This is a genomic window from Bacillus sp. FSL K6-2841, assembly GCF_037976435.1.
GTDB lineage: Bacteria > Bacillota > Bacilli > Bacillales > Bacillaceae > Bacillus > Bacillus pumilus.
Window position 1 is genome coordinate 516,869 of the sequence record NZ_CP150266.1, and the last position, 57,318, is coordinate 574,186.

Consider the following 57,318-nt stretch of genomic DNA (forward strand, 5'->3'; position numbering starts at 1 on the left):
TGAAAAATAGACTTTAGTCCTGGCAGGTGTGTAACGTAATGGCAGCATTTTTAAAATTGTTCGAAAAACCCGGTGTTAAGCGGTTTTCTGTATTTGTAGTATTAGCCACAGCCTTATATCTATTAAGAGGAATGATGAATTTAATTCTCTTGACCTTCATATTCACCTTTTTGATGAATCGGTTAGAAGAGGTCATTAGAGGCTTTTTAAGTCACTTCCTGAAAATAGGGCAGAAATCGGTTATTACCATTTTGTATATTCTTTTGGCTGGTGGATTGACGTTTGGCGGATTTGTGTTTGTGCCAATCATCGCCAAACAGGTGGAGCAACTATTTCATTTAGGAAAGAAAATTGCAGATCATCCACAAAATTTACCCTTCTTTGATGTCATCACCAACGTATTCGGAGATTTTAAAATATCAGCTTACTTTGAGAAAGGGTTTAATTTCCTCTATACATACTTAACAGATTTCAGTACGTTCAGTATCCAGGTCATTATGTCCTTAATATTAAGCATGTTCTTCCTGTTCGAAAAAGAACGCCTCATTCAATTCATGAACAAGTTCAAAACGAGTAAAATCTCTGTGTTCTACCATGAAATCGCCTTCTTTGGACGTAAATTCTCCAGAACGTTTGGAAAGGTTCTCGAAGCACAGTTTATTATTGCAACTGTTAATTGTGTCTTAACAACCATTGCCCTAGGCATTATGGGATTCCCGCAATTATTTGGATTAGCAGTCATGGTCTTTTTGCTAGGCTTAATCCCAGTGGCAGGTGTGGTCATCTCACTTATTCCACTCAGCATCATTGCGTATACGCTTGGGGGCGGCATGTATGTCCTGTATATCGTGCTTGTGATCGTCATCATCCATGCGATTGAAGCCTATTTCTTAAACCCAAAGCTCATGTCAGCAAAAACAGAACTCCCTATTTTCTTCACATTTGTTGTGCTGATCTTCTCTGAACACTACATCGGGATATGGGGTCTCATTATTGGTATACCAATCTTTGTGTTTATCCTAGATATTTTGGAGGTCACCAACAAGGAGGAAAGTAGTTAAAAAGTTCATTTGAACCTGTTTACAATTTTCTAAAAATAAGGTATAAATAGTATGAAAATATCATAATAACCACACGCTTAATCCTTCTAAAGGAATGGGGGACCCATGTTTTTGGGGTGAATTTTTCTCTGTTGAGAAAAAAGGACATCTCTTCGTCCTAACCCGTCAGCTAACCTCATCGGCGTGAAGAGAGTAAACGGTGGTATATGTAAGGACACGCAGACCCACGAGAAAACTCTCTCGTGGGTCTTTTTGACGAGGAAGGGGAGATTTTATTGAAGCTGGCGACAAAAATTATTATTGCCCTTATTGTAGGTGCAATCACGGGACTTTTGCTTAACATTTTCGCTCCAAATGTATTCAAAGTGTTAGATCCTTATCTATTCACACCTCTAGGTCAAATCTTCTTAAATCTAATCAAAATGCTGGTTGTGCCAATCGTCTTCTTTTCCATTACACTTGGTGTGGCAGGCCTCGGAGATCCAAAAAAACTGGGGCGTATTGGAGCAAAAAGCATCTTATATTTTCTACTGACCACAACCTTCGCTATTATCATTGCGATGTCATTAGCATTATTAATCAAACCGGGTTCCTTTGGTTCATTCGATACTAAAGGGGCAGAATACGAACCTCAAGAAGCACCATCTACGACAGACACTTTATTAAACATCATTCCATCAAATCCAGTTCAATCTTTAGTTGAAGGAAATATGCTGCAAATCATTGTTTTCTGTGTATTCTTAGGACTAGGAATTGCAGTGCTAGGCAAAAAAACAGAAGGAATACTCAAAATATTAGAACAAGGCAATGAACTCATGATGTACCTTGTAGGAGTGGTCATGAAATTTGCTCCATACGGGACATTTGGATTAATTGTGACGGCTATCGGGAGCCAAGGTCTTGAGGCTATTAAAGCCATGGGGCTGTATTTTACAGTCGTATTAGTAGCACTATTGGTGCATTTCTTTCTCACATATGGCTCAACTTTGGCTTTATTTGCAAAACGAAATCCATTTACATTCTTTAAAGACTTTTCGCCTGCGATGGTCGTAGCCTTTAGTACGTCTAGCAGTAGTGCGGTTCTCCCCGTTTCTATGGAAACCGCTCAAAAGAAATTGAAAGTACCTGAGCCGATTTCTAGTTTCGTGCAGCCTTTAGGCGCTACGATCAATATGGATGGGACAGCCATTATGCAAGGGGTTGCAACCATCTTTATTGCACAAGTGTTTGGTGTGGAGTTAACGCTCATGCAAATGCTCACAGTTGTATTAACCGCCGTATTAGCCAGTATTGGGACAGCCGGTGTACCAGGAGTAGGATTGATTATGCTCGCAATGGTATTAAATTCGGTTGGGCTTCCGGTTGAAGGCATTGCGCTTATCCTTGGTATTGACCGCTTATTAGATATGGCAAGAACCGTTGTCAATATTACAGGTGACGCCGCATGCGCGGTGATTGTGACAGAAACGGAGAAAAAACACGAGAAAGACGAAGCATCACCGAATCTATCCATGTAATGTAAAAGAAGGGCTGACTCGATCAGCCCTTTTTTTCATGGAGTTCCTAGTCTTGCATGATATACTTTTAACAGAATGAGTGGCCTTATTTGCCGCCAAAGGTTTTACATCAGAAGGAGGAACCACGTTGGAGTCTGCTGTTCTAAAAGTAGAGAAAGTCGATAAACGAATTGGCCGGAAAATGATTTTACAAGATATATCGATCGAAATAGGGAAGGGGGAAATCGTCGGCTTATTAGGGCCAAATGGCTCTGGAAAAACAACTTTGATTCGTTTGATCGTTGGCTTGATGAAAAAAAACAACGGGCGCATCATGATCAATGGATATTCACAGGATGAGGATTTCTTACGCGCAATGTCATCTGTTGGTGCAATCATAGAAAATCCCGAATTTTATTCTTATTTAACAGGCTTTGAAAACCTTGAACTATATGCTGCGATGCACGATGGAGTGACGGAGGAACGATTGCAGGAAGTGGTCAAAAGAGTTCGTCTGGAGCACGCCATTCATCAGAAGGTGAAGACCTATTCACTGGGGATGAAACAAAGGCTTGGGATTGCACAAGCCATATTACATCAGCCGAACCTGCTCATTTTAGACGAACCGACAAATGGACTTGATCCTGCCGGTATGAAGGAATTCAGGGAGCACTTGCAATCGTTAGTACGAGAAGAAGGAACGTCCGTCTTATTTGCTACACATTTATTGCATGAGGTAGAAGAGCTATGTGACCGCATGATCATCATTCAAAAAGGACAGATCAAAGCTAGTGCCATGCTTCGGGACATAGAGGGAAAAGAACAGATGCTCATGAATATTCAGCCAGTGGAAAAGGCAGTGACGTGGCTCGAGACACATGACTATACATATGAAAGAAATGGATCGCATGTTTTACTTCAATTGAACAAAGAGCAAGTGCCTGAGCTGAACAAACAGCTTGTTCTGGCTGGATTTGATGTACTTGAAATGACGCCTCAAAAGCCATCAATTGAAGAGGCATTTATGAAATGGACGGAAGGCGGGACGGCAGATGCTTCAACTCATCAAGAATGAGCATAAGAAAATGATAAGGAAAAAGATCACGTTCATTGCACTTGGATTAATCGTTGTGTTTCAATTGGCGATGGCTCTAGCATTGAAACGAGTCATTTCCAGCTTTGGTGGACAAGACACTGTCGCCAACTATTTTGCTTATTCCACAAACGTCGTATTTATTTTACAGGTGCTTGCAGTTGTCATTGGCGCGACCTTGATCTCAACAGAATTTCAAAAAAGAACGATCAAGTTTTTATTGATACGGCCCAAAACTAGGCTGCAAATTTTCCTGTCAAAATACATCACACTTGTGCTGACGGTCATCTATTTGTTTGTTTTTTATTATGTACTTGCTTTCCTATTTGGCCTTATTTTCTTTGGTACTGCATTTGACGAAAGTACGGGACGATTATTTCAGCATACGTTTGCTGTGATCGGATCTCAGTGGGTGGAAGTGTTGATGATGGCAAGCTTCGCTTTTATGTGTTCCAGCTTGTTTAGGAACAGCCTCGTTGCGCTTGTGACCTCGTTTTTTGTTTTATATGCGGCTAAATCACTTGTGCCTATTATGTCTCTTTTAGAAAATCAGTGGGGGAAAATCCTACTTTTTGCTAATACGGACTTTACTCAGTACAGCTTTCAAGGACCGCCGCCCTTCCATGGCATGAGCCCTTTGTTTTCTCTATTTATGGTAGGGGCGCATTTTGTTTTCTTTTTTGGCACGGCTTGGGTTCTTTTTTGGAAGCGCGATGTAAATGTGTAAAAATTGTGTCAAATAACAAGAAAAATTCGTGACATCTTTGTGAAAACGAGTCTGCATTTCACGATAACCGGCTGATTTTGTCTTATAATAAGAGGGAATCTTGGAGGTGGCACTATCGTGAAAAATTTCATTACGGCTTTACCTATTTTGTTGCTGCTATCGTTTTCGTTCGTGTCTTTTGCCTTCCAGTTTGATCATCTTATTTATTTCAGACTAGCGCTGGGAATCTTTTCGTTAGCGGGTCTTTTCTTTCTGTATACACTGAAAAAAAACATGAAATGGTTCATGGTTTATTTATATGCGAGCTGGATTATTCTTGCTGCTGTCACAACATTTGAGGAGCCTGTCTTTTCTCAGTTCTTCTTCGGTGGTTTAACAATGACAATGGGTTATCTCACATATATGCTCATTTATTTAGGAATGAAGCAGGACCGTGTAGCGAAATCACATTAAAACAAAAGCCGATAAAATCAAAGCATAGATTTTATCGGCTTTTTTTGTTGGAAAAGACAAAAGAGAGGAGCAGCCAGCTTTGACTGCTCCCCTTATGTTTATGATTCGCGTCCAGCAGCTGCAAGCTGCTTCTGATGCTTTTTGTCGATGGTTTCGTATATACTTTCCATCATTTTAGGATCGCGCATGATGGCTTTCTTGTTCTCTTCAATCAATTGCTGATACGTTTTGATTTTCTTCTTAGACATGTGACTCATCGCTCCTTTATAAGAATAGCCGTCTATAGGATTCCACATAGATGAAATTGATAATCATTTTCAATTAGCACCTCTATTATACAAAGCGCAATGTCGGAAGTAAAGATTATATTCAGAAAATTCACGTAATCGACAAATTCGATGCCTAGTCGACGCTCATTCTTTCCCAGGAAATAATTCCTGTCATTTCTTGTCGTAAGAGAAGCATCTATATAAAACATTCTTTCGCTCGTTGAAACGTTTTGATTGATCAAATCGTCTTATGAGGAGATTTGATGTAAGGGATGGAGAAAAAAAGACACCAGCAAGTGTTAGCTGATGTCCTTCGTTTCACGATTTAAGAAACGTGCCCTTGAAGAAACTCTGTCACTTCTTCAGGTGATTTTGCGTTTGCGCTGTGTAAATGACCTGTTTTTTCGCCATTTTTGAAAATTAACAGGCTTGGAATACCCATGACCTGATACGTTTCTGCTAATTCAGGGAAATCATCTTTGTTTATTTCAAACCATTCATGGTGAGCATATGCCTCTAAGATGTCTGGAATGAACATGTCCATTCTTGTACAGTCAGGACACCATGTTGCAAAGAATTTAACGATGACTTCTTTGTCAGATTGAATGATTTCATTGAATTGTTCAGTACTTGTGATTTTTTTCAATTTGTCACAACTCCTTTTCAATGTCATTTTAATATAAAATAAAGGCGAATGACATACAAATGCTCGGGAGGCGCTTACAACTTTACAAATCATTTCAATTCCGTAACAACAAAAAATTAATTAGAGCATTTTTGCTTGAAAGTGATAAGATAGTAAAGATGAATTTTAGTGGGGGGAGTATCCATTGAAAATAAGTTTAGGATTGATTTACGGCGGAAAGTCAGCCGAACATAATGTATCACTGCAAACAGCCCTTGCAGTTACAAAAGCACTTAACACTGAGAAGTTCGATATACATCCAATTTATATTACAGAAGAGGGCGAATGGCTAAGAGGAGAAAAACTCACTGAACCAGTATCAAACGTCAGAATGCTTCAATTTGAACAGAATGCTAAGGCGTTTTTACCAACTTCTTTAAATGAGAGCATGTTTCCACAGCCTGCATCCGCTGATGAGAAGATTGATGTTGTCTTCCCATTATTGCACGGGCCAAATGGTGAAGATGGAACGATGCAAGGATTACTTGAACTGCTAAATATCCCATATGTCGGCAACGGCGTTCTTGCTTCTGCCGCGGGTATGGATAAAGTCATGATGAAAGATGTTTTTGCTCAAGCAGGACTTGCACAAGCGAAGCACCTTTCCTTTAATAAAAAAGACTATGAGAAAGCCACACCAGACAGCTTAGAACAGGTAGAACAAGTACTTGGCTATCCATGCTTTGTGAAACCTGCCAACATGGGATCAAGTGTTGGAATAAGCAAATGCCGCAGCAAAGAAGAGCTGCAAACCGCATTCGACTTAGCTTTCCAATATGATCGTCGTGTGGTCGTAGAAGAAGGCGTCGTAGGAAGAGAAATCGAGATTGGTGTATTAGGAAATGACGAGCCGAAATGCTCTGTCGTTGGTGAAATTGCACCTAAAACAGATTTTTATGACTACAAAGCAAAATATGAAGATGGCGATACAGATTTGATCATTCCTGCAAGTGTGTCAGAGGATGAATACAAGACGATTCATGATATGGCGATTAAGGCATTTAAATCCCTAGATGGTTCGGGTCTTGTACGTGCAGACTTCTTCCTCACAGAAAAAGGTGAAGTGTTGATCAATGAAGTGAATACAATGCCTGGATTCACACCATTCAGTATGTTCCCGCTGCTTTGGAAGCACACTGGTGTAGAGTATCCAGAGCTCATTGAAAAGCTAGTGTCACTTGCAATTGAACGCCATCAAGAAAAACAAACCATTAAAACGACTTTTTAATGTGAGCAACAAGCAGACACTATCCTTAGGTAGTGTCTCTTTTCCTTCAAACTTGAATTGAGAAAGAGAGGCGAAAAATCATGATCAAACGTACAGTGAAACAAATCGCCCAAATGGCTGGTGGGACACTATCTAATCAAGCTTTTGGCGAAGAGCAAATTCACGGAGTGACAACAGATACACGAAAAGTATCAAAAGGTGCATTGTTTATCCCCCTAATTGGAGAACATTTTAACGGTCACACATTTGCTTCTAAAGCAGTGGAGCTTGGAGCCGCAGCTGTTTTTTGGAATCAAAAACAAACCAATCCACCTGAAGGCGTACCTGTCATTCTTGTCGATGATACTCTGGCAGCACTTCAGCAATTGGCAAAATCGTATTTAAAAGAAGAAAACCCTCGTGTTGTCGGTATTACAGGAAGTAACGGGAAAACGACAACGAAAGATATGATTCATTCCGTCTTACAAACAACGTATCAAGTTCATAAAACAGACGGTAACTTTAATAATCATATCGGTCTTCCGCTCACCATTCTTGCGATGCCAGAAGGTACAGAGATAGCTGTATTAGAGATGGGCATGAGCGCAACAGGAGAGATCGAGTTCTTGTCAAACCTAGCTGAGCCTGATGCAGCAGTCATCACCAATATCGGAGAATCTCATATGCAAGATTTAGGATCAAGAGAAGCCATTGCTGATGCAAAATATGAGATCACAAAAGGGCTTAAAAAGGATGGCACCTTTTATTATTTAGGTGATGAACCCTTGATCCGCGAGAGAGCGACTGTACTTTCGCAGCAAGTGAAAACCTTTGGAGAAGCAGAGGACTGTGATATCAAGGTAACGCATATCAACCAGCTTGCAGAAGGAACTGAATTTCAGGTCGAAGGGTATGCCCAGGGGTTTCTCATTCCTGTATTAGGGAAACATAATGTGAAGAATGCCCTTGCTGCCATTGCCATAGGTCAGCATTTCGGACTGAATGAAAGACAAATTGCCCAAGGACTCATGCAAACAAAATTAACAGGAATGCGTCTTGAACTGTTTAAAACAGAAAAAGGAATCACTGTTATCAATGATGCATATAATGCAAGCCCTACTTCCATGAAAGCTGCCATTGATCTTGTAGGAGATATGGACGGCTTCGCAAATCGCATTCTTGTCCTTGGAGACATGCTAGAGATGGGTAGCGAAGAAGAAACGTATCATTATGAACTAGGCCGCTACATCAAGCCTGAATTTATCGATCATGTGATGACGTATGGCCGCCTAGGTGCATTCATCGCTGAAGGAGCAAAGAAATCATTCGGTGATGCGCGTGTGTTCTCATTTATGGACAAAGAGGAACTGAAGAAAAAACTTGCTGACGTAGCAGGTCCTGACGATGTTGTTCTCGTCAAAGCCTCACGCGGCATGAGATTAGAAGAAATCATTACTGCACTATAAAAAGAGAGCGGCAAAGAAGGTGACAGAATGATTGGCTGTCTCTGTATACATGGATTTACTGGCGCCCCCTATGAAGTGGAACCGCTAGCGCAATATTTAAAGCAGAAGACAGATTGGAACGTTCAGTCTGTCACGCTTCCGGGGCATGGAGATGAACTTCAGCTAAAAGGTATTCTCTATCAAGAATGGATTGCGACAGCTGAATTAGAACTTCTTTCTCTTTACCGAACATGTGATACCATTTTTTTGATCGGGTTTTCTATGGGAGGAATGATTGCTGCTTATCTTGCAGCGAAGTATCCAGTTGCTCGTCTCGTCCTTTTAAGTGCTGCGGCGAAATATGTGAATCCAAAACAAATGATTCAAGACACAAGGCAGATGGTGAAAGAATCATTGTCTGGGCTAATTGATACGAACCCTTTGTATGATAGATACCGTCATAAGCTAACGAGCACACCGCTGTCAGCCGCTGTTGAATTTATGAAGCTGGTGAAGCAAACGAAGAGCTCTCTTGAGAAACTTCACCTCCCTGTGTTAATTGTTCAAGGGGAAAGCGATGGGATTGTGCCAGCTTCTAGTGCACAATTTATTGATCATAAAATCCCGTCCCGTCAGAAAGAAATGTTTTATTTACCTGATTGTAAACATCATGTTTGTCACGAGCCATGTGCACAGCAATTGTTTGAAAAAGTAGAGGAATTTCTTAAAAAAACAATTTAATCTATAGAAAAGCGAAAATGTGGCTAAACTAATATAAATTGAATCCCACTTGTTAAAAATTACATCATTTTTGTCGAATGAGTGACAAGCCTATGGTACAATAGGAAAGAAAAGGTGGTTGATTCGGTTGTTTCAATATGACGGAAAAACCTTTGTCCCGCAGTCTAATTCGAGTAACGGAGAAGTATCGGTAGGCACCGTATTTCAATATCGTCAGGACGGGAATATATTAACGGGCACGTATCAAGGCGGCAGTATTGTATCTGGTGTACTTGTAGGAACTGTAAATGAGGATGGAACACTTCATTTTAGGTACCACCATGTCAGCAAAGACGGCAGCATGAGAAGCGGGTCTTGCAATTCTACACCTAATCAGTTGGATAACGGAAAAATTCAACTGTTCGAAAAGTGGAAATGGATGGATGGCGATCAAAGTGATGGTGAATCTGTCATTGTGGAACAGTAGATATATCCATTTCTGTCTTGTTGAAAAACAAATAGTGTAATGGTAAGATATAAGGTAGGGTAATTCGGGCTTTGTATATAATGGACCTGTCCTTTCAGAAAAGGGCAGTTTTTAATGATCATTCACGAGATTACTGAAACAGCAATTAGAAGGAGTTTGAATAATTTGACTATAACGTTTCAAGATTTTCAATTAAGCGAAAGTCTCATGAAAGCTATTAACCGCATGGGATTTGAAGAAGCAACACCGATTCAAGCGGAAACAATTCCTCTCGGTCTTCAGAATAAAGATGTCATTGGACAAGCACAAACAGGAACAGGAAAAACTGCAGCGTTTGGTATTCCTCTTGTAGAAAAAATTGACCCAGCGTCTCCAAATATCCAAGCGATTATCATTGCGCCAACAAGAGAATTAGCGATTCAAGTATCTGAAGAGCTATACAAAATTGGCCAAGACAAGCGTGCGCGCGTACTTCCGATTTACGGTGGACAAGATATCGGTCGTCAAATCCGTTCGCTCAAGAAAAATCCTCATATCATCGTAGGGACTCCAGGACGTTTACTCGATCACATTAACCGTCGTACAATGCGTCTTCAAAATGTTGAAACTGTTGTGCTTGATGAAGCAGACGAAATGCTAAACATGGGTTTCATCGAAGACATTGAATCGATCCTTTCAAATGTACCAAGTGAACACCAAACACTTTTATTCTCTGCGACAATGCCTGCACCAATTAAGCGCATTGCAGAACGTTTCATGACAAACCCAGAACACGTAAAAGTAAAAGCAAAAGAAATGACTGTCTCTAACATCCAACAGTTCTACTTGGATATCCACGAGCGTAAGAAATTTGACACATTGACTCGTCTTCTTGACATTCAATCACCTGAGCTTTCAATTGTCTTCGGCCGTACAAAACGCCGCGTTGACGAATTGACTGAAGCACTTAACCTTAGAGGTTATACAGCTGAAGGAATTCATGGTGACTTGACTCAAGCGAAACGTATGGTTGCGCTTCGTAAATTCAAAGAAGGTTCAATCGATGTGCTTGTAGCAACAGACGTTGCAGCACGTGGACTTGATATCTCAGGCGTAACACACGTGTATAACTTTGACGTACCACAAGATCCAGAAAGCTACGTACACCGTATTGGACGTACTGGACGTGCTGGACGTACAGGTATGGCGGTGACATTCATCACACCGCGTGAAAAAGATATGCTTCGTGCGATTGAGCAAACGACTAAACGTAAAATGGAACGTATGAAAGAACCAACTCTAGATGAAGCAATTGAAGGTCAACAGCAAGTAACTATTGATCGTCTGCGCACCATCATCAGTGAAAACAACTTAAACTTCTACATGACAGCTGCTGCTGAATTGCTAGAAGATCATGATTCTGTCACAGTGGTTGCGGCTGCCATCAAAATGATGACAAAAGAACCGGATGCAACGCCTGTTCGTTTGACAGATGAAGCACCAATGGTTTCAAAACGCAATCGTAACAACCGCAGCTCTTCTAAACGTAGAGAGAGTGGCGGCGGAGGCGGCGGCTATCGCGGGAAAAGCCGTTCATCTTACGGTGATAAAAAGCGTTCTTCAAATGACCGCAATCGTTCTTCTAGCGATCGCCGTCAAAAGAAATCTTATAACAACTAATTCAAAAGCGAATCCTTTGCAGGGTTCGCTTTTTTTAACAGGTTTACTGAAACTTTTTAGGCTTTCTTTCGTAATATATTGATAGAAAAGTAAGAGAATGGGGGAAGAATGTGAGAAAACAGCCGCAACGTCAAATTAGTTTAAATGGTTTAAAGGTATGGCGTCTTCAAAATGGAATTATCTCATTGATTTTCTTACTCATCATCATTGGGGTATTTGTTGCTAGTTATTATCTTCAATGGCCATATTGGATTGGCGCCATCCTCGCCGGTTTATGGGTCTTACAGGTCATTTTTGGCATTTGGCTTATACCGAAAATCCGTCATCGCATCTGGCGCTACGAAGTATTCGAAAATGAAATTGAAATTCAGCATGGGCTCATTCGTGTCACACGTGTGATTGTACCGATGGTGCGTGTCCAGCATGTCGATACATCACAAGGGCCGCTTTTAAGGCGCTACCGTTTGGCATCTGTTCAAATATCGACTGCTGCCACAGTTCATGATATACCGGCGCTAGAATTAGAAGAAGCAGATGAGCTTCGTGATTACATATCTCGTTTAGCAAGGGTGACGGAAGATGATGTCTGAACCAAAACGTGTACATCCAATCTCGATGTTCATTGATTTTATCTCAGATGCCGTATCCATGATCAAAAACTTCATTATCCCTTTTTTCGTGCTTATTTTTGTGAACTCGAATTCGAGCATTCGTTTTTATGCATTTATCATTCTTGGTGTGCTTCTTTTATGGAAAGCTGTTTTAACTGTTTTAGCATGGAGGCGCTTCACCTACCGAATGGAAGATGATGAATTTCGCGTGGAATCGGGCGTCATCACAAAAAAGAAAAAATATATTTCGTTAGAACGAATTCAAACGGTGAATACAAGTGAAGGTATCTTCCAGCGGATTTTTGGTTTGGTGAGGGTTCAAATCGAAACAGCTGGAGGAACAGACGGTCCAGAAGTGAGTCTGACGGCGATTACAAAAGCAGAAGCGGAACAATTAAAGCAATCGATTTTCAATCGGAAGAAAAGCTTGCAGCAAGAAGAAATGGTGGATGAAAATGGAGCTGTCCCGCATGATCCTCTGACAGCGCAGCAACCTGTAGAAAAAGAAATCAATGTTTCCTACCGGATGGGTATACCAGAGCTGCTTTTGGCTGCGACCACTTCAAGCGGGATCGGAGTCATTATTTCTGGGTGTCTCGCCATTTACACACAAATAGATGAAATTCTTCCTTTGGACGGATTCGTCAAGCGGTTTTCTTTTTTAAGTCATGCGAGTATTGAGATTTATGCGATTCTCATATTTATTGCCGTATTGATTGCGTGGATTCTTAGTGTTGGGGTAACAGCCCTTCAATATGCGAATTTTAACGCAAAACGAAAAGGGAAAGACATCATCATCACAAGAGGGCTCATCGAAAGGCATCAAATGACCATTCCGCTTGCGAGAATTCAAGCAGTGAAAATCAAAGAAAATATTCTTCGTGAACCCTTTGGCTTTGCAACGGTGATGCTTGTGAGTGCAGGAGGTTCTATTACAGAAAAAGAAACCTCTTCCGTCTTATTTCCACTGATTCGGAAGAAAAAAATCAACGAACTGCTCTCTCAATTCACAGATGATTATCATTTGGAGCCAGAATCTGAACTGAAAAAGGTGCCAAAGCGTTCACTCAAGCGCTACCTGATCTCTTTCGGCTTTGTGCCATTACTTGTCGGCGTAATCCTATCTGTCCGTTTTCCGCCATGGGGGTATTTGGCCCTCATTCCGCTTCCGATTGCTTTGGTTTTTGGTTATTTAGCTTATAAACAATCAGGCTATACGATCAAAGATCCATTGATTCAACTGACATCAAGAGGCATTGGCAAAACCACTGGCATTGTCTTGAGAAAACGAATGCAAAACTATACGATGACGCAATCTTTCTTCCAAAAGAAAGGCCGGGTGGCGAGTATTCACACCTTTGTGAAATCCTCTGCGCTGCTTGATTCGTTTGGTGTGCATCACCTTGAGGAAGAAGATGCAGCACGTGTAATGGATTGGTATTCGTATGAAAAAAACAAATCAACTTAAACACAAAAATGTCGATCCGCTTCCTGTTCATAGGAGTGATCGACATTTTTTATGAGGTTAATAGTGTCTTTTTTTTGAATGGAAAAATAGCGTAAGAGGTGCTAGGAGCATGCCGCCGATCAATCCAAATAAGTGAGCCATGATATTGATGTTTGAGTTGACGAAAGTCATGATGACAGAGACTGCAAGAATCGTTAAGATTACCTGAGAATTGCCGCGGTCCATCATATGCGGTTTAAATAGAACAAGGTATAAATAAACGCCAAACAAACCGAAGATCGCACCAGAAGCGCCGACATGTACATACTCTAAAGGCTCGACCCAATAGGTTCCGAGATTGCCAATGAACCCTGCACCAAGATAGATGATCAGAAATCGAACCTTCCCAAGCAAATGCTCAAGCGCTGGAGCGAATAAGAACAATGACATAGAATTGAACAAAATATGGGTCAGACTTCCGTGAAGGAAAACAGGTGTGATGAGCCGCCACCATTCTCCAGCAGCTACACCATAATTGAAACCGACGAGATGGTCGTGACCAAGCTGTATAAGAGGGATAGGAAGCGCGAATATAAGCCATAGACCAAATTGCAAAGCAAGGATCGTTGTGACGATTGGATACGATCTAATAAATTGTTGAAAGCTCTCCGTTCGAATAAACATAACAAACCCCTTTTGACTAGATAATGGTAAGTTTATAGTAACACGTTTATGAAGAGAACATCCAAATTAGTACGAGTATCATAGGAGGTACCTCATGATCAAAGGAATAGGCATTGATATAGTAGAGATTAACCGGCTCGCGCGCGTGCTTAGTAGACAGCCCCGTTTGCCAGAACGAATTTTAACGTTAAGTGAACAAGACATCTTTCACGCACTTAGTGAAAAGAGGCAGCTGGAATTTTTGGCGGGACGTTTTGCAGTAAAGGAAGCTTTCGCTAAAGCATACGGAACGGGAATCGGCTCTTATTTAAGCTTTCATGACATGGAAATCCAGAAAGACGAACATGGAAAACCCTTCATCAAAAGCGAAAAGACGAAGGGTGATCAGGTTCATATTTCCATCACTCACACGAAAGAATATGCTGCAGCACAAGTTTTAATTGAAAGGTTGTCAAGCTAGTCTGCATATTGTTTGTCCCCTCTTCATATATTGGGTAGTGCGATAAGGAAGGGCGAGTTGCTAACAGGCTTTGATGGTTCGCGGTACGCAGTTAACTCTTGAGGCGTACTGTTAAAGTCAAACAAGCGGTTTCTTCCTTTTAACACAATTAACGAAGGGGTTGAAAAGGGTGAGAAAAAGCTTTGTTTTGCTTGTAACGGGAATCCTTTTTGTACTGATTCTCTCCGCATGCGGTCAAAAATCTCAGAAGGATATCGTTGGAGATTTAAACAAAAAGGCAGAGGAAATGACATCATACAAAGCCAAAGCAAAAATGACCATTGAGACAGGAAATGACCCGCAGGAGTATCAGGTAGAAATTTGGTACAAGAAGCCGGAACTTTACCGTGTCTATTTAGAAAATCCGAAAAAGGATCAGAGTCAAGTCATTTTAAGAAATGGCAATGGTGTGTTTGTGCTGACACCTTCATTGAACAAGAGCTTCCGTTTCCACAGTGATTGGCCAAATAATAGCAGTCAGGTCTACTTATTTGAGTCACTCGTGAAGGATATTAAGAATGACAGTGCCGCTCAGTTCAAAGCGAAAGATTCAAAGTATGTGTTCGAAACCAAAACCAATTATCAGCACAACCAAATGCTGCCTACCCAAGAGATTATCTTTCATAAAAAAACAATGGCGCCTGCCAGTGTGAAAGTGCTGGATAGCGACAAAAAGCCAATGGTGAAAGTGGAATTCTCTCACTTTGAATTCAATAAATCCTTCGACAAAGATGCATTTGATGAGAAGAAAAACATGACACTCTCTCAAATGGATGTTGCCACAAGTGCAGACCCATCTGACAGCTTTGCGGTGAAAACACCAGTTGACATGCCAGAGGGTGTGAAAAAGATGGAAGAGAAAGAAATGATGACAGATGCCGGGAAGCGTTATGTGATGACGTATGGCGGAAAGAAATCCTTCACACTCATTCAGGAAAAAGCGAGAGTCGCTGAAGCATCTACGCCTGTGACAATGAACGGCGAGCCAGTCGACCTTGGCATGACAGTTGGGGTTCTCACAGATCAATCCCTTTCATGGACATCTGACGGAGTGGACTACTTGATTTCTTCAAGTGATCTATCGAAGGAAGAGCTCTTGATGGTTGCAAAGAGTGTAGAAGGCCAATCAGCTAAATAAATACCTCAGGCGAGAGCCTTAGAAATGAAACATCAGCCCTATACAAGGGCTGATTTTCTTTGATTTGTTTCACTTTATTCCTGATTTTTAGTATCATATGAGGGGATTGAATCATTCAATAGGGAAGTGTGACGGATGGACACAAATGCCTTTTATAGAGCCACATGGGCAGAAATTAATTTATCAGCAATCAAGCATAATGTTTCACATATGAAAGATCATATCGGTCAAAGTGTTCAACTAATGGCTGTGGTGAAAGCCAATGCATATGGACATGGAGATATAGAAGTGGCAAGAGCTGCTCTCAAAGCAGGAGCAGACGTATTAGCCGTCGCCTTTTTAGATGAGGCCGTTTCTTTAAGAAATAAAGGCATCAAAGCACCAATACTGGTACTCGGCGCTGTACCGCCGGAATATGTCAAAGTCGCCGTTCGATACAATGTCATCATGACTGCATACTCCATCGATTGGCTGAGAGACGTCACCAACATGATGAAAGGGCAGATGGGACAGCCTATACGATTTCATTTGAAAATAGACAGCGGAATGAACAGATTAGGTGTGAAAACGATTGAGCAAGTGAACGAAGTGAAAAAGCTTGTCAGCGAGCACTCTTATTTACAGCTGGAAGGCGTATTTACTCACTTTGCGACAGCAGATGAAAAGGATGAGGCCTACTTTGATCGGCAGGTCGACACCTTTCAAACACTGCTTGAGCCGCTTCATACGGACAAGCTGCTCGTTCATTGCGCCAACAGTGCAGCAGGTCTAAGGTTTAAAGACGTCTTGTTTAATATGGTTCGCTTCGGCATCAGTATGTACGGGCTGTCGCCGTCAGAAGAAATCAAGGATGAACTGCCTTTCAAGCTCGAAGAAGCTATGTCTCTTCATACAAAACTTGCCCATGTGAAGCACATTCAAAAGGGTGAGAGTGTCAGCTACGGGGCAACGTATACAGCCAATCAAGATACGTGGATCGGCACGGTTCCAGTTGGCTATGCAGATGGATGGATCCGGAAGCTGGCAGGAACGGAAGTACTTGTTGGCGGAAAGCGCCGGAAGATCGCCGGAAGGGTTTGTATGGATCAATTCATGGTTGAACTGAAAGACAAGCTTCCAGTAGGGGAGCCGGTCGTTTTAATTGGTAAGCAAGGAGAAGACATGATACCAGTCGATGAAATCGCCAAAAGGCTTGAAACCATTAACTATGAAGTCACTTGCTCGATTGGCCACCGTGTTCCAAGAGTATATATAGAAGACGGCAAAAGAGTGCATGTACGGAACCCGCTCCTCCAAGGCGGGCCAAGTTTTTTATAAACACATTCAAAAGAACGATAGTCAAACTGACTTCGTTCTTTTTTATTCGACAAAAGTAGGGTAAACATTCTCCCTTTTTTAGAGATTTTGGAAATACCGTATGATTTTCGGAAAAAGGCGTATAATGGGAAGGAGGAACTCCATTATCATCTTGATTTACGGGTGGCGAGCCGCTTCATGTTCTAATAAGAAATCATGAAAAAACAGCTTTGCTTGTGCATTGAATAATGGTATGATTAGTCTTGGAATGGATCGATACGGTATCCGTAAGTTTTGTGGAGGTGTATGTTTTTTGTCTGAATCCAGCGCAACAAACGAAATGAAGATTCGACTGCCGGAGACTTTAATGTCTGAGATCGAACGAGTAGCAGAGCAGGATAAGGTAACAAGAAATGAATTGATCTACCGAGCGACAAAAACGTATATTCGTGAACGTAATATTCGACAAAATCGTGAATCGATGAGACGCGGCTACATGGAGATGGCGAAAATTAATCTGAATATCTCTTCAGAAGCACAATACGCAGAGTTTGAGGCTGAGAATACAGTTGAGCGATTAGTCAGCGGGGGTTAAACATTTGATTGTTAAACGCGGTGATGTTTACTTTGCTGATTTATCTCCTGTTGTTGGCTCCGAGCAGGGCGGGGTTCGCCCGGTATTGGTGATTCAAAATGACATTGGAAATCGCTTCAGCCCGACTGCTATCGTTGCAGCCATAACAGCCCAAATACAAAAAGCGAAATTACCGACTCACGTCGAAATTAATGCAAAGCGGTACGGCTTTGAACGAGATTCTGTCATTCTTTTGGAACAAATTCGTACAATCGATAAACAAAGATTGACAGATAAAATCACACATCTTGATGATGAGATGATGGAGAAGGTTGATGAAGCCTTACAAGTTAGTTTGGCTCTTATTGATTTTTAATATGGTGAGACTTGGTTGCTCTATTGGGAGCAACTTTTTTTGTGTTCAATTTTTATTAACGTTATAATGAAGAAAGACTAAAGAATTGCTTTAAATGTAAGTAGGGGGTAAAACATGTCGAATCATATCGTGTTAGCTTTTGCAAGAAAGCATCAAAAGGAATTAGAAAAAGAGTGGACGGACATTTTAAAACGACTCGGAGAAAAAGAAACGGACATGATGCTGAACGACAAAATGTATGAAACCATCTGTTCGGAGTATGTTCAACTCATCATTACATCTCTTTCAGAGGGGTATAATGAGGAGTTTGAAGAAAAAGTGCAAACTCTTGCTTTAAAAATTGTTCAAATGGGTATATCACTTAAGTTACTGGCAAACGGCCTAACGGAAATCCGTACACATTTATATGAAAAAATGAACGATGACAAAGATACAAAAGAAGAAAGTCATGACCTCATCTGGCAAATCGATCGATTCATCACACCCATTCATAACGAGATCTTAAACCAGTATTCCATCTCATGGGAAAAAACCGTCAGCCTTCAAAAAATTGCGCTGCAGGAACTTTCTGCCCCGCTGATCCCTGTATTTGAGCACATCACCGTCATGCCGCTTGTTGGAACAATTGACACAGATCGTGCGAAAAAAATTATGGAGAACCTGCTCAATGGTGTCGTCAAACATCGCTCACAGGTCGTCTTAATTGATATCACGGGTGTACCTGTCGTGGACACAATGGTGGCCCACCATATTATTCAAGCGTCAGAGGCTGTGAGATTAGTAGGAGCGAAGTGTTTACTTGTCGGTATTCGCCCAGAAATAGCCCAAACCATTGTGAACCTTGGAATTGATTTATCTCAGGTTACAACAAAGAATACCCTTCAAAAAGGAATTCAAACTGCTTTGGAAATGACAAATCGAAAAATTGTTTCATTGGAGGGATTACCAAGTGAGAAATCACCCGAAGATTCCAATCTTAAAACTATATAACTGTCTTCTGATTTCAATACAGTGGGAGCTTGATGATCAAACAGCTCTTCACTTTCAAGAAGACTTACTGAATAAAATTCATGAAACAGGAGCAAACGGTGTTGTCATTGACTTAACATCCGTCGATATGATTGATTCATTTATCGCAAAGGTATTAGGCGATGTGATCACCATGTCCAAGCTCATGGGGGCAAAAGTTGTATTAACAGGAATACAGCCGGCAGTCGCTGTGACGCTCATTGAACTTGGTATATCGCTGGAAGAAATTCAGACAGCACTAGATCTTGAACAAGGGCTTGAGACACTGAAGCGGGAATTGGGGGAATAGATATGAAAGACCAATCCTGTGTAAAGATATTGACGGAATGGGATATAGTCGCAGCAAGACAATTGGGGCGCAATGTTGCAAAAGAACTTGGTTTTGGAACAGTTGACCAAGCAAGAATTACGACGGCCATTTCAGAATTAGCTCGAAACATCTATTTATACGCTGGTAAAGGTCAGATCTGTATAGAAGAAGTGATGGAGCGCGGAAAGCGTGGACTCAAAGTCATCGCAGCCGATGAGGGGCCTGGCATCATGGATATACGTAAAGTGATGGAAGACGGATTTTCTACATCAGGCGGCCTCGGAGCAGGCTTGCCGGGCGTCAGAAGATTGATGGATGAATTTAAATTAGATTCTGCACCAGAACAAGGAACGGAGATACAAGCTGTTAAGTGGCTTCGCTAGGAGGGAAACCATGGATTTTAAGGAGGTAATGGAGCAGCGGTACCATCAGCTGCTCAGTCGTTATATCAGTGATTTAACTGAAACATCGCTTTATCAAGCTCAAAAATTTAGCCGTAAAACCATTGAGCATCAAATACCTCCTGAAGAAATAGTGAGTGTTCACCGAAAAGTGATTCAGGAGCTTTACCCTGATTTGCCGAAAGATGTTTTTCATTCACTAGACTTCTTAATTGAAGTCATGATTGGGTACGGACTTGCCTATCAGGAACATTTAACACTTAGAGGCATCCAGCAAGAAATTAAATCCGAAATTGAAATTGCTGCCAATGTTCAGCAAACCCTTCTGGAGACGAAAATTCCAGAAGGAGATACGTTCGATATTGGGGCGATCAGTGTACCGGCAAAACAGATGAGTGGAGATTATTACCACTTTGTGACTGATCACGATACGATTAATATCGCGATCGCAGATGTCATTGGAAAGGGAATCCCGGCTGCGCTTTGTATGTCGATGATTAAATATGCGATGGATTCCTTGCCAGAGTCAGGGAGCGGCCCAACTAAAGTGCTAAAGACCCTTAATCGTGTTGTCGAGCAAAACGTAGACCCAAGTATGTTTATCACCATGCTTTATGGCAGCTATAATAAAGAAACACATGAATTTAAATATGCATCGGCTGGTCATGAGCCGGGCTTTTTCTATTGTAATAAAGAGAATCAATTTTACGATTTAGATGCAAAAGGGCTTGTGCTTGGAATTGCACCAGATTTTGATTATAAGCAGTATGAGAAGCATTTGGACGTAGGGGATATGGTGATTTTATTCTCTGATGGTGTCACAGAATCCAAATCGGAGGACGGCTTCTTAGAGCGCGAGGATATCAAAGCGCTGATATCAGAGAACCTATCCTATTCAGCTCAGGAAATGGTGGATGCCATCTATGACAGCTTACTCAAGCTGCAAGATTTTCAGCTGCATGATGATTTTACGTTACTTGTCCTCAAAAGGAAGGTTTAGAAAGTGCATAGACGGGTATATAAAATTCAAGGAAACAAGAATTTCGAGGTGAATGCATAATGAATATGTCTGTAAAAGAGCATCAAATAGATCAAAAAACGAAAATTAGTGTCAGTGGAGAAATCGATGTGTACTCTGCTCCTCAGCTAAGAGAAACACTCATGCCTAAAGCCGAGGCGGGAGAGCATCTAGAGATCTGTTTGAAGGATGTTACGTATATGGATAGTACAGGATTAGGTGTATTTGTTGGGTTGTTTAAAGCAGCTCAAAAAGCAGGTGGAACACTAAAGCTTGAGAACTTGTCAGATCGGCTTGTAAGGTTGTTTGAAATTACTGGATTAAAGGACATCATTGACATTTCTGCAAAGACAGAGGGTGGGGTACAATGAACGAATCAGTAGATCTAATCGAGATGAAAATACCGGCAAAACCAGAATATGTAGGCATCATTCGCCTGACTCTTTCAGGCGTAGCGAGCCGAATGGGCTATGTCTACGAAGAGATTGAAGACTTAAAAATTGCCGTCAGTGAGGCTTGTACAAATGCAGTTCAGCATGCCTATAAAGGAAAAGACGGTGAAGATGGAGAGGTAGCTGTTCGCTTTCTTGTCTACGAAGATCGTCTAGAAATCATTGTCGCTGACAAAGGCGGTAGCTTTGACTTTAAACAAAAGCAGGAAGACCTCGGACCGTATACAACTGCTCATACGGTGGATCAATTGGCAGAAGGAGGTCTTGGTTTATACTTAATGCAAACATTGATGGATGAAGTCGAGGTGCAAGCAAACTCCGGAGTTACCGTTGCGATGACAAAGTTTTTAAACAGGGAGCGAGTTGACCATGACACAACCATCCAAAACTATGAAACTAACTAAAGATGAAGTGGATCGCCTTATCCAAAGCTATCAATCCAATCAAGATGAGCAGGCGCAGCTCACGCTGGTCGAATGCTATTCAAACTTGGTCGATGTGCTGGCAAAAAAATATTCAAAAGGAAAAAGCTTTCATGAGGACCTCAGACAAGTTGGAATGATTGGTTTACTTGGCGCCATTAAGCGGTACGATCCGCTCGTCGGTAAATCATTTGAAGCCTTTGCTATTCCAACTATTATCGGGGAAATCAAACGCTTTTTACGGGATAAAACGTGGAGTGTCCATGTACCAAGGCGAATCAAAGAACTCGGACCAAGAATCAAGATGGCCGTTGATCATCTAACAACAGAGACGCAAAAGTCACCTAAAGTCCAAGAAATTGCAGAATACCTAGATGTGACAGAGGAAGAAGTACTGGAAACCATGGAGATGGGCAAAAGCTACCAAGCACTGTCTGTCGACCAAGGCGTAGAGGCGGATTCTGAAGGAAGTACAGTCACCATTTTAGACGTTGTCGGCTCACAGGAAGAGGGCTACGAACGTGTCAACCAAAAAATGATGCTTGAGAGTGTGCTTCATGTTCTGACAGATCGAGAAAAAGAGATTATCAATTTGACTTATTTGCAAAATAAGAGTCAAAAAGAAACAGGCGATTTACTCGGGATATCCCAAATGCATGTATCAAGACTGCAACGGAAGGCAGTTAAGAAGCTACGAGATGCATTATCAGAAGATGCGTCTATGGAGCTAGGGTAATGAAGCAGATTGAACAGCATGAGCATGTGAATGCCATTATCTATCAATCGAATAAAGAAGGGAAATCATGCTGCGGGGACAGTTTTTTTATTAAAGCAGATGATGAAGAACTAATTTGTGCTGTGGCAGACGGATTAGGCAGCGGTCAGTTCGCCAATGAATCATCTTCTTTAGTCAGCGAAATTGTCGAAGAATATGGACATGAGGATATGACGACACTCATTGACAGATGCAATCAGGCGATGAAAAATAAACGCGGAGCCACTGTAGCCATATTAAAGGTGAATTTTTCCCAGCAGCAATTTACCTATTGTTCGGTTGGTAATATTCGGTTCATCTTGAATGCCCCTTCTGGCGACTATATTTATCCACTTCCGACATCAGGATACTTATCAGGGAAACCTAGAAAATATAAAACATATACCTATTCCTACGAAAAAGGATCGACATTCATTATGTATTCAGACGGACTGAATGTGCCAAACATGAGAATGTGTTTAAAGCATAGCCATTCAGTTGCAGACATTGCCAAACAGCTTGAAACATACACACAAGACAAGAAGGACGATCTCACCTATGTACTTGGTCAGCTCACGTAAAATAGCTGACCTTTTTTCTGTTTTACCGGTTTTTTTGATACACTAAAAGAGAAGACACAGTGAGAGGATGCAAAGTATGAAGACATCTGACTTTTTATTGAAACAAATTGCAACAGAATTAAAGCTTTCAACAAAACAAATTGAAAGTGTCATCAAGCTCTTAGAGGATGGCAACACCGTCCCGTTTATTGCCCGTTACCGGAAAGAGCAGACAGGCTCACTGGATGAGGTGCAAATTCAAACCATTTCAGAGCGCTATACATATATCCAAAATGTCATGAACCGAAAAGAAGAAGTCATCCGGTTAATCGCAGAACAAGACAAACTAACGGATGAATTAAAACAAAAAATTGAACAGGCTCATAAACTGCAAGAGGTCGAAGATTTATACCGGCCATTCAAACAAAAACGTAAAACAAAAGCAAATGTAGCCAAAGCAAAAGGACTCGAGCCGCTGGCGGATTATATACTCACACTGCCAAGCGATGAGATCGAGAAGAAGGCCGCTTCTTTTATCAATGAAGAAAAGGAAGTAACAAGTGTAGAAGAGGCACTTGAAGGCGCACAGCACATCATTGCTGAACAGCTGGCAGATGATCCTGATATGCGGAAATGGATTCGCAGCGAAACGTACCAAAAGGGCAGCCTAATCACATCAGGAAAAGACATCGAAAGCGATGAGAAAAATGTCTATGAAATGTATTACGATTATCAAGAGCCCATCAAAAAGATAGTGCCTCATCGTATATTAGCGGTTAATCGTGGAGAGAAAGAAGGCATCTTAAAGGCAGCCATCGAGCCGCCTGCTGAAAATATTCGTTTCTATCTCGACAAACAAGTCATAAAAGGCAAACAGACGACGGCAAGACCGTTTATCGAAGCGGCAATTGACGATGCGTATAAACGTCTTATCCAGCCTTCCATCGAACGAGAAATACGCAAAGAGCTGACAGAAAAAGCAGAAGAACAAGCGATTCATATTTTTGCTGAAAACTTAAGAAAACTACTGCTTCAGCCGCCAATGAAAGGGAAGCGTGTACTTGGAGTCGACCCTGCATTTCGTACAGGCTGTAAGTTAGCAGTCGTAGATGATACAGGAAAAGTCCATCATATCGGCGTCATTTACCCGCACCCGCCTGTGCAGAAAAAATCGGAAGCGAAACAAAAAGTGAAAGAGATCATTCAATCATCAAACATTGAAGTCATTGCGATTGGAAACGGAACAGCCTCAAGAGAGACTGAACAGTTCATTGCAGACCTCATTAAAGAGCTGGATCAGCCGGTCTCCTATTTGATTGTGAATGAAGCAGGAGCAAGTGTATACTCTGCGTCTGCACTGGCGCGAGAAGAGTTTCCAGACTTGCAAGTCGAAGAACGAAGTGCTATATCCATTGCTCGAAGATTACAAGATCCTTTAGCAGAGCTTGTGAAAATTGATCCGAAGTCTGTCGGAGTAGGCCAATACCAGCATGACGTGAGCCAAAAGCAATTAAACAGCTCGTTAACCTTCGTAGTGGAGACGGTCGTCAACCAAGTCGGTGTGAACGTCAATACAGCCTCACAGGCGCTGCTGCAATATGTGTCAGGTCTTTCAAAAGCTGTCGCAGGGAATATCATCAAGCGCCGCGAAGAGATTGGAAGATTTACAAGCAGAAAAGAGCTAAAGGACATTCCAAGACTTGGTGCTAAGACTTATGAGCAGTGTATCGGTTTCCTGCGCATCGCAGATGGACAAGATCCACTTGATCGGACAGGCATTCACCCTGAGAGCTATAAAGAAACAAAACAGTTCTTACGCATGATCAAGATGACGCCAGATGATCTTGGCACAGAGCAGTTAAAGGAGAAAATCGCAGAGGTTCAGCTGGATGAAGCAGCAGAGCAGCTTGATATTGGGATCATTACACTTCAGGACATCATCGATCAGCTGACAAGACCTGAGCGTGATCCTCGCGATGAAGTACCAAAACCTCTTTTGAAAACAGATGTGTTGAAATTGGAGGACTTGAAGCAAGGAATGGAACTGCAAGGAACGGTAAGAAACGTCGTAGACTTCGGCGCATTCGTTGATATTGGTGTCAAGCAGGACGGGCTTGTCCATATTTCTAAGCTCAGCAACCGTTTTGTGAAGCATCCGCTTGACGTTGTATCAGTTGGTGACATTGTGACTGTATGGGTGGACTCCGTTGACCAGACAAAAGGCCGCGTTGCCCTCTCCATGCTGAAACCAGAGTAAAACAAAAAACGAGGCGCACCTCAGGATGGGGTGTGCCTTGATGCGACTGAATGTTTTTTTCTGTAGAAGTACCAGCATTGATTCAGCAACTTGATTTGGTAATGATTTTTTTCGAAAAAAGCCTTCTGCATCTGATTTTTCAGCCAGTTGGGCATCGCCCATTCCTCCTTTGATCGAAACAGTGGGTGTACCTTCAATGTATGCAAAGGGGAAATTGTCCCGTTCGAGGTTTTTATAGAAAGGAACGATCTTGATTGAAGGAGAGCGAGTTACAGCAGTTAACAGAACATATTTCTGAGCAGTTCTTTGGGAAGGCATTCCGCCATCAGGCTGTTTTTAATGACCGTCTCAAAACGACAGGCGGGCGGTATTTACTTGGAACACACAATATCGAGCTAAACCGCCGATACCTAGAGGAACATGGACGAGAAGAATTAATCGGAATCATTAAGCATGAGCTGTGTCATTATCATCTGCATCTTGAGGGAAAAGGCTATCAGCATCGTGACCGCTCCTTTAAAGAGTTATTAAAACAAGTAGGAGCCCCGCGTTTTTGTACACCGCTCAAGACCTTACAAAATAAACGGCGTGTACAGAAGCGGCAAGAATATGTCTGCACAGGATGCGGACAATATTTTATCAGGAAAAGGCGAGTTGATACCTCTCGTTATGTGTGCGGTGTCTGCAAAGGAAAATTAAAATGGCAGCGTACAATCGGTTCAGAGTGATAAGCATTCCTTTATGGGATGCTTTTTTTTGTGAGACGAAGTAGACATATTGAGACAAATAGAGACGCAAGTCTCATTTTGTCTCTTTTTTGATCGATGTGAATCGCTCAAAGCCTAAGCTTTTAAGCGCCGTGATGTTGGCACGTTTTTTGCTTGTATAGAAGTGCAAGCAAAAAAGATAGGAGGTTTTATCATGAAAATGGCACTCACAAAAGAAAAAGCCGTTTGGATGTATCAAAAAATGCAGGAAATCCGCCAATTTGAAGATCAAGTACACACGCTTTTTACAAAAGGGATCTTGCCAGGTTTTGTCCATCTTTATGCTGGTGAAGAAGCTGTTGCTGTAGGAGTCTGTGCTCATCTGAATGAACAAGACAGTATTACAAGTACCCACCGCGGCCACGGTCATTGTATCGCTAAGGGCTGTGATCTTAAAGGAATGATGGCAGAAATCTATGGAAAAGCCACAGGTCTTTGTAAAGGAAAAGGTGGATCTATGCACATTGCAGATTTTGATAAAGGAATGCTCGGTGCCAACGGAATTGTGGGAGGCGGCTTTCCACTTGCGTGCGGGGCAGCCCTTACAGCTAAATATAAAAAGACAGATAATGTAAGCGTTTGCTTTTTCGGGGATGGTGCTAACAATCAAGGGACTTTTCACGAAGGAATCAATCTCGCCGCCATCTGGAAACTGCCAGTCATTTTCATCGCAGAAAACAATGGTTACGGGGAAGCGACGCCATTTTCCTATGCTTCAAGCTGCAAATCGATTGTGGATCGAGCTGCCAGTTATGGTATTCCGGGTATTCAAGTAGATGGAAAAGATGTGACAGCCGTTTATCAAGCAGCAGAACAAGCGATAGAACGAGCAAAAAATGGAGAAGGTCCGACATTGATTGAATGCATGACATATCGGAATTATGGTCATTTTGAAGGAGACGCCCAGCGCTACAAAACCAATCAAGAAAAAACCGAACATCAAGAAGAAAAAGATGCCATTACTCTTTTTAAAAAAGAATTATTAAAGCAGCAGCTGCTAACAGATCATGAGATATCAAGTATTGAAACGGCTGTAGCAGAAGCGATAGATGAAGCCGTTAGATTTAGTGAAAAAAGTGAATATCCAGATCAATCCGAATTATTGACCGACGTATATGTTTCGTATCAATAAATCAGAAAGGGGAGAGGGAAATGACAAGAGAAATCAGCATGTCTAGTGCTTTGAATGAAGCGATTAAACTGGCAATGAGAAGAGACGGAGATGTCATTTTAATGGGAGAAGATGTTGCAGGAGGCGCTCATGTAGATCACTTACAGGATGATGAAGCATGGGGCGGTGTTCTTGGTGTAACGAAAGGGATCGTTCAAGAATTTGGACGTGAGCGTGTCCTTGACACACCGATTAGTGAAGCCGGTTATGTAGGTGCGGCCATGGCAGCTGCTTCAACAGGATTAAGACCAATTGCGGAGCTCATGTTTAATGATTTTATCGGTACTTGTTTGGACCAAGTGCTAAACCAAGGCGCAAAATTTCGATACATGTTTGGCGGAAAAGCAGAGGTGCCAATCACGATTAGAACGACACATGGGGCGGGTTTTAGAGCAGCTGCCCAGCATTCACAAAGTTTGTATGCGCTATTTACAAGCATCCCTGGTTTGAAAGTAGTTGTGCCTTCTTCACCATATGATGCCAAAGGACTGCTGCTGGCAGCGATTGAGGATCAGGACCCTGTCATCTTTTTTGAAGACAAGACGCTTTACAATATCACAGGAGATGTGCCGGAGAGGTATTACACATTGCCGCTTGGTAAGGCAGATGTGAAGAGGGAAGGTTCTGATGTAACCATCTTTGCTGTGGGCAAACAAGTGTATACAGCACTCGAAGCGGCAGAGCAATTGTCTGCACAAGGTATTGAAGCGGAAGTAATTGATCCAAGAAGCTTGTCGCCGCTCGATGAAGAGGCCATTCTGACTTCAGTAGAAAAAACTAATCGACTTGTCATTGTCGATGAAGCAAATCCAAGGTGCGGAATTGCCGCAGATATCTCTTCTTTGATTGCAGATAAAGGATTTGATTTACTTGACGCGCCAATCAAAAAAGTGACGGCTCCTCATACACCTGTACCATTTTCACCACCTCTTGAAGATATATATCTGCCAACACCTGATAAAGTTGTGAACACCGTATTAGAGATGATTGGCAAGAGTCATGACAAGATCTTGAACTAGAGAAAGGAGAGAGGGAGATGGCTGTCGAAGTTGTGATGCCAAAATTGGGCATGTCGATGAAAGAAGGAACGGTGTCTGTCTGGAATAAAGAGGTCGGTGAGACCGTAAACAAAGGGGAAAGCATTGCAAGCATCAACTCCGAAAAAATTGAAATGGAGATCGAATCACCTGCTGAAGGAACCATTTTGGATATAAAAGTGCCTGAGGGAGAAGGTGTACCGCCCGGCACGGTCATCTGCTATATCGGTGAAGGAAATGAACAAGTGGAGGAAAAGAAAGATAGAGACATCCAGTCAAAACCAAAGAAAGAGAGAAAGAAAATCTCCCCTGTTGCCCGTAAAATGGCGAATAGCGCAAACCTAGACATTGATACGCTGGTGGGGACAGGACCAGGTGGAAGAATTACGAAAGAGGATGTGCTTCGTGCACTTCCTGAACGAAAAGAGAAGAAACAAAACGAGACAGTGCAACAGCCTATTAACATGATGCGGAAAACAATTGCCTCAAGAATGATGGAAAGCCTGCAAACAAGTGCACAATTAACCATTACGATGAAAGCGGACGTGACAAAACTGAAAAACCTACAACAACAGCTGAATGAAACAGCCATAGCACGTTACGAGACAAAGTTGACCATCACCGATTTTGTAGCCAAAGCAGCGATCCTTTCGTTGTTAGAACATCCTGCGATGAACAGTCAATATCATAACGGAGTTGTCGAAACTTTTGAGAATGTTCATCTTGGGATTGCTGCTGCGTTAGATAACGGATTGGCAGTACCGGTCATTCGGCATGCGGAGCGGTTAACGCTGATAGAGCTGGCGAAAAGCATTAAATTGTATGGCAAAAAAGCACGTGAAGGAAAACTTCTTCATGACGAAATCAAAGGTTCTACCTTTACCATCACCAATCTTGGAGCGTATGGTGTAGAGCATTTTACGCCAATTTTGAATCCGCCGGAAGCGGGGATCCTTGGCGTCGGAGCAATGTATGACACCCCTGTTTATCGAGAGGATGAATTGTACAAAGGGACCATCCTGCCACTCAGTCTTACGTTCGATCACCGTGTGCTGGACGGGGCGCCTGCATCTGCATTTTTATCAACGGTTAAAGCACACTTAGAAGAACCAATATCCATTCTTTTATAGGAAGAAGGTGAATGTACCATGACACTGGTCATTATAGGGGGCGGACCAGCAGGTTATGTGGCGGCCATAACTGCCGCCCGTTTTGGCAGAGAGGTTGTGTTAATTGATCAAGGTCAGCTGGGAGGAACCTGCCTCAATGAAGGCTGTATTCCGACCAAAGCACTTTTGCAAAGCGCCGATATGTATGAGCATGTGAAATTAGCTGGACATTTTGGCATTGAGCTTCCAGAACATGAGCCTATCATCCAATGGAAGGTCGTTCAAAAACGAAAACAGTATGTCGTCAAGCAGCTCACTGATGGTGTTCGCTACTTGATGAATAAAAACAAAGTCACCGTGGTAAATGGGAAGGCTTCATTTCTATCAGCACATGAGCTATTGATAGAAAGTGAAGGAAAGTCTGAAATCATTCAAGCAAAACAAATCATTATTGCAACAGGTGCTGCGCCTGCTGCTTTACCGTTTGCACCTTTTGATGGCGAATGGATCATTCACAGTAAGGATGCCATGTCACTTTCTTCGATCCCAGACTCACTTTGTATCATTGGGGGCGGGGTGATCGGCTGTGAGTTTGCGAGCATCTTTAGCAGAATGGGATCAAAGGTTGTCATGATTGAACGGGCTCTGCACATTTTACCCGAAGAAGATCGGGAAATCGCACAATGTCTTCACGAACAGCTCGAAGAAACGGGTGTAAACATTTTGACGTCCGCCGCAGTCAAACAGCTTGATTCCTCTTCAAGAAAAGTAGTGGTGGAGAATAATCAAGGAGAACGTTGTGAAATCCAGTCGGATCTTTGCTTAGTGGCGATTGGCAGAACTCCACAGCTAGGAGAGTTGAATCTTGATCAGATTGGTATTGAATTTGATAGGAACGGAATCTACGTCAATGAACATATGCAAACCAATCTCCCGCATATCTATGCGTGCGGTGATGTGACAGGTGGGGTCCAGCTTGCTCATACTGCTTTTCATGAAGGAGCGGTTGCAGCATCCCATGCATCAGGTGAACATGTAAAGGTCAATGAGCAAGTCATTCCGAGGTGCATCTACACCTCTCCAGAAATCGCGAGTGTTGGTTTAAATGAAGAGAGTGCTAGAAAACAATATGAGGAGATTCGGATCGGGACATGTGCATTTTCTGCAAATGGAAAAGCATTAATCTTAAATCAACCAGCCGGTCACGTAAAGGTCATTGTAGAACCGCAATATCAAGAAATATTAGGCGTTTCAATCATTGGACCGAATGCAACAGAACTGATTGGACAAGCGGCGGTGATGATGCATGCAGAGTTGACCGCTGATACATTAGAGCAGTTTATTGCGGCACATCCGACACTTTCAGAGGCAATACACGAAGCCGTGCTGCAAACCATTGGACGAGCGGTGCACTGCTAAAAAGACTCCTTTTCAATCCAATTGACTTCTTGGGTTAGCCAACGATTATTGAAAGCGCTTTTATATTTATCTATAATGAATAAAAAGCCCCCAGAGGAGAGGATGGAATGAATCCGACGCCTTGTTATTTAAATACGTGGAAACGTTTTGTTCGTGAAGGTTTGCTTGATCAGTCTCGTCTGAATAAGAGAGTGGCAGAATCATGGCATAGGTGTAAACAGGCAAATGTGAATCCGTATTTAGATAAAGGACAGTCGTTGTTAGAAAAGGAACGATTCAGTGCCCAAAAAAAGAAATATTCATTATTCCTAAATGCGGCTCTTCCTTACTTAAATAAAATCAATCAGCAATTAAAAGATTCTGATATGCTGGCCTTACTCATCGATGCAGATGGTTATGTGCTAAGTCTGACAGGAAGCGAAAGAACGATGGTGGAAGCAAGAAGAATTAATTTTATGGAGGGTTCACGCTGGACTGAAACAGATGTAGGGACAAATGCGATCGGAACGGCACTCGTCATCGGTGAAGCGGTGACGATCAACGGAACAGAGCATTTTTCTATCGCCTCTCATCATTGGAGTTGTTCTGCTGCTCCAATTCGCGATGCGGACGGTACAATCATAGGGGTGATTGACATCTCCTGTATGACGGATAACAAGCACCCTTTTATGCTTGGAATGGCTTCAACGGTTGCTTATGCCATAGAGAGAGAAATTCAAGTCCAGCAAAGAAGGAGAGAGATGGAGCTGATCACTCATTGTCTCCAGCAGGTGGAAGCAGACGAACCGTATGTGGTCTGTAATGAAAAAAAGCAAATTGTGTCTGCCAGCAGGTCGATTAGAGATCGATTTTCAGACTGGTATGGAATGGATGTCGATCGGCTTAAGGATCATTCATTTGTTATTCGGGGAAAGCAGATCATTCAATCTGAGCAAGACGGGAAGGTGCTAGGCATATCCCTTTCTCTTGAAGAAGCAGCGAAAAGCAGCATGACCGTTTCTTTTGCTCAATTTCCCGGGGAATCAGGAACAAGTAAGGTGTTTCAACAGACGCTTAGTGAGATGAAGAGAGCGGCACAAACAGATGCTCATGTGTATATTTGGGGAGAAACAGGGACAGGGAAGGAACTCGCCGCTAGAGCCATTCACTCCGCCAGTGAAAGGCATAAAGGGCCGTTCATTGCTGTTAATTGCGGAGCCATTCCTGAAAGCCTGTTAGAAAGTGAGCTGTTTGGCTATGCTGAAGGGTCCTTTACAGGGGCAAAACGTCACGGAGCTAAAGGGAAATTTGAACAAGCCCATAAAGGAACACTCTTTCTAGATGAAATAGGCGAAATCCCATATGCGATGCAAGTAGCGCTTCTTAGGGTGATAGAAGAAAGGGCAGTCGTACCGCTCGGCGGGACACACGAAATTCCTTTGGATATTCGAATCATTACAGCGACTCACCGTAATATGAACGAACTGCTGAAGGAAGGAAAAATACGAGAAGACTTGTATTATCGTCTTCATGTCTATCCGATCAACATCCCGCCGCTTAGAGAAAGAAAAGAAGACATTCATGATTTATATCGTTATTACCAAAAGAAGCATCACTGGAATGCAGTGTTTCCTGAATCATTTTTTCAGAAATTGCAGGCGTATCATTGGCCAGGAAACATACGAGAGCTTTTTAACCTGTTTGAACATCTAAGGGTCCTCTTTCCGAAAGGCGGATGGATTGGTGAATCGCAATATGCTCAAGTATTAGAGACGATTGATCAGAAAAAACAGAAGCTGCATCCAGCAGAGCAACCCGAGACTTCAAAAGAACTCACATTCAGGGAACGCATTCAAAAGCAAACAGTGATAGACGCACTGCATAAAACGAAAGGTCATGTGTCAGAAGCAGCGAGGTTAGCAGGAGTGCCAAGAAGTACTTTTTATAAGTGGATGCGAAAGTTTCATCTGTCTTAATCTCATGAGGATGGCTGCATCAAGGCCCTTGGTCTACGTGAAGGTCGGGGGCTTTCTGCCAAGTTAAACAAATGGCATGGAAAAAGGCTTGACTGTTATATTAGTATATGTTAAATTATAAAAGCCGTCGCAAATGAAGCAGGAATGAAACGCTTAAAAATTCTTGACACATTTTTCTGGCATATATATAATGAAACATGTCTTATTATTCCGCAGTAGCTCAGTGGTAGAGCTATCGGCTGTTAACCGATCGGTCGTAGGTTCGAGTCCTACCTGCGGAGCCATAATGGAGAAGTACTCAAGTGGCTGAAGAGGCGCCCCTGCTAAGGGTGTAGGTCGCGCAAGCGGCGCGAGGGTTCAAATCCCTCCTTCTCCGCCATTATTTTATGGCCCGTTGGTCAAGCGGTTAAGACACCGCCCTTTCACGGCGGTAACACGGGTTCGAATCCCGTACGGGTCATGTTTTGTTTTTTTCATTCGTTGGGCTATAGCCAAGCGGTAAGGCAACGGACTTTGACTCCGTCATGCGTTGGTTCGAATCCAGCTAGCCCAGCCATTTTTTATATGTTTTTCTGCATAGCAGATGAGCCATTAGCTCAGTTGGTAGAGCATCTGACTTTTAATCAGAGGGTCGAAGGTTCGAGTCCTTCATGGCTCACCATTGTCACGCGGGTGTGGCGGAATTGGCAGACGCGCTAGACTTAGGATCTAGTGTCTTTATGACGTGGGGGTTCAAGTCCCTTCACCCGCATTGTTTTTTCAAACAGTGCACTTATGAATATATGAGCACATCATACACGCGGTCGTGGCGGAATGGCAGACGCGCTAGGTTGAGGGCCTAGTGGGTGAATAACCCGTGGAGGTTCAAGTCCTCTCGGCCGCATCTAAGAAACCAAAGGTTATAGACCTTTGGTTTTTTTGTTTTATTCTCAATGTTCTTATTTTGGAGAGAAAAATTTGTATAATATTATATTTCTCGATAGTGATATTGAAGACTTTGCATTAGAAGCAGCTGAATACTTTAGAAGAGCTGGAAGATTTGAAATGGCTACCAAGCATGCACTATTTGCAACAGAAAAATTAAATAATTTCATGTCAATTGATGGTTTATTTTTTATCAAGTAAATTTATGATACGTTTTCCTCGTCCACCTCCAGTTTCTAAGGAATGATGGGCTTTGGCAACATCAGATAAACGATAAATGCTATCAACAACTGGTCTGACCTTGTTGGAATCTACATAAGATGCTAATTCTTTTAAAATTTCATTTTTGGGGTTTGCGCTGAATGTGCGAACTCTACGAGAACCGAAAAAAGTTGAAGCTAATATATATATGAAGGACGAAAAACTAGGAAATCCGATAGTAACCATTCTACCGTTCTTTGCAAGCAAGCGCCTATAATGTTTAAGGTCAGTTCCCACTGTGTCCATGACTACATCAAACTTTTTAAGATCAGAAGGAGATGTTTTTTTATAATCAAATACTTCGTCTGTACCTAGCTCTTGAAGAAAAGTAAGATGTTTTTCGTTTGCAAGAGCAGTTACATGAGCACCTAACATTTTTCCAATTTGAATCGCAATGCTTCCGACTCCACCACTTGCACCACGTACGAGTAACTTTTCGCCTTTTCTAAGGTTAGCTTTATATTTTAAGGCAATAATTGCAGTAGCACCTACGCCAGGTAATGCCGCGGCTTGTATGAGATCAATCTTTATAGGAGTTTTAGATATTTTCTCAGGTGATATAGCTACATATTCAGCAGCACTACCAATTTGGTTCCTTAAATTAATAGGGAGAACCCCCCACACATTATCACCTAATTGATAACTTTTTACGCTCGACCCTACTTCAACAACCTCTCCAGAAAAATCTGCTCCTGTCCCTTTAGGGAATTGATTACCCGTTAATAGTTTTAACTTACCTGATCGAAACAGTGTATCCATAGAGTTTACACTCGACCCATGTACACGAATGAGTACTTCTCCAGATTCTATAACTGGTCTTGATATAAAATCTTCAAAAAGAACATTCGGTGATCCATAATTAGTGTATTGTGCAGCACGCATCTTTTCATTTTTCATTTACTCACTCCATCTCCTTGAAAAAGTATTAACTTGAAGGGTTTTATAATCAATTTGGCTCTCTAATACATGGATGACACGGTTTACATATTTGATTATAATAAATGGAATTGATTTAACAAGTACGCAATATAAACTGCTTAAGGAAGGAAAAACTGACTAAGGGGTGGATAAAATATGACTGAAAGTGAGCTGAATAAAGCGATAGCTCCAGCGAGTTATGCATTAAATATATTAGCGGGAAAATGGAATTTAAAAATCTTAGCTGTACTATGTAGTTACAAGGAGATTCGATATAATGAGTTAAAGCGTAAAGTGTATGGAATTACAGGAACAATGCTCAATCAATCATTAAAGGACCTGATTGAAAACGGAATTGTTCAACGAGTTCAGTATAATGAAGTTCCATCAAGAGTAGAATATTCATTGACTGGGGCAGGACTAGAGCTGATCCCTATATTTGAACAACTTCTTCTATGGGGCGAAAACCAATTAGAAAAATCAAAGTCATAATAAAATCCATCTACGTGAGAAGTTCGTTGGGGAATCATAGCATAGCTTCCTAACAAAGATTTTATTCACTTTAAGCTATGATGAAGAAAAACAACAAAAAATCTTGAGATTACTAGGGAAGCGCTAGAAAAGGGGATGCAAATACATGTCAATTTATCATAAAGTCATTGGAGAAGGATGTCCGATCGTTATATTGCATGGTTGGACACTTGACCATCAAGTGATGTTACATGCATTGGAACCGGTATTTGAAAAACAAAGCGGTTGGAAAAGAATATACATAGACTTACCGGGGATGGGACGTTCCGAACCGCATCCGTCTATTCAGAATTCTGATGATATGTTAGAAGCGGTATTGCGTCTTTTGGACGAGATTATTCCTGATGAACAGTTTATTGTTTGTGGTTATTCGTATGGAGGGTACATAGCTAGAGGTATTGTTCATTCACGCCGGGAAACCGTTCGTGGATTACTGCTTGTGGCCCCAATGACTATACCTGTATTCGATAAAAGAGTCTTGCCAGAGAAGGCCGTTCTAAAAAGTGACAGCAGCTTGATATCACAACTTTCTCCAGAGGAGACGGATGAATTTTGCTCCATGGCAGTTGTGCAAGGAAAAACGGAATGGGAAAGATTTCGAGATGAAATTTACCTTCCTTCTAAACAAACAAATCATGAATTCATCAATAACATTCTTCAAAATGGGTATGGCTATACCTTCGACATTTCAGCTGAATTTCAGTATCCCACACTCATTATCACAGGGCGTCAAGACGATGTAGTCGGATATCAAGATGCGTGGCGGCTGATTGAAGACTATCCAAGGGCAACTTTTGCAGTGCTTGATATGGCTGGCCACAACCTGCAAATTGAACAACCTGATGTATTTAACTCATTAGTCCATAACTGGTTAAACAGACTTGAGTCGGAAAATATGTAGTTGTACACCTTTGTATAAATAGAAGTTTTCTTGATTCGGGTTCGTGGCTGTATTAATGATTTTTATAGTTTCTAAAAAAAGTCCACTCATCTTATGTGAGTGGGCTCTTTGTTTGAGTTATCTTATAATAAATGTCGTTCTAATCGATCGAAAGGCTTCAAACTATTGAGATTTCCAACTAAACAACGAAATGATAAGGTGGGGTTGAGCCTATGCTAGGATTACCAAGAGGGGAAGTTTTTTTAGTTCCTTGGTCTGCTGAATGGGGTAAAGATTTTGAAAGAGAAAAGAAACGAATAGTAGAGGTCATTGGTCAGTACACGGTGAATGTGCATCATATTGGAAGTACAGCAATAAATGGTTTGAGTGCAAAACCCATTATTGATATTGCGATTGAAATAGATCATTTTCTTGACGGGACACAGTGCGTAACAGCTTTGCAAGGGCTTGGTTATTCATATAGAGGAACCAATGTATTACCTGAAAGACACTATTTCAAGAAAGGAGAACCACGTACACACCAAATCCATATGTATCAAACAGGCAATAGATATTTACTTGAACAGTTAAATTTCAGGGATTATTTAAGAAGTAACGAATTAGTGAGAAATGAGTACGAGCAGCTCAAACTGAACCTATCAAGTTTAAATAAAAAAGACAAACACAAATATGCCGAGGGAAAAACTAACTTTGTTCAGTCGATTTTAGAGAGAATTTAGATAAAGATTTCTTTTCGCGCTGAAAAAAACTGATTTTATGCACAAAGGATTGAACATAGCTAAATGAACGTTTCATCATTAAATCCCTGTTTTATTTGTGTCACTATATCACGTTTAGTGCTCTTTTAAATCCTAAATTGCAATTATTTCCGAATCGTGTTACAATAAGAATAATTATTTTTGTTCGGCGTAAAGGATAGCATGAAGAAAGACTTTTCGTCTTGAGGATACTTTGGGCAAGGATAGTATAATACATTGTGTGATAACGCACTAGGAGGCAACAAACATGGAACAAGGTACAGTAAAATGGTTTAACGCAGAAAAAGGTTTTGGATTTATCGAACGTGAAGAAGGAGACGATGTATTCGTACATTTCTCAGCTATCCAAGGTGACGGATTCAAATCTTTAGACGAAGGTCAAAAAGTAACTTTTGACGTAGAGCAAGGTTCTCGTGGAGCTCAAGCTGCTAACGTTCAAAAAACTGCTTAATCTTCATTTTTTTAAAACAGGTTCTCTGTAGAGAGCCTGTTTTTTTGTGCTTTCATTTATTTCTTCAATAAAAAACCCTACTCAGCGTACAAGTAGGGAGATGTTACAAGGTAATCGTAAAAAAATTCATGCTTCAAAGGTTTATCAACAGTATAGCATATTGGATTTACAATATGCGGAATTTATCTAAATAAATTCTTTTTTCTTTCATTAATTGAAGGGTGGGTCGTTTCGTAGAGAACATGGATTCAAAAATGGTGAGGGATGCCCAAAAGAGGGCAGAGTTCTTAACAGAAACTTTTGATTTGCTTTTCTGTAATCCCTTTGATGACTTCTAATTCACTTAGCAAAAATTCATGGGCATCATCTAGCATTTTCTTTTCACTTGCATTTAGTGCTTTCTCTTTCTTCATCCGCATTAGGTCACGTACAACTTCAGCACCGTCTTGGATGTTACCTGTTTTTATTTTGTTTGTATTAATTGTATGACGTTCTTTCCATGTCAGTATTTGATCTGATTTGCCATGCTGGAAAATGTGCATCACATTGTTTAATGCCAGTATATCTGTAACAGGTCTAATACGTGAACCAGACATTTTTCGTGTTGGAATCATCACTTTCATATGACTGATTGACATTTTAATCACATAATACTGTTGTTTTTCATCAGAAAATTCTTTTTCTTCTATGGCTTCAATTATACCTGCTCCGTGCATTGGATAAACAATGTTATCACCAATTTGAAACATATCATCCGCCTCCATATCATGTATCTACTTTAAGGGTACCACACTTCAACGTAAAATAATCAAATTTTTAATAATAACATGTTTATTTATTTTTTGTCAATAAATTTAGTTCTAAAAAAAGAGAGATTTTTTCATGAAAAATTCGGATGATTTTTCAACATATCCTCAAGAATCCTCAATACAAGAAAAACAGAATATCCACCATTAAAAAAGACCAGCCATTGCGCTGGTCTTTCCAAATAGAATTCGATCATAATGTCGAAATATCAATCACAAACCGATAACGCACATCACTTTTCAGCACACGTTCATACGCTTCATCCACTTGACTTGCGTTAATCACTTCAATTTGTGGTGCGATATTGTGAGCAGCTGCGAAATCGAGCATTTCTTGTGTTTCTTGGATGCCGCCAACGAGTGAACCAGCGATGCTGCGGCGCCCGGTGATTAATGAAAAGACATGGAACTGATCTGGCTCAGGTGGTGCACCGACATTCACCAAGGTTCCGTCCACGCGAAGTAAGGACAAATAGGCGTCTACATTGATATTAGCAGAGACCGTATTGAGAATGAGGTCATATTGGCCGGCTAATGTTTTAAAAGTATCGGGATCACTTGTAGCAAAATAGTCTTTTGCACCAAATGACAGGGCTTCTTCCTTTTTATTCATAGAGCGGCTCAATACTGTGACTTCAGCGCCAAGTGCACGTGCGAATTGAATGGCCACATGACCGAGCCCACCCATCCCGACGATGGCCACTTTTTTACCCGGGCCTGCCTTCCAGTGCTTTAACGGAGAATAAGTTGTGATGCCAGCACAGAGAAGAGGACTTGCGGCATCAAGGGATAATTGATCTGGAATGCTGACGACAAAGCGTTCTGTCACGACAATCTTCTGACTATAGCCGCCATAAGTCGGTTCCCCGTCATAATCGAGGTTATTATAGGTTTGGACGACTCCTTTCGTGCAATATTGCTCGTCTCCGTTTTGGCAATATTCACAGATGCCGCAGGAATCCACAAAGCAGCCAACGCCTACACGGTCTCCAATCTGAAATTTCGTCACAGCATCACCGACAGCCGCAACAACTCCAGTAATCTCATGACCCGGAACCATTGGGAAAATACCGCCGCCCCATTCATCAAAGGCGCTGTGGATATCTGAATGACAGATCCCGCTAAATTGAATATCAATTAAAATATCATGTGGACGAAGCGCTCTTCGTTCAATGGTTGTCCGTTCAAAATTCGCTTTTGCATGTGAAACACTTAAAACGTTTGATTGGTGCGTCTGACACATTCTGGATCATCCTTTCAAAAGTAAGATTCTGTTCTACTTCTATACTGTACGTCTTAAAGTGAACTCTAAGTCAATAGAGAACCCTCTTCAGGCTTTTCAACATCCTTAAATAAAGAATTGAGCCAAATGCATCTTGCGTTCTCTATCAAATTGGAGATGATAAAAAGAAGGAATTTCATTTTTCATAAGGTGAGAGAAGAAGAGAAGGGTGAAAACAATGAAAATAGCACAAGCCGCCAAGCAGCTCGATTTATCTACTGCTACGCTCAGATACTACGAGAATATTGGATTAATTCGACCGATCCGTCGTGATGAGAACGGTGTTCGTGATTATGCAGAAGAGGATATTCAGTGGATTGAATTTATCAAATGTATGAGAAATGCGGGTCTTTCAATTGATGCACTTCGAGAATATACGGCTTTATTTATCGAGGGCGAGGATCATACCCTGTCCTCGCGGAAAAGTATTTTGGTCAATGAGAGAGAAAGACTTGTAGAAAAGCAAAAGGAAATCGAAGAGACGATTAAGCGGTTAGATTACAAGATAGAAAGTTATGAAGATATTATCCACAGTTATGAACAAAAGCTCGTTCATCAACTAAAAACCAATTCCATGTGAATGAAGAAAAACCTGTGACAAGTCACAGGTTTTGTAATGTGGTTATCTTTTTGTGTAACGCACCCAGTCATAATGCGCGTGTAGTGGTGTAACACCGTTATAGGAGCCGAGCCATTCATCGACACCTGCACCATTCCACAGGTTCATCATAATCTTTCCTGGGGTTTGAGGGATTTGAGTAGTGGCAGTATGTTTTAATTGTCCGTCTACATACCATTTAATCGAGTTTGGCTGCCAGTCAAATGCATACGTGTGATAAGAGTTTGCTGCATCAAAACCAAGGTTGACGATCTTTTCATGATTTCCTACACCATTGGTATAGTAGTTAAACTGAACCTTTGTCGTATCTTTTCCTAGAAATTCGATGTCAATTTCATCCCAAGGCGTACCATCAGTCGGTCCTGTATAAGTAAAGAACGAAGACACGATCCCAACATTTTTGGCTGGTTTCATGCTGACTTCATAAAGCCCGTAGCCATATGTTTGAGTGGAACGATTTTCTCCGCAGTCAAACTTATTATAGGAAGGACTTGTGAGCGATAACCGCATTTCCCCTAACGACGTCATGGAGACATTGTTTGCACGCCACGTACAGTTAAACATGTTTCCATTCGAGTACCCATCTGCTTTTTGCCATAACCCCGTATTATAGTTGTTAAAAGGCTCATAAAACGACCCGCCTGTTTGGGCCGAGGCACCCGCAGTAAATGTGGATAAACTCAAGACGATTCCAGTGACAAGCAGCATCAACATTCGTTTCACACGGTAAGACATGTAGGCATTCCCCTCTCTTATTTTGAAAGCGTTTTCTTAATTGATCATACATGATTCTCTCAAAATGGAAAATCGGTCTAATATATGATATTAAAGAGGATAGTTTACTAGACTCTTCTATTTTTTATAGGAAGTTATGAAAGAAAATGATCTTTTTCAGGCTATTTACTAAAGAATGATTGACAAAGCGGACAGTTGTCCGTAAGATAATACCGGTACAATTGTCCTAATGAAAACCAAAAAGTTTTGATTGAACACATAGAGAGAAGTGCAATATGGATGAAGGTAAAGAAGGTGAAGCATCATGGAAAAGGATATTGGGAAGGAAATTGAAGAGGTCGCTTTTACTTTGTTTCAGGAATTTGGTGTGGAAAATGTCAGCATGCATAAAATTGCCAAAACAGCTGGTGTTGGGCAGGGTACTCTTTACCGCCGTTATGCCAATAAAAGTGATTTGTGCCTTTCGATCCTTGGAGAAAAATTTGAACAGCTGATCCCTGCTTTGCATCTTTACTTGAGTAAAATCAGTGACCAGCCGGTTCGTGAACGTTTGCGTTATGTGCTCGAAGAAATTCATCTCATCGTCGGTCATCATTTAGACTGGATTCGGATGCTTACGATATCTGGGAATTTAGAGCAGACAAGCAAAGTGTATGACTGTCATTACAGTCAATCGCTTAGGCAAATGATTCGTGATTTGCTGGAAGAAGCAGATGAAAAAGGGGAAGCGAACATACAGGATATTGAGCTGACGACACTTTGTATGTCCTCTCCGATGACACCTGAACTGATGTTTTATATTCATGAATCTGGTTATTCAATCGAAAAAATCGCTCAATTCGCTGCAGAAAAACAGATTTTGTCTGTTTTCAATAGACATTGAAGTGGCTCATTTCTGACCGTTCTCACTTCCTATGCTTGATTTAAATTGAAAAAAGAAAAGGAGCCAACCTACTATGAACAAACAGCAAGCAGCAGCTTCTCATATTCGAACGCTGCCCATTATTATCTCATTTATCACAGCCGGTTTTATTGGCCTGTTTAGTGAAACGGCACTAAATATGGCGCTGAGAAGCTTAACGTTAGACTTTGGAATTGAAGCGACGACAGCTCAGTGGCTGACAACAGGATATTTATTAACACTTGGTATTCTCGTGCCAATTTCAGGACTCATTCTTCAATGGTTTACAACAAGACAGCTTTTCATGACGTCGCTCGTCTTTTCGATCATTGGAACTTTTATCGCAGCAGTTGCGCCAGTCTTTAGTATTTTAATGGTGGCACGTGTCGTACAGGCAGTCGGTACAGCATTGCTTCTTCCATTGATGTTCAATACGATTTTGGTAATCATCCCGCCTCATAAACGAGGCAGATCGATGGGGATTATAGGTCTTGTGATCATGTTTGCACCAGCTGTTGGTCCAACAGTCTCTGGTCTTATTTTGAAATCGCTGACTTGGCATTGGATTTTCTGGATTTCACTTCCGCTATTAATAGCTGCACTCGTCTTTGGTTTTATCTTTATGCAAAATATTACTGAGCCAACAAGACCGAAAATCGACATCTTATCGATTGTGCTTTCAACCATTGGTTTCGGAGGAATTGTCTATGGCTTTAGTAGCGCCGGTGAAGGCGGCGGCTGGAGCAGTATGCATGTGATCGTGGCAATTGTAGTAGGTGTCATTGGGATTCTTGTATTCTCTCTCAGACAGTTGAATATGAAGGAACCGATGCTGAACTTAAGCCCGTTTAAATATCCGATGTTTGTCATTGGGTTACTGCTGATCTTAGTGTGTATGATGGTGATGCTGTCTGCTATGATGATTTTGCCATTGTATTTGCAAACATCCTTGGCACTCACGACCTTTACAGCAGGTTTAATGCTATTGCCAGGTGGAATTATCAACGGTCTGCTATCTCCAATCATGGGTGGTTTATTTGATAAGTTTGGACCGAAATGGCTTGTGATTCCAGGGCTTGCGATCGTCGCAGCGACGATGTTAGGTTTTACCAATCTAAGTGTGAATACATCGATTGGGTACATTGTGACTCTTCATATTACATTAATGGTCGGAATCGCGATGATCATGATGCCTGCGCAAACAAATGGATTAAATCAGCTGCCGCCAGAGCTATATCCGCATGGTACAGCGATTATGAATACATTGCAGCAGGTGTCAGGAGCCATTGGTACTGCGGTCGGTATTTCCATCCTGTCATCAGGAACCCGCAGCTTTATGGAAAATGTGGCTGATCCCTCAAATCCGATGAATCAGCTGCTCGCCTTTACAAATGGCGTCCAGCATGCATTTATCTTTGCTGTGATCATGACCGTCATTGGTCTAATTATCGCTTTCTTCATTAAACGAGTGAAGGTAGAGCAGCAAGTTTCATAAAATAGATGAAAAGCACTGAGGACTTAGCGCCGCAGTGCTTTTTTTATTTGTCCAATGCTTGTTTCAAATAGGGCGAAAATGGGGAGATAGATAAAAAGTGAACCAAAGAGAATGTGCCGCTGATTCAGTAGAAGGAAAAGAGGAAAAAGAAACGAATGAGTTAAGAAGAAATGATTACGATAGGAGACTGAGATCATGAACTTACAAGAGCAAATCAAAATCGCTGCGTCTTTACGTCAACCAACTGAAGGTTCATTACCGAGTCAATCGGAACTAAAACCAGTTCATCCTCCTGAAGTGAACAAAATGGAATATGACATTCCAACAAGTGCTGGCGAAACAAAGGTATGGGTATTTAAGCCGGTCAACACATCAAAGCAGACGCTACCCGTTTTTGTAAATTTACATGGCGGAGGATTTATCCTAGGCAGTGCTGAAATGGATAACCACTGGTGTCCAGTTATTGCAGACAGGGCGCAATGTATCGTCGTCAATGTCGAGTATCAGCTTGCCCCAGAGCATCCATTCCCAGCCGCTCTTCATGAATGCTACGATGTCCTGAAGTGGCTGTATGAACACCCTGATGAGCTTCAAATAGACCCTAAAGCAATAGCTATTGGCGGACATAGCGCAGGAGGAAATTTGGCAACAGCTGCTTGTCTCTTAAATATCCAAAAAGGGAACCAACTCCCGATTGTCTATCAAGTGCTTGATTATCCGCCACTTGATTTAGCCACTGATCCAGCACAAAAGCCAGCATTTGAAGAAGCGATCCCTGTTGAAATGGCGAGGCTCTTTAATGCCTTCTATCTGCAAGGCCAAGATCCGCACAATCCGCTCGTTTCTCCGATCTTTGCCGATCGCTCATCCTTGGCTCAAATGCCACCAGCTCTCGTGATCACAGCTGAAAGAGATTCGCTAGCTCAAGAAGCCGAACAATATGCGGAGAAGTTAAAAGAAGCAGGGGTAGATGTCACGTACAGACAGTTTAAAGGAGTCCCTCACGCCTTCACGCATGCCGGAGATTTAGAAATAGCTGAAGAGGCTTGGCATCTGATGAGTGATCAATTGAAGAAGGCGTTTGAAAAAATGTCATAATGGTTTCTCTTCAAAATAGGAAAAGCACAGGTGTAACCTGTGCTTTTTACTTCTGTTGTGATTTGATTATTTTCTTTATTTCGTTCTAATGCTATTGGTAAAAGCTTTTCTATCATGCTTAACCTGTAATGTTTTTTGTGCATTTTGATTTAGTCTATCCACTAATGCATCAAGCGATTTACCTTCAAATGATGAAAAAAGTGTTAAATATGTCTGAGCAATAGTTTTTGTTGATGCTGCTAGTTTTGTCGCTTTTGTAATATCTGATTTTAATGAGTTTATATCAGTTTTTGCTTGTGCTTTTAACTGTCTTTTTAGTTCATTTTGTTGTTGCACTTTTTTTATCATTTCTAATTCAGCGTTCATATCAGGCACTAATTATGACCTCCTATAACCTCAGCCATCTAGCTAATTCTTTATCTTTTTGTGTGAGATTTTCTGCCATTTTTACAATGAATTCGGTTATCTCTTCTAGATCCTGAATCATATAATGCAATGAAGCTTCAAATTTGTATTGCTCCTCTTTATCATAAAAAAGTGGTGTTCCTTTATCAATATACGGAGCTATTTCTAATAGGGCTTGATCGACGTCATTTGGCCCAAGTTGTTCAAATTGATCTAGTTTACTCTTAAATTGATTTGAAAGATTGTAAGTTGTTAAACTGTGTTCTTTTGGAAATGCTTCTACTTCTTTTTTTACGTTCTTCAACTCTTCTAATGCTAAAGTCAGTTGTTCAGCTAATCTTTTTGCAACAGCCTGATTTACTTTTATTGTTTGACCATCCATATCAGCATAAGAGGTCATTGTTTCTAAGTCACGATTATATACATCCTTACTTCCATTGATATTGATGATATTACCATTCTGATCAAATTTGAAATTAGACTCGCTTATAGCATGGGTGTCATCAATTCCAAGTGCTTGCATGATAAAGTCGGCTGCAATCGGTATAAGCGTACCAGACAAAGCAGTAGCTTTTAAACGTTTGTGTCTCTTTAGTCTTGCATCAGATGGATCTTTTGTATAAATCGTTGTTCCATTGTGTCGCTCATATTCAAGTCCCCATCCAGCACCAACCATGTCATCTGGGTTAATGATAGACTTATTCATTGCTCTGAAATCACCATTTTTTATTCTCTGTTGAGTTTCTTTGTCATGAAGCTTTACAATAGATGGATTATTGAATCCAACTGAATAGACACCGTTAATCACTCCTGCATAATCAGCCTCTGCTCCACCTAGTGAATGACCAGTAGCTGATATAACTGTATTGCCACCAGCGTACTGTCTTTTTACTTCTTTAACGAGCTGATCAGATTGATCGAATTGAGAGGTTTTAGTGATGAGTTTGTATTCACCGCTATTAAGCATAGCTTCTTGCCCTGGAGAACCAGTATATTTCGAAATGGTTTTAGTATAATCTTTAGTCTCGTTTTTAACGATATAGGGTGTTTTAGTTTTAGTTTGTAGCCCTGCAACTACGTTTCCTCCATCAGCTTTTATCACATCTTGAACAAGTTGATTTTTTGGATCAGTGCCAGCGAAAGCTACGACAACGTTGTTAGGTGTATTTGTTTTAATCCATTTACCATTCTTTTTTTTTGCTTGAACTAAAACTATAGCATCAAGTCCTGTATCTTGATCTTTTGCAATTTTATCTATAAACCAATAAGAATGTTCATTAACCTTTAAAGGCTTATTTATTTCTTTATGTAATGAAATTGTTTTATCATTATAAGCTAGACCGCTTAATCTAAAGTACTCTTCATCTGATAGACTTGAGCGCTTTTGAGTCTCTTTCAAAATATATACAAATCCTTTCATTTTATGTAGAATTATATTAAAGGGTGATATTCAGTGAAAAAAACCATATTTATACTATTGGTGTTTATTATAGCAGTTGGAGGATTTATTATGAAGTTAGAATCCGATAAGAATGAGCGTGTAAAAGATAAAGAACAAACCTTAGTAATTGAAGCAAAGAACCATATGGAACAGTATATAAAAGAGGGATATCAATCTATTGAACAAATTGATTTCTCAAATGAATATAATATTGATCCAACTGGCGGAATAGAAGTAACAGGGTATTTAAATAATGATAGAAATAAAAAATTTTCTGGAATATATGATCCTACCAATAAAAAAATTGGTGTAGCTGTTGTCGATGCAGAAGAAAAATAAAATATTGTCATCGTTCCACAGTCGAGCAAAATAGTGAATAGGGGGATATCAAATGGGCTATACAGTCATTACAGGAGCAAGTTCAGGTATTGGATATGAGGCGGCACTAGCCTTTGCAGCACGAGGCAAAAACCTTATATTAGCTGCCCGCCGGCTCGAGAAACTCCAAGAACTGAAGAAAGAAATTCTTGATCAATATCCCGATATTAAAGTAAACATACAGTCTGTGGATTTAACCGACATGGAGCAAGTGTATACATTTTATGAATCATTGGCTGAGTATGAGCTCGACACCTTCATTAATAATGCAGGGTTCGGCCATTTCGGCTCGATTGGAGAGCAAGATTTAAGTAAAATTGGGGACATGCTTCACCTAAATATCGAAGCCTTAACAATTTTATCCACTTTATTTGTTCGTGATTATGAGCAAGTAGAAGGGGCTCAGCTGATCAACATTTCTTCAAGAGCGGGCTATACAGTCGTCGGCAATGCCGTCACCTATTCGGCCACGAAATTTTACGTGAGCGCCTTTACAGAAGGATTGGCACTAGAGTTGAAAGGAAAGGGAGCTAAGTTACAGGCGAAAATATTAGCACCTTCCGCAACAGAATCAGAATTTGCAAAGCGTTCATTAGATGTAGATCAATTCGAATATGAAGGCAATATCAAGAAATATCATACATCAAAAGAAATGGCAGCTTGTCTGCTTGAGCTGTATGACCATGAAAAAACAGTCGGTATTGTTGACGGTAAGACCTTTGATTTTGAATTGAAAGATCCGATTTTTTCACATGCGGGTTCAAGTATGAAATAGAAAAGACACATCACTGAGGGAAGATGCCCTCGGTGCTTTTTTTATGGCATGATTGATTAGTGTGTCAGCATATGTAGAAGAAGACCTCATCCGTTTTTTTCATATGTTCTTTGATAAAGCAAAGAATCAGAGACCCAGTAGATCAAACTGCTCATAATGATAATAGGTATAGATACTGAACTCCCAATACCATCGATCACAAAAAGCATGACAACCATTGCGATCAGTAAATAAGCAGCAAGATAAAGTGGATGGAAAGCCTTTGGCTGCAAAGAAAACAACAACTGCAAAGGAACCGCAAAGACGAAATAACAAACAAAAAAGATGGGAACGTAAAATACCATGAACGCAGGCACTCCCTGAATCGGTGGATAGAAGCATACGAACAGACTGAGTAAAATCGAACTAAGGAATAGTGTGATTAGGATTTTGTGAAATGATTGAAGCATTTGTAATAGATAGACTCCTTTTTTGTAAAATTTACTATAATTTATCATAAATTGATGATTTAGCATCGTTTTCTGTCATTCATTGAATAACCTCAATATTCTCTTTTTTAAAAGTGAATTTAGGTATTTAGATGTAAATAAATAATTAAGAACATGTCTTTTTTTCCTTTATTTGGTTCTGTATCTTTCGCCTCATGCTGATGAATGAAGGAATGGTATAAAGTAAATCCTATAGTAAGAGACCTAGCTTTGTATCCATCACATTTAAGAAAAGAGATGATCGAATGAACGTAACAAAATGGTTAGGTGCTGTCCTTCTTTCTGTTTTATTACTGTTGACAGCAGCTTGTGCCAATACAAGTACCCAAGAGAAAAATCATAGCGGAAACGAAACCGCATCTAAGGAATCCAAGGACAAAACGACAGCCGTAGAAACAGGGAATAAGTCCTTATCTAATATTAAGGTTTTAGCGACAGGCGGGACGATTGCCGGCAGCTCAGACAGTGATACAGATACGACAGGATATAAATCTGGTGCACTTGGTATCGATAAAGTCATTGCCTCAGTTCCTCAGCTTAAGGATATTGCAAACGTAACAGGTGAGCAGGTGGCGAATGTAGGCAGTGAAAATGTGGATGATGCTCTTCTTTTAAAATTAGCCAAACGAGTGAATAAACTCTTAAACGATGATCAAGTCGATGGGATTGTCATCACACATGGAACAGATACTCTTGAAGAGACCGCTTACTTTTTACATTTGGTTGTCAAAAGTGATAAACCAGTTGTAGTCGTTGGCTCAATGCGTCCAGCATCTGCTATCAGTGCGGATGGCCCGCTAAACTTGTATCATGCTGTGAAAATTGCATCCACAAAAGAAGCCAAAGGCAAAGGTGTCATGGTCACATTAAATGACCGAATTGCATCAGCTCGATTTATTACAAAAACAAACACGACGACAACCGATTCCTTCAAATCTCTTGAACATGGTTACATTGGAGAAGTTACTGGTGAAGTGGTTTCTTTTTATAACGAACCGATCAGAAAACATACGTCAGAAAGTGAATTTGATGTATCAAACATTAAGGAATTACCACAAGTCGATATTTTATATGGCTATCAAAATGATCAAAAATACATGTATGATGCAGCAGTAAAAGCAGGAGCGAAAGGGATAGTCGTTGCCGCAGCCGGCAATGGAACGATGTCAACTGAAGCCATCAAAGGGGCAACAGATGCCGTGAAGAAAGACGTGGTCCTCGTGAGATCGAGCCGTGCGGGGAATGGGATTGTGACCCATGAAAAAATGGATGATGAACATCACTTTGTCTCATCAGATTCATTGAATCCACAAAAAGCTCGCATTCTGCTTATGCTCGCTCTAACGAAGACAAAAGATCCAAGTAAAGTGCAGACATATTATGAAAAGTATTAATGAAGAAAGGGACCCGAAGCTTCGGGTCTTTTTTATGCGTGCTCCTGATGATGCCCTTTTGCACGTGTTTTTAAAGAGAGTAAAATATCTCGCCAAATATCGTCTACATCCGTAAGAAAATGTCCCGCTTCATCGATATAATAGGTTTTGACGTTTGGAATGCTAGGCGCCATTTTTTCTATTTCGGCAAACGGAGCCATCGAATCTTCTTTTCCATGCCATACATCAACAGGGATTTGTATATCCTTCATATCAAATGCCCACGGACGCGAGAGCAAATCTGGTTCACGAATACATTCATCCACCGATTGACGAGTGGCTTCGTGTAAATGTGTCATCATCATCTCTAATTGCTCATCGGTTTGAAGAAATTGACGGTCCCATGGATGTAAATGTTTGTTCCCATTTTTGGCCAGCTTCTTAAATTTTTCCGGATTGTTCTCAATCATTTTTTTCTGAGAACGGTAGCTTGCTTTCAATAACCAAGGGAACTTCTTACTGAGGAAAAAAGCCAATTTGTTTTCTTTGAGCATACTTTTAGGCGGTTTTCCGTCCTGAAATGGCGTTGTACTTGAAATCAGAGCGGCTGAAAGAACTCGATTCGGCAATTGATAAGCACAGCCAGCAGCGAATGCGCCGCCTCCAGATACACCCATCACTGAAAAATGGTGAATACCGAGATGATCTGCTACCTCTAGCACATCTTTTGCCCAATCTAAAATCGTGCGTTCAGGTTGAGGGGTAGATAAACCAAATCCTGGTCTGTCTAAACAGATGAGACGTACACCGAGCTCTTTAGAAATCGGGTCATCATCTAAAAACATCACTCTTGATCCAGGGGTTCCGTGAAAAAAGAATACTGGAAACCCTTCAAGATCCCCGTATTCACACAAACCAATATGACGTCCATCTTGTAAATGAATGCTATCCATATTTTCATCTCCTTAATAGTTTAATTAACTTAAATGTTGGAGAAAGAAACACCAGATCAAGGCGCTTCTTTCGCAATCTGATAGATTTTTTCGTATAGAGACAATAATGTTTTTAAATCTTCTTTTGGAAGCTTTGCATAGTATTTTTGAATGAGGTGCAATTGAATTTCTTCTGTATTCTTGTGAAAGTCATGACCCTTTTGAGCAAAATCAACAATGATTTCCCGCCGGTTATGTGGATTTATTTCTCGTTTGACATAGCCAAGCTGTTCTAGCTTTGATACAAGCTGGCTAGCGGCACTTGCCGAAATGGAAAAGTAATCAGCTAGTTCGTTGATGGTTCTTGTTTTTGTCCGTAATAATTCAAGTGTCAGCTCTTGTTTGGCTGATAAATCTGCATATTCATGTTTTAAAAATCGTTGATACTCTTCTACATAGATGGAGCCTAGTGCATTCGAGTATTCAATGATTTTTTTACTGTAATGAATGATTTCCTCATCCAATGACATCACCTCTATTTCATTATAGGCAATGTTTATAGTTAAGTGAAGTTAAATATTAAGTATTTTTAAATGAGAAGATATGCTTGAAAAGAAAATCACCGGTTTAGCCACTTTTTCATCAAAAAAGGACAAACAATACTCCCCGTAACCCCCGCACATTCATAAAACGTGGTTGGTTTAAATTTGAACACATAGTAGGCCAAAGTAGCAATGAAAAGATCGTAAAAGAAAAACACATACAAGTCCTTTTTTGTGATGGCACAAAAGATCGTGTTGTGTGCTTTCACATTGTTCCCCTCCTTTTGAATTCGATGACTTTTTCATTGTATTTCGAAAAAAATCCATTTATAATAAAAAATAAACCAACTGGTCGGTTTTGATTTGTCTTAATGAAGAAAAGCAAGGTAGAAGGGATTGTAAAAGATGACAAGTACACAAAGCGGGGCTGAAAAAAGCGAGAAGACGAAGCGAAAAATCGTCACCGCTTCACGTGATTTATTTGCAAAAAAGGGGTACTCAGAAACTTCTGTGCGAGATATTCTACAGGCGGCTGAGGTGAGTAAAGGTAATCTCTATCACCATTTTAAAGGAAAAGAGTTTTTGTTCCTTCATATCATGGAAGAGGATCACCTCTTGATGATGGAGACGTGGCATCAGGAAAAACAAACGATGCATCAGGCCATTGATCAGCTCGCAGGATTTGCAGAACTGCTCAGTCAAATGGGCATTAATTACCCATTAATGAGAGCAAGTGAGGAATTTTGTGCAAGTGCCTTTACATCCGACGAGGTCATGGAACGGCTGAACAAGATTGATGCAGACTTTGATGATGTGATGAGAGACATCATACTTGAAGGTAACAAAGATGGCAGCTGGTCGATCCAGCATGTCGAGTCAACAGTGAAAATATTATTATCCGTTTTTTACGGATTAGACGTGTTGTATAAAAATGATCCAATCGAAGAGAAAAAAGAATTACAAAAACAAGCGATCTCATTGATTATTCACGGAATCAACCATCATGAGTAACAATTGAATCAATAAAGGGGAAACAAACATCATGCAAAAACCAATTCGTGAGCAAAAAGCTGTTCTCGTTATTTTATTGAGTAACATATTTATTGCCTTTTTAGGCATCGGTCTCATCATTCCTGTCATGCCGCTGTTCATGAATGTGATGCATCTAACGGGGAGTACGATGGGATACCTTGTGGCGGCGTTTGCTGTGGCTCAGCTCATTACATCACCTATTGCAGGGAGATGGGTAGACCGCTACGGAAGAAAGATTATGATTGTGTCAGGCCTTTTTCTATTTGCGTTATCAGAACTCGTCTTCGGTCTTGGGACACACGTGTATGTGCTGTATTTTGCAAGGCTGCTAGGAGGTATTAGTGCGGCATTTATTATGCCTGCTGTCACTGCTTATGTCGCAGATATCACGACCGTTCAAGAAAGATCAAAGGCAATGGGGTATGTATCAGCGGCCATTAGTACCGGCTTTATTATCGGTCCTGGGATTGGCGGATTTATTGCAGAATACGGTGTACGCCTGCCATTCTTCTTTGCAGCAGGGATTGCCTTTATAGCCGTCATTTCGTCTATGTTTTTGCTGAAGGAGCCATTAACAAAAGAAGAGCGAGCGAAGCAGATGGATCAAGTGAAGGAATCGACCTTCTTTAAAGATTTGAAAAAATCGATCCATCCAAGCTATCTCATCGCTTTTATCATTGTGTTTGTCCTCGCGTTTGGACTGTCTGCGTATGAAACGGTCTTCAGCCTGTTTACAAATCATAAGTTTGGATTTGGTCCAAAAGATATTGCGGTGATTATTACGGTCAGCTCGATTGTGGCGGTTATCATCCAAGTGCTGGTGTTTGGGAAACTCGTTAATACCCTTGGGGAAAAAAGAGTCATTCAGCTCTGCTTGATTGTTGGAGCGGTGCTCGCTTTTGTCTCAACTGTCGTGTCAGGTTTTATGGTGGTGCTCATTGTCACATGTGTAATTTTCTTAGCATTTGATTTATTGCGTCCAGCATTAACGACCTTCTTATCAAAAATCGCTGGCAATCAGCAAGGATTTGTCGCAGGGATGAATTCCACCTACACAAGTCTAGGTACGATATTTGGCCCAGCCCTTGGCGGGATTTTATTCGATCTAAATATACATTTCCCATTTCTATTCGCAGGTGTTGTCTTATTTCTAGGATTAGGATTAACATTTATTTGGAAGGGGAAGGCGACGGTTGCATCTGATTAAGGGCTCTAACAAGGGCTCTTTTTTTTGTTCCTGTGGATAAAGTATTGAAATAATCACAAGGTCTCTGTTGATGAGGTGTTATTCATGTTAATATGATGAATATTTTACCAAAATACTAGAGGAGGATTTTCAATGCAAATTAAAGAGATTTTTTATATTCGATGTATCTCGTGTTTGAGTGTTGTGCTCATTCATGCAATAGCCATTTTATCTAGCCCCCATTCATCATCTATTCTTGTAGCACTACTCATGTTCAGTACACCGAGTTTTATTTTCATTTCTGAGTTTTTATTGGCGCATTCTTATCCAAATGGTACACCCAAAGGATTTATGTGGAAGAGAGTGAAAGCCATCTTTTTCCCATTTGCATTTATTGGGATTGTCGATGGGTTTTTGCATTCGGCATCGTTAAATGGAGGAGCAGCTGATTTCTTTAAAAGAGCTTCAGCAAATGTCTTATTGGGAAATTATATTGGATATTTTGTTCTGATTATTTTTCAATTTTACTTTTTGCACATGTTTTTTCACAAAATGGCTAAGCGTACCTCAGCCAAATGGGTATTGCCGATCTCCTTTATCATCACAGTTGGTTATTTAAGTGTCATGAACCTCGTCAAAATCCCACAACCTCAATTACCTAATCCAATGTTCGGCTTAGAATGGATTCCATTTCCAGGTTGGTTATTCTATTTTTGTTTAGCCTATTATTGTGGAGCGAATTATCAGCAGTTTATCACAAGACTTCATCGTTTTAAGTATGCCGTGTATGGACTTGTTTTGATTTCAGCCGCGACCCTTCTAAGCAATTCATATGTAGGTTTTTTCGAGCCTTCTTCTAAGAGGCCAGACGTTGTTCTTTATACAGTCAGTATTGTCTTCTTATGTTTTCTCTTGTTTTCTAAAGTGAAAAGCGTTCCACCTTTTGTAGCTGTCATTAGTCAATATTCATTCACCATCTATTTGCTTCACGGGTATTTTCTAGGTATCTCTGTGTTGCTATGGGGCCAATTAAATGATTATCCATTCTTTGTGGGGATATTCATAATATCAGCACTTGCAATTGCTGGACCTATCCTATTGTCACGGTTAGCAAATCATTATAAATATGGCTATATGTTTGTCGGTAAAATCAACAGAACGAGGCGAAAAACAGTCGCTTCATAAACGATTTAAAGGGGATCTTAAGAAGATGCCCTTTTTTTGTTGCCTAAAAGTACAATGCTTCTTGCCCGAAAGTACAATTTCAATCGATCATCTCATTGCTTAGAATAAAAAGATGAAGTTCACGAAGTTGAAGAAAAAGGAGTAAGTGAATGGCAAAATTTTTATATCATTTAGGAAAAAGTGCTTTTTCTAAGCCGAAACGGATGATTATCGGTTGGTTACTTGTTTTAGTAGCTGTTGTGGCGACAACAATAGGGACAGGTGTTTCATTTAATGGAGATATGTCGATTCCAGGTACAAAGTCAGAAAAGGCAATGGATCTCTTGGAGAAAAAGTTCCCAGCAGGTGATGATGGCGGGACGATTCGTCTGATTTTTAAAGCACCTAAGGGTGAAACATTAGAAACAAAAAAAGTAAGAAACAAATTGAACGAAACGATCAAAGAAATCAAAAAGGATAAAGCAGTCAAGCAAGTGACGGATTTATATCAGACATTTGCTATTAGTAAGGATAAGAAAATAGGGTATGCGGATATTACATACCGGGTAAAGGCGGATGAGGTAAAAACATCCTCAAAAGAGAAAGTATTAGATAGTATTAAGATTTCAAGAAAGGCTGGCATCCAAACAGAATTAGGCGGCTCCGTCCCATTCTCAGAAATTGAGGTAGGCGGGATTTCGGAAGTCATAGGTATTGTCATGGCCTTCTTTATTTTAGCCTTTACCTTCGCTTCACTATTGATTGCAGGACTACCGATCTTGACGGCTGTCATTGGGTTAGTGATCGGCGTGATGGGCATATTAATTACCTCAAATTTTGTTGATATGTCTGCATTTAGTCTTACATTAGCTGTGATGATTGGACTTGCCGTAGGAATTGATTATGCATTATTTATCATTTCTCGATATCGACAGCTATTAGCAGAGGGTTACGAATTGAAAGAAGCAGCTGCTAGAGCTGTTGCTACAGCAGGCAGTGCTGTATTGTTTGCAGGTGTCACCGTCGTGATTGCACTATGCGGACTTGTATTAGTCGGTATACCATTTTTAGGCGTTATGGGTCTTGTAGCTGCATTCATGGTACTATCAGTTATGCTTGTGTCTCTGACAATTGTTCCTGCGATACTAGGGATTCTTGGTGATAAAGTAAGCCCTTCAAGAAAGAATAAATGGTTCTCTAAATTACAATCTCAACAAAAAGAAGAACAAGCAGCTTGGGGAAGGTTTATCAAGAAGTATCCAGGTAAGATCATCCTAGGTGTCATTGTATTGACTGGTCTGCTCAGTTGGCCAGCACTTCATATGGAGTTGGGTCTTCCTGATAACGGCATGAAGGGGAAGGAAACAACTGAACGCAAGGGCTATGACCTGTTAGCAGAAGGGTTTGGCAAAGGGTTTAATGGGCCACTGGTTGTTATCATTGATGCCTCCCATGCAAATAACGCAATGAAATCTATTGAGAAAACAACAAAAGTATTAGAGAAGATGGATGGCATCAAACAAATGGCACCGGCTGTTCCTAATCCATCGGGTAAGTACGCCATGCTGACCATCTTACCGAAAAGCGGTCCAGAAGATAAGGCGACAAAGCAATTAGTCAAAGATATACGAAATGAATCTAGTCAGACTGCTGAAAAGTATGATACGAAATTACTTGTTACTGGTTCTACGGCAGTTAATATAGATATTTCAGATAGACTCAGTGAAGCGTTACCGAAATTTGCAGGAGTCATTATTGGATTTGCTTTGATTTTGATGATTCTTGTGTTTAGATCATTCCTTGTTCCATTAAAAGCGGTTTTAGGATTCCTTATGACATTGACCGCTACACTAGGTTTTTCAGTCTTTGTTTTACAGGATGGACACCTTGCGTCATTGTTTGGAATACCAGCAAATGGCCCATTGTTAAACTTTATGCCTGTACTAGTGACAGGAATATTATTTGGTCTTGCAATGGATTATGAGGTCTTTTTAGTCAGTCGAATGAGAGAAGATTTCCTTCTATCAGGTGATGCGAAAAAGTCCGTTGTATCAGGTTTGAAGCACAGTGGAAGAGTAGTGACTGCCGCGGGCTTAATCATGATTCTCGTCTTTGCTAGTTTTATCTTTGCAGATGACTTGATCATTAAAACAATGGGATTAACGTTGGCATTCGGCGTTCTGTTTGATGCATTTGTCATAAGAATGACTTTTATCCCAGCGTGTATGATGCTGATCGGACGAGCTGCTTGGTACTTACCCAAATGGTTCGAAAGGTGGCTTCCACGTATAGACATTGAAGGTGAGTCTATTTCTCAGAAAGAAGAGAAAGAAGAGAAAGTGATTTAGTCACTGATAATCTTACATGGTATGATTGATGATACCGCCATTACCTCGATAAAGGGTGGGCGGTATTTTTTGAGTGAATATGAGGCTCGGATGGTGATTATTTATGGCGAAACGACGGGTAGACCCTTTTAATGAAATGATCTATTCACGGATTCCAACATTATTATGGGTCGTTCTTGTTTATATTGCAGCAATGATATTTCAGTTTATAACCACCCCATTAGCAATTTCCAGCCTGTTTTTTTCTGCACTTATTGCCATACATCTGATTCTCCATTGGTGGTCATTTTACTGGTTTCAGCAGAATCCATGGGTATATTTTCTGATTCAAGGAATTGTGATTCTACTTTGTGTTTCAGTCATGCAGGCGGCTACCCCTGTGATCTTAATTGGTCTGTTACCAGTACTAATTGCGCAAAGTATTGGGGTATATTATCATACATTGAAGGTGATTTTGACAGGGCTTAGTTTTTATGTTCTTTTTTTTCTTGCCCTTATTTTGGTTAATGATACAGATGATTTGACGGTATACATTCCTATTTTGTTTTTGATTCTGATTGTAGTCATCGCATACTCCATTTTATTTTTTAGACAAGTCAAAGCTAGAATCCGTACACAAACATTTTTAAAGGAACTTGAATTGGCACATCAACAAGTGGAAGAGCTGACACTTACAAATGAGCGTCAAAGAATGGCGAGAGATTTACATGATACCCTTGCACAAGGACTGGCAGGTATTATTATGCAGTTAGAAGCGGTCCATGCACATTTAGAGAATCAGAATGTTGAGCGTGCTCAAAGCATTATTAAAGGTTCTATGAGCCATGCGCGGACAACATTAGCTGAGGCGAGATTGGTCATCGACGATCTTCGAACATATAGCCAGGATCAATATGACCTAGCTGATTCTGTGAAAGATGAAGTGAAGCGCTTTATGACGGCGACGAATATTCCAGTTCATACAAAAATGGCTGTCTCATATCAAG

The 57,318-nt window shown here is 40.8% G+C and carries 62 protein-coding genes, 7 tRNA genes and 1 riboswitch (1 of these 70 running past the window's edge); of the genes, 56 read left to right on the plus strand and 13 right to left on the minus strand.

From position 1 onward, the window contains the following. The first annotated feature begins 38 nt into the window (after positions 1-38). The 5 genes from MHH68_RS02485 to MHH68_RS02505 all read left to right on the plus strand — a co-directional run bounded on the left by MHH68_RS02485 (position 39) and on the right by MHH68_RS02505 (position 4,830). Entirely contained in the window at positions 39-1,061 is a 1,023-nt protein-coding gene (locus MHH68_RS02485) for an AI-2E family transporter (RefSeq protein WP_058015379.1), read from the plus strand. A gap of 64 nt (positions 1,062-1,125) precedes the next feature. Next, positions 1,126-1,259: riboswitch (cyclic di-AMP (ydaO/yuaA leader) on the plus strand. A gap of 77 nt (positions 1,260-1,336) precedes the next feature. Then, positions 1,337-2,578, plus strand: coding sequence for a dicarboxylate/amino acid:cation symporter (locus tag MHH68_RS02490; RefSeq protein ID WP_058015380.1), 1,242 nt, complete (start codon positions 1,337-1,339; stop codon positions 2,576-2,578). A gap of 127 nt (positions 2,579-2,705) precedes the next feature. Continuing rightward, complete coding sequence (locus MHH68_RS02495) at positions 2,706-3,632, plus strand: ABC transporter ATP-binding protein (protein ID WP_058015381.1); 927 nt, start codon at positions 2,706-2,708, stop codon at positions 3,630-3,632. Then, entirely contained in the window at positions 3,610-4,377 is a 768-nt protein-coding gene (locus MHH68_RS02500; RefSeq protein WP_058015382.1) for an ABC transporter permease, read from the plus strand. Before MHH68_RS02495 ends, MHH68_RS02500 begins: the two co-directional genes overlap by 23 nt. A gap of 117 nt (positions 4,378-4,494) precedes the next feature. Beyond that, the gene (locus MHH68_RS02505; protein WP_058015383.1) at positions 4,495-4,830 is read left to right on the plus strand and encodes a hypothetical protein; all 336 of its coding nucleotides are present in this window, start codon (positions 4,495-4,497) and stop codon (positions 4,828-4,830) included. Positions 4,831-4,928: 98 nt separating this feature from the next. Here MHH68_RS02505 and fbpB read toward each other — a convergent pair whose 3' ends face one another. Next, positions 4,929-5,078 carry a Fur-regulated basic protein FbpB gene (fbpB, locus tag MHH68_RS02510; protein WP_003214266.1) on the minus strand — a complete coding sequence of 50 codons (150 nt, stop codon included), beginning with the start codon at positions 5,076-5,078 and terminating at the stop codon, positions 4,929-4,931. A gap of 346 nt (positions 5,079-5,424) precedes the next feature. Then, entirely contained in the window at positions 5,425-5,745 is a 321-nt protein-coding gene (locus MHH68_RS02515) for a thioredoxin family protein (protein ID WP_034663973.1), read from the minus strand. Positions 5,746-5,929: 184 nt separating this feature from the next. Between MHH68_RS02515 and MHH68_RS02520 the strand changes: the two genes are divergently transcribed. The 7 genes from MHH68_RS02520 (at position 5,930) to MHH68_RS02550 (ending at position 13,381) form a co-directional block, all read left to right on the plus strand. After that, on the plus strand, positions 5,930-7,012 hold the full coding sequence (locus tag MHH68_RS02520; RefSeq protein ID WP_058015384.1) for a D-alanine--D-alanine ligase: 1,083 nt from the start codon (positions 5,930-5,932) through the stop codon (positions 7,010-7,012). Positions 7,013-7,092: 80 nt separating this feature from the next. Then, positions 7,093-8,457 carry a UDP-N-acetylmuramoyl-tripeptide--D-alanyl-D-alanine ligase gene (gene murF / locus MHH68_RS02525; RefSeq protein WP_058015385.1) on the plus strand — a complete coding sequence of 455 codons (1,365 nt, stop codon included), beginning with the start codon at positions 7,093-7,095 and terminating at the stop codon, positions 8,455-8,457. A 27-nt stretch (positions 8,458-8,484) separates the two neighbouring features. Then, positions 8,485-9,177, plus strand: coding sequence for an alpha/beta fold hydrolase (locus MHH68_RS02530; RefSeq protein ID WP_058015386.1), 693 nt, complete (start codon positions 8,485-8,487; stop codon positions 9,175-9,177). Positions 9,178-9,304: 127 nt separating this feature from the next. Continuing rightward, positions 9,305-9,643 (plus strand): hypothetical protein, encoded by a 339-nt coding sequence (locus MHH68_RS02535; protein ID WP_058015387.1) that lies wholly within the window; start codon positions 9,305-9,307, stop codon positions 9,641-9,643. Between the two features lie 165 nt (positions 9,644-9,808). Beyond that, positions 9,809-11,302 carry a DEAD/DEAH box helicase gene (locus MHH68_RS02540; RefSeq protein WP_058015388.1) on the plus strand — a complete coding sequence of 498 codons (1,494 nt, stop codon included), beginning with the start codon at positions 9,809-9,811 and terminating at the stop codon, positions 11,300-11,302. A 110-nt stretch (positions 11,303-11,412) separates the two neighbouring features. Further along, positions 11,413-11,892: a PH domain-containing protein gene (locus MHH68_RS02545; RefSeq protein WP_003214135.1), complete on the plus strand. Its 480-nt coding sequence runs from the start codon at positions 11,413-11,415 to the stop codon at positions 11,890-11,892. After that, the gene (locus tag MHH68_RS02550) at positions 11,882-13,381 is read left to right on the plus strand and encodes a PH domain-containing protein (protein ID WP_058015389.1); all 1,500 of its coding nucleotides are present in this window, start codon (positions 11,882-11,884) and stop codon (positions 13,379-13,381) included. Before MHH68_RS02545 ends, MHH68_RS02550 begins: the two co-directional genes overlap by 11 nt. 57 nt (positions 13,382-13,438) lie before the next feature. On the opposite strand, the gene MHH68_RS02555 is transcribed toward MHH68_RS02550, so the two are convergent. Continuing rightward, a complete protein-coding gene (locus MHH68_RS02555; RefSeq protein WP_144463285.1) occupies positions 13,439-14,044 on the minus strand; it encodes a rhomboid family intramembrane serine protease in 606 nt (201 codons plus the stop codon). Positions 14,045-14,138: 94 nt separating this feature from the next. Here MHH68_RS02555 and acpS point away from each other — a divergent pair, with 94 nt between their 5' ends. The 14 genes from acpS (at position 14,139) to MHH68_RS02625 (ending at position 25,130) form a co-directional block, all read left to right on the plus strand. Then, on the plus strand, positions 14,139-14,504 hold the full coding sequence (gene acpS / locus MHH68_RS02560) for a holo-ACP synthase (RefSeq protein ID WP_061406824.1): 366 nt from the start codon (positions 14,139-14,141) through the stop codon (positions 14,502-14,504). 160 nt (positions 14,505-14,664) lie between these two features. After that, a complete protein-coding gene (locus MHH68_RS02565) occupies positions 14,665-15,681 on the plus strand; it encodes an outer membrane lipoprotein carrier protein LolA (protein WP_144463289.1) in 1,017 nt (338 codons plus the stop codon). Positions 15,682-15,816: 135 nt separating this feature from the next. Next, positions 15,817-16,998, plus strand: a complete 1,182-nt coding sequence (gene alr, locus MHH68_RS02570) for an alanine racemase (RefSeq protein WP_339164992.1) — start codon at positions 15,817-15,819, stop codon at positions 16,996-16,998. A 292-nt stretch (positions 16,999-17,290) separates the two neighbouring features. After that, entirely contained in the window at positions 17,291-17,572 is a 282-nt protein-coding gene (locus MHH68_RS02575; protein ID WP_012008995.1) for a hypothetical protein, read from the plus strand. A gap of 4 nt (positions 17,573-17,576) precedes the next feature. Further along, a complete protein-coding gene (gene ndoA / locus MHH68_RS02580) occupies positions 17,577-17,927 on the plus strand; it encodes a type II toxin-antitoxin system endoribonuclease NdoA (protein ID WP_003214169.1) in 351 nt (116 codons plus the stop codon). Between the two features lie 114 nt (positions 17,928-18,041). Continuing rightward, positions 18,042-18,917, plus strand: coding sequence for an RsbT co-antagonist protein RsbRA (locus MHH68_RS02585; protein ID WP_061406828.1), 876 nt, complete (start codon positions 18,042-18,044; stop codon positions 18,915-18,917). Next, positions 18,877-19,245, plus strand: coding sequence for an RsbT antagonist protein RsbS (rsbS, locus tag MHH68_RS02590; protein ID WP_003214235.1), 369 nt, complete (start codon positions 18,877-18,879; stop codon positions 19,243-19,245). The genes MHH68_RS02585 and rsbS overlap by 41 nt, the downstream gene beginning before the upstream one ends. Positions 19,246-19,247: 2 nt before the next feature. Next, positions 19,248-19,649: an anti-sigma regulatory factor gene (locus tag MHH68_RS02595; RefSeq protein ID WP_003214085.1), complete on the plus strand. Its 402-nt coding sequence runs from the start codon at positions 19,248-19,250 to the stop codon at positions 19,647-19,649. 10 nt (positions 19,650-19,659) lie between these two features. Beyond that, positions 19,660-20,667 (plus strand): PP2C family protein-serine/threonine phosphatase, encoded by a 1,008-nt coding sequence (locus MHH68_RS02600; RefSeq protein WP_061406830.1) that lies wholly within the window; start codon positions 19,660-19,662, stop codon positions 20,665-20,667. A gap of 59 nt (positions 20,668-20,726) precedes the next feature. Continuing rightward, positions 20,727-21,056, plus strand: a complete 330-nt coding sequence (locus tag MHH68_RS02605) for an anti-sigma factor antagonist (RefSeq protein ID WP_061406832.1) — start codon at positions 20,727-20,729, stop codon at positions 21,054-21,056. Next, a complete protein-coding gene (rsbW, locus tag MHH68_RS02610) occupies positions 21,053-21,541 on the plus strand; it encodes an anti-sigma B factor RsbW (protein ID WP_061406834.1) in 489 nt (162 codons plus the stop codon). The genes MHH68_RS02605 and rsbW overlap by 4 nt, the downstream gene beginning before the upstream one ends. After that, entirely contained in the window at positions 21,507-22,295 is a 789-nt protein-coding gene (gene sigB / locus MHH68_RS02615; RefSeq protein WP_339164996.1) for an RNA polymerase sigma factor SigB, read from the plus strand. Before rsbW ends, sigB begins: the two co-directional genes overlap by 35 nt. Then, positions 22,295-22,894 carry a PP2C family serine/threonine-protein phosphatase gene (locus MHH68_RS02620; RefSeq protein WP_003214034.1) on the plus strand — a complete coding sequence of 200 codons (600 nt, stop codon included), beginning with the start codon at positions 22,295-22,297 and terminating at the stop codon, positions 22,892-22,894. Before sigB ends, MHH68_RS02620 begins: the two co-directional genes overlap by 1 nt. A 76-nt stretch (positions 22,895-22,970) precedes the next feature. Then, positions 22,971-25,130 carry a Tex family protein gene (locus tag MHH68_RS02625; RefSeq protein WP_339164998.1) on the plus strand — a complete coding sequence of 720 codons (2,160 nt, stop codon included), beginning with the start codon at positions 22,971-22,973 and terminating at the stop codon, positions 25,128-25,130. Between the two features lie 20 nt (positions 25,131-25,150). Here MHH68_RS02625 and cmpA read toward each other — a convergent pair whose 3' ends face one another. After that, positions 25,151-25,285: a cortex morphogenetic protein CmpA gene (cmpA, locus tag MHH68_RS02630; protein ID WP_012009003.1), complete on the minus strand. Its 135-nt coding sequence runs from the start codon at positions 25,283-25,285 to the stop codon at positions 25,151-25,153. 99 nt (positions 25,286-25,384) lie between these two features. On the opposite strand from cmpA, the gene MHH68_RS02635 reads away from it, so the two are divergent. From MHH68_RS02635 to MHH68_RS02700, 14 genes are all read left to right on the plus strand, one after another. Beyond that, the gene (locus MHH68_RS02635) at positions 25,385-25,858 is read left to right on the plus strand and encodes a SprT family protein (RefSeq protein ID WP_180309521.1); all 474 of its coding nucleotides are present in this window, start codon (positions 25,385-25,387) and stop codon (positions 25,856-25,858) included. 193 nt (positions 25,859-26,051) lie between these two features. Further along, on the plus strand, positions 26,052-27,029 hold the full coding sequence (locus MHH68_RS02640) for a thiamine pyrophosphate-dependent dehydrogenase E1 component subunit alpha (protein WP_339165001.1): 978 nt from the start codon (positions 26,052-26,054) through the stop codon (positions 27,027-27,029). 20 nt (positions 27,030-27,049) lie between these two features. Continuing rightward, complete coding sequence (locus tag MHH68_RS02645) at positions 27,050-28,087, plus strand: alpha-ketoacid dehydrogenase subunit beta (protein WP_339165003.1); 1,038 nt, start codon at positions 27,050-27,052, stop codon at positions 28,085-28,087. Positions 28,088-28,104: 17 nt separating this feature from the next. Beyond that, positions 28,105-29,235 (plus strand): dihydrolipoamide acetyltransferase family protein, encoded by a 1,131-nt coding sequence (locus MHH68_RS02650; RefSeq protein ID WP_339165005.1) that lies wholly within the window; start codon positions 28,105-28,107, stop codon positions 29,233-29,235. 18 nt (positions 29,236-29,253) lie between these two features. After that, positions 29,254-30,633, plus strand: a complete 1,380-nt coding sequence (gene lpdA / locus MHH68_RS02655) for a dihydrolipoyl dehydrogenase (RefSeq protein WP_339165007.1) — start codon at positions 29,254-29,256, stop codon at positions 30,631-30,633. A gap of 107 nt (positions 30,634-30,740) precedes the next feature. After that, positions 30,741-32,588: a sigma-54-dependent Fis family transcriptional regulator gene (locus MHH68_RS02660; RefSeq protein WP_339165009.1), complete on the plus strand. Its 1,848-nt coding sequence runs from the start codon at positions 30,741-30,743 to the stop codon at positions 32,586-32,588. A gap of 209 nt (positions 32,589-32,797) precedes the next feature. Further along, positions 32,798-32,872, plus strand: a tRNA-Asn gene (locus MHH68_RS02665). A gap of 4 nt (positions 32,873-32,876) precedes the next feature. After that, positions 32,877-32,967: transfer RNA gene (locus MHH68_RS02670), tRNA-Ser, on the plus strand. 9 nt (positions 32,968-32,976) lie between these two features. After that, positions 32,977-33,048, plus strand: a tRNA-Glu gene (locus tag MHH68_RS02675). A gap of 21 nt (positions 33,049-33,069) precedes the next feature. Next, positions 33,070-33,144 (plus strand) — tRNA-Gln (locus MHH68_RS02680). A 29-nt stretch (positions 33,145-33,173) separates the two neighbouring features. Continuing rightward, positions 33,174-33,249: transfer RNA gene (locus MHH68_RS02685), tRNA-Lys, on the plus strand. Between the two features lie 7 nt (positions 33,250-33,256). Beyond that, positions 33,257-33,339: transfer RNA gene (locus MHH68_RS02690), tRNA-Leu, on the plus strand. 48 nt (positions 33,340-33,387) lie between these two features. Further along, a tRNA-Leu gene (locus MHH68_RS02695) sits at positions 33,388-33,471 on the plus strand. A gap of 74 nt (positions 33,472-33,545) precedes the next feature. Further along, entirely contained in the window at positions 33,546-33,713 is a 168-nt protein-coding gene (locus MHH68_RS02700; RefSeq protein ID WP_167550606.1) for a hypothetical protein, read from the plus strand. Here the strand turns inward: MHH68_RS02700 and MHH68_RS02705 are convergent. Next, complete coding sequence (locus MHH68_RS02705) at positions 33,696-34,670, minus strand: NAD(P)-dependent alcohol dehydrogenase (RefSeq protein ID WP_339165011.1); 975 nt, start codon at positions 34,668-34,670, stop codon at positions 33,696-33,698. The genes MHH68_RS02700 and MHH68_RS02705 overlap by 18 nt on opposite strands. A 177-nt stretch (positions 34,671-34,847) precedes the next feature. On the opposite strand from MHH68_RS02705, the gene MHH68_RS02710 reads away from it, so the two are divergent. The 4 genes from MHH68_RS02710 (at position 34,848) to MHH68_RS02725 (ending at position 37,332) form a co-directional block, all read left to right on the plus strand. Then, the gene (locus tag MHH68_RS02710; protein ID WP_034666063.1) at positions 34,848-35,183 is read left to right on the plus strand and encodes a helix-turn-helix domain-containing protein; all 336 of its coding nucleotides are present in this window, start codon (positions 34,848-34,850) and stop codon (positions 35,181-35,183) included. A gap of 145 nt (positions 35,184-35,328) precedes the next feature. Continuing rightward, positions 35,329-36,123 (plus strand): alpha/beta hydrolase, encoded by a 795-nt coding sequence (locus tag MHH68_RS02715; RefSeq protein ID WP_144463337.1) that lies wholly within the window; start codon positions 35,329-35,331, stop codon positions 36,121-36,123. A 212-nt stretch (positions 36,124-36,335) separates the two neighbouring features. Continuing rightward, entirely contained in the window at positions 36,336-36,842 is a 507-nt protein-coding gene (locus MHH68_RS02720; RefSeq protein WP_339165014.1) for a GrpB family protein, read from the plus strand. 286 nt (positions 36,843-37,128) lie between these two features. After that, a complete protein-coding gene (locus MHH68_RS02725; protein WP_003214229.1) occupies positions 37,129-37,332 on the plus strand; it encodes a cold-shock protein in 204 nt (67 codons plus the stop codon). Between the two features lie 287 nt (positions 37,333-37,619). Here the strand turns inward: MHH68_RS02725 and MHH68_RS02730 are convergent, their stop codons facing one another. Then, positions 37,620-38,081, minus strand: a complete 462-nt coding sequence (locus MHH68_RS02730; RefSeq protein ID WP_144463340.1) for a CarD family transcriptional regulator — start codon at positions 38,079-38,081, stop codon at positions 37,620-37,622. Between the two features lie 250 nt (positions 38,082-38,331). Next, positions 38,332-39,381, minus strand: a complete 1,050-nt coding sequence (locus tag MHH68_RS02735; RefSeq protein WP_058015409.1) for an NAD(P)-dependent alcohol dehydrogenase — start codon at positions 39,379-39,381, stop codon at positions 38,332-38,334. A 217-nt stretch (positions 39,382-39,598) separates the two neighbouring features. Here MHH68_RS02735 and MHH68_RS02740 point away from each other — a divergent pair, with 217 nt between their 5' ends. After that, complete coding sequence (locus MHH68_RS02740; protein WP_058015410.1) at positions 39,599-40,000, plus strand: MerR family transcriptional regulator; 402 nt, start codon at positions 39,599-39,601, stop codon at positions 39,998-40,000. Between the two features lie 42 nt (positions 40,001-40,042). Here the strand turns inward: MHH68_RS02740 and MHH68_RS02745 are convergent, their stop codons facing one another. Beyond that, on the minus strand, positions 40,043-40,774 hold the full coding sequence (locus tag MHH68_RS02745; protein ID WP_058015411.1) for a glycoside hydrolase family 16 protein: 732 nt from the start codon (positions 40,772-40,774) through the stop codon (positions 40,043-40,045). Positions 40,775-41,078: 304 nt separating this feature from the next. Here MHH68_RS02745 and MHH68_RS02750 point away from each other — a divergent pair, with 304 nt between their 5' ends. The 3 genes from MHH68_RS02750 (at position 41,079) to MHH68_RS02760 (ending at position 44,268) form a co-directional block, all read left to right on the plus strand. Continuing rightward, a complete protein-coding gene (locus MHH68_RS02750; protein WP_180309513.1) occupies positions 41,079-41,657 on the plus strand; it encodes a TetR/AcrR family transcriptional regulator in 579 nt (192 codons plus the stop codon). Between the two features lie 73 nt (positions 41,658-41,730). Beyond that, complete coding sequence (locus MHH68_RS02755) at positions 41,731-43,170, plus strand: DHA2 family efflux MFS transporter permease subunit (protein WP_268497123.1); 1,440 nt, start codon at positions 41,731-41,733, stop codon at positions 43,168-43,170. A gap of 195 nt (positions 43,171-43,365) precedes the next feature. Next, the gene (locus tag MHH68_RS02760) at positions 43,366-44,268 is read left to right on the plus strand and encodes an alpha/beta hydrolase (RefSeq protein WP_339165021.1); all 903 of its coding nucleotides are present in this window, start codon (positions 43,366-43,368) and stop codon (positions 44,266-44,268) included. A 75-nt stretch (positions 44,269-44,343) separates the two neighbouring features. On the opposite strand, the gene MHH68_RS02765 is transcribed toward MHH68_RS02760, so the two are convergent. Next, entirely contained in the window at positions 44,344-44,643 is a 300-nt protein-coding gene (locus MHH68_RS02765) for a hypothetical protein (protein WP_058015415.1), read from the minus strand. 13 nt (positions 44,644-44,656) lie between these two features. Beyond that, complete coding sequence (locus MHH68_RS02770) at positions 44,657-46,072, minus strand: lipase (protein ID WP_339165023.1); 1,416 nt, start codon at positions 46,070-46,072, stop codon at positions 44,657-44,659. Positions 46,073-46,126: 54 nt separating this feature from the next. Between MHH68_RS02770 and MHH68_RS02775 the strand changes: the two genes are divergently transcribed. Both MHH68_RS02775 and MHH68_RS02780 read left to right on the plus strand, forming a co-directional pair. Beyond that, entirely contained in the window at positions 46,127-46,453 is a 327-nt protein-coding gene (locus MHH68_RS02775; RefSeq protein ID WP_244270776.1) for a DUF1433 domain-containing protein, read from the plus strand. A gap of 52 nt (positions 46,454-46,505) precedes the next feature. Next, entirely contained in the window at positions 46,506-47,267 is a 762-nt protein-coding gene (locus tag MHH68_RS02780; RefSeq protein ID WP_339165026.1) for an SDR family NAD(P)-dependent oxidoreductase, read from the plus strand. Positions 47,268-47,353: 86 nt separating this feature from the next. Here the strand turns inward: MHH68_RS02780 and MHH68_RS02785 are convergent, their stop codons facing one another. Further along, positions 47,354-47,782, minus strand: a complete 429-nt coding sequence (locus tag MHH68_RS02785) for a UPF0715 family protein (protein WP_339165028.1) — start codon at positions 47,780-47,782, stop codon at positions 47,354-47,356. 218 nt (positions 47,783-48,000) lie between these two features. On the opposite strand from MHH68_RS02785, the gene MHH68_RS02790 reads away from it, so the two are divergent. Next, positions 48,001-49,149, plus strand: coding sequence for a type II asparaginase (locus MHH68_RS02790; RefSeq protein WP_268467700.1), 1,149 nt, complete (start codon positions 48,001-48,003; stop codon positions 49,147-49,149). A 32-nt stretch (positions 49,150-49,181) separates the two neighbouring features. Here the strand turns inward: MHH68_RS02790 and MHH68_RS02795 are convergent, their stop codons facing one another. Continuing rightward, complete coding sequence (locus MHH68_RS02795) at positions 49,182-50,081, minus strand: alpha/beta hydrolase (RefSeq protein ID WP_339165031.1); 900 nt, start codon at positions 50,079-50,081, stop codon at positions 49,182-49,184. 56 nt (positions 50,082-50,137) lie between these two features. Continuing rightward, complete coding sequence (locus MHH68_RS02800; RefSeq protein ID WP_061406915.1) at positions 50,138-50,590, minus strand: MarR family transcriptional regulator; 453 nt, start codon at positions 50,588-50,590, stop codon at positions 50,138-50,140. Between the two features lie 417 nt (positions 50,591-51,007). On the opposite strand from MHH68_RS02800, the gene MHH68_RS02805 reads away from it, so the two are divergent. The 5 genes from MHH68_RS02805 to MHH68_RS02825 form a co-directional block, all read left to right on the plus strand. Then, positions 51,008-51,613, plus strand: a complete 606-nt coding sequence (locus MHH68_RS02805) for a TetR/AcrR family transcriptional regulator (RefSeq protein ID WP_339165033.1) — start codon at positions 51,008-51,010, stop codon at positions 51,611-51,613. 31 nt (positions 51,614-51,644) lie between these two features. Further along, a complete protein-coding gene (locus tag MHH68_RS02810; RefSeq protein WP_061406919.1) occupies positions 51,645-52,841 on the plus strand; it encodes an MFS transporter in 1,197 nt (398 codons plus the stop codon). Between the two features lie 132 nt (positions 52,842-52,973). Then, complete coding sequence (locus tag MHH68_RS02815; RefSeq protein ID WP_058015424.1) at positions 52,974-54,005, plus strand: acyltransferase family protein; 1,032 nt, start codon at positions 52,974-52,976, stop codon at positions 54,003-54,005. A 149-nt stretch (positions 54,006-54,154) separates the two neighbouring features. Then, positions 54,155-56,332 carry an MMPL family transporter gene (locus MHH68_RS02820; protein WP_339165036.1) on the plus strand — a complete coding sequence of 726 codons (2,178 nt, stop codon included), beginning with the start codon at positions 54,155-54,157 and terminating at the stop codon, positions 56,330-56,332. Between the two features lie 103 nt (positions 56,333-56,435). After that, on the plus strand, positions 56,436-57,318 hold the 5' portion of the coding sequence (locus tag MHH68_RS02825; RefSeq protein WP_339165038.1) for a sensor histidine kinase. It continues 302 nt past the right edge of the window; only the first 883 of its 1,185 coding nucleotides appear in the window; it begins with the start codon at positions 56,436-56,438; its stop codon lies off the right edge, out of view.

Excerpts from the sequence above, each read along its gene's own strand:
- MHH68_RS02735 (WP_058015409.1), bottom strand. The coding sequence starts at position 39,381 with ATGTGTCAGACGCACCAATCAAACGTTTTAAGTGTTTCACATGCAAAA.
- MHH68_RS02485 (WP_058015379.1), top strand. The coding sequence starts at position 39 with ATGGCAGCATTTTTAAAATTGTTCGAAAAACCCGGTGTTAAGCGGTTT.
- MHH68_RS02600 (WP_061406830.1), top strand. The coding sequence starts at position 19,660 with ATGGATTTTAAGGAGGTAATGGAGCAGCGGTACCATCAGCTGCTCAGT.
- MHH68_RS02790 (WP_268467700.1), top strand. The coding sequence starts at position 48,001 with ATGAACGTAACAAAATGGTTAGGTGCTGTCCTTCTTTCTGTTTTATTA.
- MHH68_RS02625 (WP_339164998.1), top strand. The coding sequence starts at position 22,971 with ATGAAGACATCTGACTTTTTATTGAAACAAATTGCAACAGAATTAAAG.
- MHH68_RS02645 (WP_339165003.1), top strand. The coding sequence starts at position 27,050 with ATGACAAGAGAAATCAGCATGTCTAGTGCTTTGAATGAAGCGATTAAA.
- MHH68_RS02815 (WP_058015424.1), top strand. The coding sequence starts at position 52,974 with ATGCAAATTAAAGAGATTTTTTATATTCGATGTATCTCGTGTTTGAGT.
- MHH68_RS02730 (WP_144463340.1), bottom strand. The coding sequence starts at position 38,081 with ATGTTTCAAATTGGTGATAACATTGTTTATCCAATGCACGGAGCAGGT.
- rsbW (WP_061406834.1), top strand. The coding sequence starts at position 21,053 with ATGAACGAATCAGTAGATCTAATCGAGATGAAAATACCGGCAAAACCA.
- MHH68_RS02550 (WP_058015389.1), top strand. The coding sequence starts at position 11,882 with ATGATGTCTGAACCAAAACGTGTACATCCAATCTCGATGTTCATTGAT.
- fbpB (WP_003214266.1), bottom strand. The coding sequence starts at position 5,078 with ATGTCTAAGAAGAAAATCAAAACGTATCAGCAATTGATTGAAGAGAAC.
- MHH68_RS02780 (WP_339165026.1), top strand. The coding sequence starts at position 46,506 with ATGGGCTATACAGTCATTACAGGAGCAAGTTCAGGTATTGGATATGAG.
- MHH68_RS02820 (WP_339165036.1), top strand. The coding sequence starts at position 54,155 with ATGGCAAAATTTTTATATCATTTAGGAAAAAGTGCTTTTTCTAAGCCG.
- lpdA (WP_339165007.1), top strand. The coding sequence starts at position 29,254 with ATGACACTGGTCATTATAGGGGGCGGACCAGCAGGTTATGTGGCGGCC.
- MHH68_RS02810 (WP_061406919.1), top strand. The coding sequence starts at position 51,645 with ATGCAAAAACCAATTCGTGAGCAAAAAGCTGTTCTCGTTATTTTATTG.
- MHH68_RS02800 (WP_061406915.1), bottom strand. The coding sequence starts at position 50,590 with ATGTCATTGGATGAGGAAATCATTCATTACAGTAAAAAAATCATTGAA.
- MHH68_RS02620 (WP_003214034.1), top strand. The coding sequence starts at position 22,295 with ATGAAGCAGATTGAACAGCATGAGCATGTGAATGCCATTATCTATCAA.
- MHH68_RS02740 (WP_058015410.1), top strand. The coding sequence starts at position 39,599 with ATGAAAATAGCACAAGCCGCCAAGCAGCTCGATTTATCTACTGCTACG.
- sigB (WP_339164996.1), top strand. The coding sequence starts at position 21,507 with ATGACACAACCATCCAAAACTATGAAACTAACTAAAGATGAAGTGGAT.
- MHH68_RS02710 (WP_034666063.1), top strand. The coding sequence starts at position 34,848 with ATGACTGAAAGTGAGCTGAATAAAGCGATAGCTCCAGCGAGTTATGCA.
- alr (WP_339164992.1), top strand. The coding sequence starts at position 15,817 with ATGGACACAAATGCCTTTTATAGAGCCACATGGGCAGAAATTAATTTA.
- MHH68_RS02745 (WP_058015411.1), bottom strand. The coding sequence starts at position 40,774 with ATGTCTTACCGTGTGAAACGAATGTTGATGCTGCTTGTCACTGGAATC.
- MHH68_RS02785 (WP_339165028.1), bottom strand. The coding sequence starts at position 47,782 with ATGCTAAATCATCAATTTATGATAAATTATAGTAAATTTTACAAAAAA.
- MHH68_RS02585 (WP_061406828.1), top strand. The coding sequence starts at position 18,042 with ATGTCGAATCATATCGTGTTAGCTTTTGCAAGAAAGCATCAAAAGGAA.
- MHH68_RS02660 (WP_339165009.1), top strand. The coding sequence starts at position 30,741 with ATGAATCCGACGCCTTGTTATTTAAATACGTGGAAACGTTTTGTTCGT.
- MHH68_RS02750 (WP_180309513.1), top strand. The coding sequence starts at position 41,079 with ATGGAAAAGGATATTGGGAAGGAAATTGAAGAGGTCGCTTTTACTTTG.
- cmpA (WP_012009003.1), bottom strand. The coding sequence starts at position 25,285 with ATGCCCAACTGGCTGAAAAATCAGATGCAGAAGGCTTTTTTCGAAAAA.
- MHH68_RS02805 (WP_339165033.1), top strand. The coding sequence starts at position 51,008 with ATGACAAGTACACAAAGCGGGGCTGAAAAAAGCGAGAAGACGAAGCGA.
- MHH68_RS02795 (WP_339165031.1), bottom strand. The coding sequence starts at position 50,081 with ATGGATAGCATTCATTTACAAGATGGACGTCATATTGGTTTGTGTGAA.
- MHH68_RS02705 (WP_339165011.1), bottom strand. The coding sequence starts at position 34,670 with ATGAAAAATGAAAAGATGCGTGCTGCACAATACACTAATTATGGATCA.
- MHH68_RS02715 (WP_144463337.1), top strand. The coding sequence starts at position 35,329 with ATGTCAATTTATCATAAAGTCATTGGAGAAGGATGTCCGATCGTTATA.
- MHH68_RS02555 (WP_144463285.1), bottom strand. The coding sequence starts at position 14,044 with ATGTTTATTCGAACGGAGAGCTTTCAACAATTTATTAGATCGTATCCA.
- MHH68_RS02605 (WP_061406832.1), top strand. The coding sequence starts at position 20,727 with ATGAATATGTCTGTAAAAGAGCATCAAATAGATCAAAAAACGAAAATT.
- MHH68_RS02530 (WP_058015386.1), top strand. The coding sequence starts at position 8,485 with ATGATTGGCTGTCTCTGTATACATGGATTTACTGGCGCCCCCTATGAA.
- acpS (WP_061406824.1), top strand. The coding sequence starts at position 14,139 with ATGATCAAAGGAATAGGCATTGATATAGTAGAGATTAACCGGCTCGCG.
- murF (WP_058015385.1), top strand. The coding sequence starts at position 7,093 with ATGATCAAACGTACAGTGAAACAAATCGCCCAAATGGCTGGTGGGACA.
- MHH68_RS02640 (WP_339165001.1), top strand. The coding sequence starts at position 26,052 with ATGAAAATGGCACTCACAAAAGAAAAAGCCGTTTGGATGTATCAAAAA.
- MHH68_RS02755 (WP_268497123.1), top strand. The coding sequence starts at position 41,731 with ATGAACAAACAGCAAGCAGCAGCTTCTCATATTCGAACGCTGCCCATT.
- MHH68_RS02720 (WP_339165014.1), top strand. The coding sequence starts at position 36,336 with ATGCTAGGATTACCAAGAGGGGAAGTTTTTTTAGTTCCTTGGTCTGCT.
- MHH68_RS02595 (WP_003214085.1), top strand. The coding sequence starts at position 19,248 with ATGAAAGACCAATCCTGTGTAAAGATATTGACGGAATGGGATATAGTC.
- MHH68_RS02760 (WP_339165021.1), top strand. The coding sequence starts at position 43,366 with ATGAACTTACAAGAGCAAATCAAAATCGCTGCGTCTTTACGTCAACCA.
- MHH68_RS02650 (WP_339165005.1), top strand. The coding sequence starts at position 28,105 with ATGGCTGTCGAAGTTGTGATGCCAAAATTGGGCATGTCGATGAAAGAA.
- MHH68_RS02500 (WP_058015382.1), top strand. The coding sequence starts at position 3,610 with ATGCTTCAACTCATCAAGAATGAGCATAAGAAAATGATAAGGAAAAAG.
- MHH68_RS02725 (WP_003214229.1), top strand. The coding sequence starts at position 37,129 with ATGGAACAAGGTACAGTAAAATGGTTTAACGCAGAAAAAGGTTTTGGA.